This window comes from Nocardia sichangensis, assembly GCF_047200615.1.
Classification (GTDB): Bacteria; Actinomycetota; Actinomycetes; order Mycobacteriales; family Mycobacteriaceae; genus Nocardia; species Nocardia sichangensis.
In genome coordinates this window covers 1-42,942 of the sequence record NZ_JBJZOK010000046.1, presented here as the reverse complement: position 1 = coordinate 42,942, position 42,942 = coordinate 1, and the positions used below count along the sequence as shown (strand labels likewise).

General features: G+C 68.9%; 39 protein-coding genes. 20 read left to right on the top strand and 19 right to left on the bottom strand.

The window, feature by feature from the left end; translation table 11 throughout:
• Window positions 1-574: 574 nt before the first annotated feature.
• From ACL03I_RS36500 to ACL03I_RS36485, 4 genes are all read right to left on the bottom strand, one after another.
• Window positions 575-2,437 (bottom strand): relaxase/mobilization nuclease domain-containing protein, encoded by a 1,863-nt coding sequence (locus ACL03I_RS36500; RefSeq protein ID WP_412808293.1) that lies wholly within the window; start codon window positions 2,435-2,437, stop codon window positions 575-577.
• A gap of 13 nt (window positions 2,438-2,450) precedes the next feature.
• Window positions 2,451-3,086, bottom strand: a complete 636-nt coding sequence (locus tag ACL03I_RS36495) for a MobC family plasmid mobilization relaxosome protein (protein ID WP_412808292.1) — start codon at window positions 3,084-3,086, stop codon at window positions 2,451-2,453.
• A gap of 398 nt (window positions 3,087-3,484) precedes the next feature.
• Complete coding sequence (locus tag ACL03I_RS36490) at window positions 3,485-5,374, bottom strand: hypothetical protein (protein ID WP_412808291.1); 1,890 nt, start codon at window positions 5,372-5,374, stop codon at window positions 3,485-3,487.
• A 59-nt stretch (window positions 5,375-5,433) separates the two neighbouring features.
• A complete protein-coding gene (locus ACL03I_RS36485; RefSeq protein WP_412808290.1) occupies window positions 5,434-6,903 on the bottom strand; it encodes a hypothetical protein in 1,470 nt (489 codons plus the stop codon).
• Window positions 6,904-7,293: 390 nt separating this feature from the next.
• On the opposite strand from ACL03I_RS36485, the gene ACL03I_RS36480 reads away from it, so the two are divergent.
• Complete coding sequence (locus ACL03I_RS36480; RefSeq protein ID WP_397282144.1) at window positions 7,294-8,013, top strand: ParA family protein; 720 nt, start codon at window positions 7,294-7,296, stop codon at window positions 8,011-8,013.
• On the top strand, window positions 8,013-8,963 hold the full coding sequence (locus tag ACL03I_RS36475) for a ParB/RepB/Spo0J family partition protein (RefSeq protein WP_412808289.1): 951 nt from the start codon (window positions 8,013-8,015) through the stop codon (window positions 8,961-8,963). The genes ACL03I_RS36480 and ACL03I_RS36475 overlap by 1 nt, the downstream gene beginning before the upstream one ends.
• Before the next feature lie 27 nt (window positions 8,964-8,990).
• Here ACL03I_RS36475 and ACL03I_RS36470 read toward each other — a convergent pair whose 3' ends face one another.
• From ACL03I_RS36470 to ACL03I_RS36455, 4 genes are all read right to left on the bottom strand, one after another.
• On the bottom strand, window positions 8,991-10,886 hold the full coding sequence (locus ACL03I_RS36470; protein WP_412808288.1) for a hypothetical protein: 1,896 nt from the start codon (window positions 10,884-10,886) through the stop codon (window positions 8,991-8,993).
• Between the two features lie 200 nt (window positions 10,887-11,086).
• Window positions 11,087-11,293 (bottom strand): hypothetical protein, encoded by a 207-nt coding sequence (locus tag ACL03I_RS36465; protein ID WP_397282138.1) that lies wholly within the window; start codon window positions 11,291-11,293, stop codon window positions 11,087-11,089.
• 82 nt (window positions 11,294-11,375) lie between these two features.
• Window positions 11,376-12,209 carry a class I SAM-dependent methyltransferase gene (locus ACL03I_RS36460; RefSeq protein WP_412808287.1) on the bottom strand — a complete coding sequence of 278 codons (834 nt, stop codon included), beginning with the start codon at window positions 12,207-12,209 and terminating at the stop codon, window positions 11,376-11,378.
• Window positions 12,206-12,946, bottom strand: coding sequence for a GntR family transcriptional regulator (locus ACL03I_RS36455; RefSeq protein WP_365335749.1), 741 nt, complete (start codon window positions 12,944-12,946; stop codon window positions 12,206-12,208). Before ACL03I_RS36455 ends, ACL03I_RS36460 begins: the two co-directional genes overlap by 4 nt.
• Window positions 12,947-13,140: 194 nt before the next feature.
• Between ACL03I_RS36455 and ACL03I_RS36450 the strand changes: the two genes are divergently transcribed.
• Genes ACL03I_RS36450 through ACL03I_RS36400 form a run of 11 tightly spaced genes read left to right on the top strand, consistent with a single transcriptional unit; the run spans window position 13,141 to window position 24,400 of the window.
• Complete coding sequence (locus ACL03I_RS36450; protein ID WP_397282135.1) at window positions 13,141-13,467, top strand: hypothetical protein; 327 nt, start codon at window positions 13,141-13,143, stop codon at window positions 13,465-13,467.
• On the top strand, window positions 13,464-13,799 hold the full coding sequence (locus ACL03I_RS36445; protein WP_397282133.1) for a hypothetical protein: 336 nt from the start codon (window positions 13,464-13,466) through the stop codon (window positions 13,797-13,799). Before ACL03I_RS36450 ends, ACL03I_RS36445 begins: the two co-directional genes overlap by 4 nt.
• Window positions 13,799-13,999, top strand: coding sequence for a hypothetical protein (locus ACL03I_RS36440; RefSeq protein WP_365335743.1), 201 nt, complete (start codon window positions 13,799-13,801; stop codon window positions 13,997-13,999). Before ACL03I_RS36445 ends, ACL03I_RS36440 begins: the two co-directional genes overlap by 1 nt.
• Complete coding sequence (locus ACL03I_RS36435) at window positions 13,996-14,253, top strand: hypothetical protein (protein ID WP_397282130.1); 258 nt, start codon at window positions 13,996-13,998, stop codon at window positions 14,251-14,253. Before ACL03I_RS36440 ends, ACL03I_RS36435 begins: the two co-directional genes overlap by 4 nt.
• Window positions 14,254-14,256: 3 nt before the next feature.
• Window positions 14,257-16,263, top strand: coding sequence for a type IV secretory system conjugative DNA transfer family protein (locus tag ACL03I_RS36430; protein ID WP_397282128.1), 2,007 nt, complete (start codon window positions 14,257-14,259; stop codon window positions 16,261-16,263).
• Window positions 16,260-16,820 (top strand): DUF4913 domain-containing protein, encoded by a 561-nt coding sequence (locus ACL03I_RS36425; protein ID WP_412808286.1) that lies wholly within the window; start codon window positions 16,260-16,262, stop codon window positions 16,818-16,820. The genes ACL03I_RS36430 and ACL03I_RS36425 overlap by 4 nt, the downstream gene beginning before the upstream one ends.
• Window positions 16,783-18,441: a hypothetical protein gene (locus ACL03I_RS36420; protein WP_412808285.1), complete on the top strand. Its 1,659-nt coding sequence runs from the start codon at window positions 16,783-16,785 to the stop codon at window positions 18,439-18,441. Before ACL03I_RS36425 ends, ACL03I_RS36420 begins: the two co-directional genes overlap by 38 nt.
• Window positions 18,438-21,434 carry a hypothetical protein gene (locus ACL03I_RS36415; RefSeq protein ID WP_412808284.1) on the top strand — a complete coding sequence of 999 codons (2,997 nt, stop codon included), beginning with the start codon at window positions 18,438-18,440 and terminating at the stop codon, window positions 21,432-21,434. The genes ACL03I_RS36420 and ACL03I_RS36415 overlap by 4 nt, the downstream gene beginning before the upstream one ends.
• 35 nt (window positions 21,435-21,469) lie before the next feature.
• Entirely contained in the window at window positions 21,470-23,695 is a 2,226-nt protein-coding gene (locus ACL03I_RS36410) for an RRQRL motif-containing zinc-binding protein (protein WP_412808283.1), read from the top strand.
• Window positions 23,695-23,919, top strand: coding sequence for a hypothetical protein (locus ACL03I_RS36405; RefSeq protein ID WP_412808282.1), 225 nt, complete (start codon window positions 23,695-23,697; stop codon window positions 23,917-23,919). Before ACL03I_RS36410 ends, ACL03I_RS36405 begins: the two co-directional genes overlap by 1 nt.
• 25 nt (window positions 23,920-23,944) lie before the next feature.
• On the top strand, window positions 23,945-24,400 hold the full coding sequence (locus ACL03I_RS36400) for a hypothetical protein (protein WP_412808281.1): 456 nt from the start codon (window positions 23,945-23,947) through the stop codon (window positions 24,398-24,400).
• A gap of 130 nt (window positions 24,401-24,530) precedes the next feature.
• On the opposite strand, the gene ACL03I_RS36395 is transcribed toward ACL03I_RS36400, so the two are convergent.
• Complete coding sequence (locus tag ACL03I_RS36395; protein WP_412808280.1) at window positions 24,531-24,770, bottom strand: hypothetical protein; 240 nt, start codon at window positions 24,768-24,770, stop codon at window positions 24,531-24,533.
• A 120-nt stretch (window positions 24,771-24,890) separates the two neighbouring features.
• Window positions 24,891-25,067: a hypothetical protein gene (locus ACL03I_RS36390; RefSeq protein ID WP_412808279.1), complete on the bottom strand. Its 177-nt coding sequence runs from the start codon at window positions 25,065-25,067 to the stop codon at window positions 24,891-24,893.
• A gap of 448 nt (window positions 25,068-25,515) precedes the next feature.
• Between ACL03I_RS36390 and ACL03I_RS36385 the strand changes: the two genes are divergently transcribed.
• Window positions 25,516-26,277: a hypothetical protein gene (locus tag ACL03I_RS36385; RefSeq protein ID WP_412808278.1), complete on the top strand. Its 762-nt coding sequence runs from the start codon at window positions 25,516-25,518 to the stop codon at window positions 26,275-26,277.
• A 72-nt stretch (window positions 26,278-26,349) separates the two neighbouring features.
• Here the strand turns inward: ACL03I_RS36385 and ACL03I_RS36380 are convergent, their stop codons facing one another.
• Complete coding sequence (locus ACL03I_RS36380) at window positions 26,350-26,643, bottom strand: type II toxin-antitoxin system RelE/ParE family toxin (RefSeq protein WP_412808277.1); 294 nt, start codon at window positions 26,641-26,643, stop codon at window positions 26,350-26,352.
• Window positions 26,640-26,888, bottom strand: coding sequence for a type II toxin-antitoxin system ParD family antitoxin (locus tag ACL03I_RS36375; RefSeq protein ID WP_412808276.1), 249 nt, complete (start codon window positions 26,886-26,888; stop codon window positions 26,640-26,642). The genes ACL03I_RS36380 and ACL03I_RS36375 overlap by 4 nt, the downstream gene beginning before the upstream one ends.
• Before the next feature lie 799 nt (window positions 26,889-27,687).
• Between ACL03I_RS36375 and ACL03I_RS36370 the strand changes: the two genes are divergently transcribed.
• Together ACL03I_RS36370 and ACL03I_RS36365 are read left to right on the top strand one after the other, a co-directional pair.
• Window positions 27,688-28,614, top strand: a complete 927-nt coding sequence (locus ACL03I_RS36370) for a tyrosine-type recombinase/integrase (protein WP_412808275.1) — start codon at window positions 27,688-27,690, stop codon at window positions 28,612-28,614.
• Window positions 28,615-28,870: 256 nt separating this feature from the next.
• Window positions 28,871-30,493 (top strand): hypothetical protein, encoded by a 1,623-nt coding sequence (locus tag ACL03I_RS36365; RefSeq protein WP_412808274.1) that lies wholly within the window; start codon window positions 28,871-28,873, stop codon window positions 30,491-30,493.
• Between the two features lie 192 nt (window positions 30,494-30,685).
• On the opposite strand, the gene ACL03I_RS36360 is transcribed toward ACL03I_RS36365, so the two are convergent.
• From ACL03I_RS36360 to ACL03I_RS36350, 3 genes are all read right to left on the bottom strand, one after another.
• Window positions 30,686-31,105, bottom strand: a complete 420-nt coding sequence (locus tag ACL03I_RS36360) for a hypothetical protein (protein WP_412808273.1) — start codon at window positions 31,103-31,105, stop codon at window positions 30,686-30,688.
• Window positions 31,106-31,201: 96 nt separating this feature from the next.
• Window positions 31,202-31,405, bottom strand: coding sequence for a hypothetical protein (locus tag ACL03I_RS36355; RefSeq protein ID WP_412808272.1), 204 nt, complete (start codon window positions 31,403-31,405; stop codon window positions 31,202-31,204).
• 123 nt (window positions 31,406-31,528) lie between these two features.
• The gene (locus ACL03I_RS36350) at window positions 31,529-31,885 is read right to left on the bottom strand and encodes a hypothetical protein (protein ID WP_412808271.1); all 357 of its coding nucleotides are present in this window, start codon (window positions 31,883-31,885) and stop codon (window positions 31,529-31,531) included.
• 291 nt (window positions 31,886-32,176) lie between these two features.
• Here ACL03I_RS36350 and ACL03I_RS36345 point away from each other — a divergent pair, with 291 nt between their 5' ends.
• Window positions 32,177-32,896: a GIY-YIG nuclease family protein gene (locus ACL03I_RS36345; protein WP_412808270.1), complete on the top strand. Its 720-nt coding sequence runs from the start codon at window positions 32,177-32,179 to the stop codon at window positions 32,894-32,896.
• Between the two features lie 204 nt (window positions 32,897-33,100).
• Window positions 33,101-33,805, top strand: coding sequence for a CRISPR-associated endonuclease Cas1 (locus ACL03I_RS36340; protein WP_412808269.1), 705 nt, complete (start codon window positions 33,101-33,103; stop codon window positions 33,803-33,805).
• 84 nt (window positions 33,806-33,889) lie between these two features.
• Here the strand turns inward: ACL03I_RS36340 and ACL03I_RS36335 are convergent, their stop codons facing one another.
• The 3 genes from ACL03I_RS36335 to ACL03I_RS36325 all read right to left on the bottom strand — a co-directional run bounded on the left by ACL03I_RS36335 (window position 33,890) and on the right by ACL03I_RS36325 (window position 37,015).
• Window positions 33,890-34,216: an ASCH domain-containing protein gene (locus tag ACL03I_RS36335; protein ID WP_412808268.1), complete on the bottom strand. Its 327-nt coding sequence runs from the start codon at window positions 34,214-34,216 to the stop codon at window positions 33,890-33,892.
• Window positions 34,217-34,221: 5 nt separating this feature from the next.
• Window positions 34,222-35,082 carry a DUF5131 family protein gene (locus ACL03I_RS36330; protein WP_412808267.1) on the bottom strand — a complete coding sequence of 287 codons (861 nt, stop codon included), beginning with the start codon at window positions 35,080-35,082 and terminating at the stop codon, window positions 34,222-34,224.
• 94 nt (window positions 35,083-35,176) lie between these two features.
• On the bottom strand, window positions 35,177-37,015 hold the full coding sequence (locus tag ACL03I_RS36325) for a DNA cytosine methyltransferase (protein WP_412808266.1): 1,839 nt from the start codon (window positions 37,013-37,015) through the stop codon (window positions 35,177-35,179).
• A 141-nt stretch (window positions 37,016-37,156) separates the two neighbouring features.
• On the opposite strand from ACL03I_RS36325, the gene ACL03I_RS36320 reads away from it, so the two are divergent.
• A complete protein-coding gene (locus tag ACL03I_RS36320) occupies window positions 37,157-37,486 on the top strand; it encodes a hypothetical protein (protein WP_280476302.1) in 330 nt (109 codons plus the stop codon).
• A 177-nt stretch (window positions 37,487-37,663) separates the two neighbouring features.
• Here the strand turns inward: ACL03I_RS36320 and ACL03I_RS36315 are convergent, their stop codons facing one another.
• Window positions 37,664-37,900, bottom strand: coding sequence for a hypothetical protein (locus ACL03I_RS36315; protein WP_412808265.1), 237 nt, complete (start codon window positions 37,898-37,900; stop codon window positions 37,664-37,666).
• Window positions 37,901-38,265: 365 nt separating this feature from the next.
• On the opposite strand from ACL03I_RS36315, the gene mobF reads away from it, so the two are divergent.
• On the top strand, window positions 38,266-42,942 hold a 4,677-nt coding region (gene mobF / locus ACL03I_RS36310; protein WP_412808294.1), incomplete at its 3' end, for a MobF family relaxase.

Sequence of the window (42,942 nt, the reverse complement as noted above, 5' to 3'; positions counted from 1 at the left end):
TCCCGCGACACCGGCTACAGCCTGTAAGTCGTCGGTCGCCCCGCCTAGGCTGCCGCGCCCTCCCTCGCGGGAGGGCTTGCCACACAACCCCAACCGCGACGTAGGTCAGAACGGGATGATCCGGGAGCAAGTTATAGAGATCGATTATCTAAGTGGTGACGACGGTGCGATGCCGACTCCGGTGGCAAGCGAGCGAAGCTCGTGCGGCAGCACCTTCCGAGGCGACCAGCACGCCCCACCGCAGCGTCCGCACCCGCCCGGCGGCCGCCGCCATTCCTCCCCCACTCCTCCCCGAATCCGATGCCACTGTTCGGTGTTTCCGTCCCGGCCCGAACCGGTTTCTCGACCACCCTTGAACCAGGTACGCAGATCGAGGGTGGTCGGGAAATCGGGAGCCTGCGGACGAAGGTGCGGGCCGGGACGGAAACACCGCAGCTCACCGAGCTGCGAGGGGGTGGATTACCCCCTGGATTACCCCCTGGTCTAGGCCCTGGATTACCCCCTGGACCCAAACCCTGCGCTAATCCAGGGGCTGGTCCAGGGGGTAATCCAGCCCCTGGACCAGCCCCACCGGTCAGCGTCCTCGGCCTGTGTCGCGGTTCTGGCTGATGTCGGGGGTGGTGTTGGGGCGCGTGGTCTCCGCCGCCGACCCGGTGACGGCTGAACCCGGGTCGGTGTCGAAGGCGCGGGCGGTGGTGCGCCAGGCGCGGATGTATTCCTCATCGACCCCGGCCGCGCGCATCTGCTCTGCCTGCTGGTCGATGCGTTCCTGCCGAGACATCCCCGAAGTCCGGGACTCGTGTTGCGCGTGCTGGTGCTGACGCTCGCGCAGGACATGCAAGGGCTCCAGCGCTCGGTCGCGCAGTTGCTGGGCGCGAAGGAACTCCTGGCGGGCGGTGTGTGCGTCAGCGATCGCGACGAGCGTGCGCATCAGCTGCTCGACCAGCCGAACCGTCTCCGTTGCTGGGTCGTGCCTGTCGGCGTACTTGGCGAGCTGGATGAGGATCACCGCTACCGCCCCCAACCCGGGCGGCCGCTGCCCCGCGGCGGGCGGGCGCCACCGCAGATGGGCGGGCACCTGTGCCGAGCGGGTCAGCTCTGTCGCCGCGGCAGCGAACACTCCCGGTTTGGATTCCACGCGCCGCGACCAAGCCGCGAACACTCCCGCCGCGCGCCCGGCCGCCCGCGCCCACTCACCGTGATTCTCCGGCGGGATGCTCGCGAGGTAGTCGTTCCAGCGCTGTAGATCCTGGTGCGCCCGTGTCCACAGCTTCGGGTCGTCGAGAGTTTGGGCTTCACGGCCACGCTGCCCGCCGCTGCGGCGGCCGGCCTTCCACGTCTTCAACGCCTCCGTCCGCGCCTCCGGGGAGTCGTCCCACTGATCCCGCAGCGCAGGCAGCGCCAGATCCTTCGACAACAGACCCCCACTGCACCACGGCCCGGTGTGGGTGAGTTCTTCCAGCGTCAACGGCTTTCCGCCGCGCGCCAACCGCGCGGCCTCGGTCTTGCGGTCGGCGGCGATGTCGGCGGGGCTGCGCCACCGCACCGCGTACCCGGTCACCTCCTCGCCGCCCTTGCTGTAGCGGGGGCGCAGCGAGATCCCCGCGTCCCGGACCCGACGCACGAATTCCGCCTCGGTCGCGCTCGCCGACGCCAACGCCCGCACCTCCAGCCGCAGCCTCTCCCGCTCGGTCAGATCCCCACCGGAGCGGTCACGACGTTCGGTCTCCGCCCGCGAGTTCCCGCGCAGCGCGCCGCCGTCCTCACGAGACGCCAGCACCTCCAGCCCGTAACGGTGCTCCAGCAGGTTGACCACCTTCTGAGAGCGCGCGTAATCACCCATCGGCCGCCCCGTGACCGGGTCACGCATGAACGTGTCCACCACGCTGCCGTCCTCACGGATGAGGGACGCCGCGATGTGGATGTGGTCGCCGCCGGAGCGGTCGGCACCCGCACGGCCGTGGCGAACCGCCACCCACCGCACCCCGGCCTGGGTGGGGTCGACGAACCCCATCTCCTTCATGAAGTCTTCCGCGATCGCTTTCCACGTCTCGTCCGACAGATCGCCCTCTTCGGCACGCAACGCCAGCGAGCAGTGCCACACCGGGGCATCCCGCAGCACCCCCTTCTCACCTTTCTCCGGGCGCTCGATCACCTCCACCGCACCGGTGTTCGCGCTCGCGGCGCGGGCCCGCATCCGAGCCCGGGTTCCGTGCAGCTTGCGCGGCAGATCCATCTCCCGCGCGATCTCCAACGCCACATCGCGCGCCGCCCGGTTGGACTCCGGACCGTCGAACCGGCCCAACCACGCCGCGCGCATCACCGACGCCGACCCCGCGACCACATGCCGATCGGTGTGCTCGTTGGCCTTCCCCGGCCCGAGCAGATACACCATCAGCCCGCCGAGCTTGGCGCCGCGATTGATGTTCGGATTCACGACCGCCCCCTCATCACCGTCGCGTCACTTCGCGTGCCAGCTCATCCATCCGCGCCGCGCGCTCCGCCAAGTCGGCCATCAGTGCCCGGTGCTCCGCAAGCACCTCCTCGAACTCCTCGGCCAACGTCCCGGTGATGTTCGCCGCGTGCGCGATCTGATTCAGATTGCCGCCGATCTTCGCCAGGTGCTCCACCCGCACCTCATCCATCGCCCCCGCCGCCGACAACAGCACCCCGGCCAAAGTCTTGCGCTTCGGCCACGGCAGCCACGGCCCCACCTCATCGGCCTCCTCGCCCTCACCAGCGTTGCCGACCTGCTCGGGGCCGCCACCTGTCGGCGTTGAACCCGACCGGCGGCCACGAGTTCGTCGGCGACCGCCGGTCGGGTTCAACGCCGACTCCGCCAGATACCGCGGCACCGTCATATTCGCCTCCGCAGCGGCCTCCACCAGCTTCACCGCATCAGCCGCCGACACCGTCACCCGGAACCGCTTCGCCCCCTCCCCGATGTTCTCCTGACGCTTCCGATTCCGCGTCCGCGCCACCGACTGCATCCGCCGCGTCGACGACACACCTGCATGGGCCGTCGACGCCTCGTGCACGGCCGAATCCGGCCGCTCCGGCACCTGGGTGACCACCTCGGAATCCACCTCTCTCTCCTGGCTCAGCGCAGCGACACCCGGCACCCGGGTGGACCTCGCCCCCGCGAGGTGACCCACACTTATGGCACATAAGTGTTAGCTTGCTCCGCTGGGGCCGCGATTTTGAGCGTACCGGAGCAAGATCGCTCCGACCAGCACCAAACGCGACTCGACAGGGCGTGGCAACCGCTCGCCACCGAGAGGCTCCGCCGACCTGCGAACGGGGGCCTCACGCCGGCCGCGCGCACCTTTCCTCCCCCCACCTCGAGGCTGCTGGAGGGCTGGACCGGTAGGGTCCAGACACGACGCGACCCCGGCGGCTAAGCCCCGCCGGGGTCGCGTCTCTACTTCGGGAACCTGCGTGGAAAGAGTCTTTCCACTGTGCGATTCAGCTGAAGGTCACTGCCTCACTTCCGGAGTTCGATCACGCGGGCGCCAGTGCCTGCGTTGGAGATCCGTGTGTCGGCTTCCAGCCAGTTCTTCACCGAGGCGAATCCGACGTGCAGGTCGCGAGCGATGCGGCTGGCTCCGTGCTCGGGGTTCTCCTCCTGGCGGGTCAGCACCTGAGCGATCTGCTCGACCGAGGAGCGTGCTGCGGTTGCCTTCTTCACCTCGTGCGCCCGCGCCCATACCGACGCCGTGATACCGGCCGGTGGTGCTCCATGCGCCGCGGCGGCGGAGTGCTCCGTAGCGTCGGTCCGAGTGCTACGCGGGGTGCTCCGTTCGGCGCGAGCGTGCTCCGCAGCAACCCTGCGGTGCTCCGTGGGCTGCTCCGCACGGCGCTCCGCCAGAACCGAAGTGCTCCGCAGGGTGCTCCGCACAGCGGGCGTGGTGCTCCGCTGAGTGCTCCGTACGACGGGCGGACTGCTCGGTTCGTGCTCCGCAGACTGCTCCGCAGCAGTCCCCGAGTGCTCCGTAGCAGGGTGCTCCACAACCTGCTCGGCAGGCTCGGTCTCCTCGGTGTCCGGCTGGGCGGCCACCGGTTCTACCAGCGCTTCGATGGGTACGGGCGCGGCTTGCTCGACGTCCGGCTCGACCTCACGAGGAGAAGATTCGGCCTCGGGTGCCGTGGTGCTCCGCTGCTCCGCAAGGTGCTCCGTAGCGTCCGGGGTGCTCCGCAGACTGCTCAGTTCGTGCTCCGCAGAGTGCTCCACAAGGTGCTCCGCAGAGTGCTCCGTAGCAGTGCTCCGCTCGCCCGGCTGCTGCGCAGGGTGCTCCGTAGCGGGCTGCTCCACAACGGTGCTCTGCTCGACGGGCGGGGTGCTCGGTTCGTGCTCCGCAGCAGCAACCATCGGGCGCTGCGTAGCAGGTGCTCCGTTCGGGTGCTCCGTAGCGGTGCTCCGCTCGCCCGGCTGCTCCGCAGGATGCTCGGTGGCCGGCATCTCGATGTCGTCGGCCGTCGCCTCGTGCCGGACGGGTTCGGGCCGCGCGGTGAGGATGTCGGGCAGGATCTGGTTCCCGGCGTCACCGACCTGAGTAAGGGCCACCAGGCGGGCGTGCAGGTCCTCGTGGTCGGGGACTTCGGCGGTGGCTCGTTCGATGGCGTGGCCGTAGCGTTCGGCGACCAGGCGGTGGGTGACCAGGGCGACGCCGATCATGATCGGCGCGACCACGTGCACACCGAAACCGGTCACATCTCCCTCCCGGAGGTAGGGGAAGGTGTTGAGCGCGATGCTCGCGGTCAACAGGACGCCCTCGACGGTGTAGACCTGCCACAGCTTGTCGATGACACCCCACTCGGCGGTGTCGGCGGTCGACAGCATCAACGCGACCAGCACCACACTGATCAGGGCCTCCAGGCCGTAGGACAGCCAGAACATCGGATTGGTGGCGCCGCCGGTCGGGGCGATGTTCTGCTGCACCGTCACCGCGGAGAACAGCATCGAGAACGCGACCACACCGGCCAGAAGCCCCAGTACCCGCGGTTTGCGCTGATGCAGGCGAGCGACTTTGGCGTGCGGGCTGCTGCTGTGGCGCTGCTCCCCGATCGCTTGCGCGGCCCGCAGCAGGTCCGCGGCTTCCCGCTCGGCCAGCTGCGCGGCGGTGCGCCGCACCCGTTCGGCGGCGTCGGCGGCGGCCTGGATCCGCGCACGCTTCTCGTTGCGTTCGTGGTCGCGCACCAGCTCGGCCAACTCGCGGGCGTCGACGAGCTCACGCTCCGACAATGCTTCCAGCAGCGCCGGGTCGTCCTGGTGGGCCAGACGCTCATGGGCGATCTGCACCCGGTCGGGCAGCGCCCCCTCGATCAGGGCGTCCCCATCGGGAGGGGCGGTTCGGGGTTTCGAACGGGAGGACATCAGGGGGAACCTTTCTCGGCGGTGTCGCGGATCGCGGGGTTGGTCGGTGCTTTGGCCCGTCATTTCTGGCCCGGGCGTTTCTGTGTGAGTTCGGATTCCAGGCGGGAGATGGTGTTCTGGGCGGCGGCCAGGGCGCGCTCGAGCGCGTCGGCGCGGGCGTCAGCTGCGGACTGGATGCGGGTGATCTCGGCGGCGTGGTCGCTGCGCAGCTGTTCCCGGTCGGCGCGAGCTTCCGACCGCACCGTAGCCAGATCGGCTCGCACTTCGCTGATTTCGGCCCGAAGCCGCTGCGCATCGGCGTCGGCGTCGGCGGCCGCGCGCTGGGCGGAGGTCGCATCCGCGCGGGCGGCGGCAAGCTCGCCCCGCAGATCCGTGGCCTCGGTTCGGGCGCCGGCCAGCTGGGTGCGCAGATCGGTGAGCTCACCGCGGAGCCGGTCAGCCTCGGTCCGGGCATCGGCCGCGGCCTGCTCGGCGGCGGCCTGGGCGGATTCAGCGCGGTGCCGCGCCGCGACCGCGGCGTCACGAGCGTCGTGAGCCTCGGTGATCTGGACCGCGGCGTCGTGCTCGACCTGATCGACGCGAGCAGCGGCGGCCTGCTCGGCGGCCGCGATCCGCTCCCGTGATTGTGCCTCAACCGCCGCGATGCGCTCGGCAGCTTGCGCGCGAGCTGAGTCGCGGTCGACGATCGCCGCGTCGCGCTGTGCACCGGCCTGCTCTGCCTCACCGCGGGCACGGGCGGCGTCGGCCTCGGCCGCCGCGACCTGCTCATCGGCTTCCGCACGGGCAGCAGCGACCTGCTCGGCAGCCTCGGTGCGGGCGGCCTCGATCTGCGCTACGGCCTCAGCGCGCACGATCTCGACCTGCTCAGCAGCGGAAGCCTCGGCGGCCGCGATGCGCTCCTCCGCGTCGGCACGTGCCTGGTCCCGGGCGGCGATCGCGTCTTCGGCCGCGCCCTCGGCCAGCGCCTTATCTTCGAGCGCGCGGTCACGCTCGCGGCGGGCGCTGATCGCGTCGGCCTCGGCTTCGTCCGCACGGGTATTCGCCACCGCCAGCTCGGCCTCGTGCTCACGGCGGATCTGCGTGACCTCCGCGACCGCCGCATCCGGATCGATCGCGGTCGCGACGATCTCGTGCACCCGGCCGACCAACTCCCCCAGCTGCTCGCGGTGCGCGGTCGTCACCATCTCCACCTGCGCCAGCAGCTCCGACAGCGACGCCCGCGACGACGTCACCGGCCGGGGCGCGTTCGACCGCTCCCGGCGCGGCGCGACCTGACCGGCCGCCGCCAGTTGCAGTTCCCGCCGCCGCTGAAACGCGGTGGTCCGGTCATGGGTGCGGCGCTGACCATCCGGATCCGTATGGGGCTCACCGCAGTAGCTCGCCTGGCGGCCCGGACGCGCCGCCAGCGACACCGCCCGCCCGCACACCTGGAAATCGCCGGTCTCCGCGTCGAGACCGATCGGGAACTTGCACACGCGCTGCTCACCAGCTGCCGACTCGGCGACTGGGGTCTCTGACTGCTCGCTCATACCTCGATTCTACCGCAATTCTGTTACGTATTGTCGTTAAAAACAAATTGTATCGTTTCAATAAAACGTTTTGTCGAAACATATCGAACCTGCTCACGCTGTCAGGACCAGCGGACAGACACTCCGCTCACCGGCCGGGTCGGCGAGCGGTGCGAGCTTGGCGACCAGGGTTTTCGTCGAGAGCGGGGGTGCGGACGTGGGAGAAGCGGCTCATGCGCCGGTGTGGTCGTTCTCTTCGCCGACTACCGCGCGGTATCGTCTCGGCTGAATCGAGCCAGGTGGCGGCCCCTGTCCCGTAGGGAGGCAGGAGATGCTCGCTTCCTATTCGCCGCACCCGCCCCGTGGAAAGAGTCTTTCCACGGGGCGGGGCTTAGCTAGGAGTCACAGCCCATGACGACGGCAGATACCCGCCGAGTCCTGCGAGTCCTGTTCTCGACGTTGAAGGGCGGCCCCGGCAAGACGACCAGCGCGATCCTCACGGCTGTCGCGTTGGTGCGCCGGGGCCGGAAGGTGGTCGTCATTTGCGCCGACACCCGCACGCGCGGCGCGACCGACTGGGTCCAGGAGGCGGAGCGGGTCGGTGACAAGGTCCCGTTCCAGCTCGCGATCTGGCACGAGAGCGACGGGCCGCTGTCGCAATACGCCCGGACGGTCGAGCGTTCGACCGCCGCAGATGTGGTGATCATCGATACCGGTGGTGAGCAGCCGGAGAACTTCACCCACGGCTGCCTGTACGCGGACTGGCTGATCTGCCCGGTCGGCCCGTTCCGCGCCGAGCTGCGGCGACTGGTGCCGACTTATCAGAGCGCGGTCGCGGTCAACGACTCCGGATCTCCGCTCGAGGTCAGCGTCCTGCTGACCCGCTGCCCCGCCGCGCACAAGGGCAAGGCCAAGGAGGCACGCGAAGCGCTCACCTCGAACCTGGTCAGCGACACCGGCGAGCTGGATCCCGACACCCCGTACGCGCTGGGCTTGGATGTGCTGAACACCGAAATCTCGCGCGGAGTCGCCTACGACGAGTTCTACGGCCTCATCCCCGAAGACGTCGGCGAGTACGACGACCTGGCGGAGGAGATCCTCGCCCGCCAGCGCGCGGACGAGGCAGCCTGATGCCCGCGCCGCAGCGACCGAAGAAGAGCCGCAGCGGATCCAGTGGCCTGCCGTCCACGGCCCACAGCGATACCGCGGCGATCGTCTCGGCGGTGCTGACCACCACGCGAGCCGAGCTTCCCGCCGATGGTGCGTCCGCTGCTCCCCCGCCGGCCTCCCAGATGGACGCGCCGCTGGCGGAGTTCGCGCACCGGCCGGACAACCCGCGGTGGGCGCGTGAGTACGACCCGGAAGCCGATCCGGAGCTGGCGGCCTTCGCCGCGACGGTCGACGAGTTCGGCATCCTTCAGGCGGTGACGGTGTGCTCGCGTGAGGCGTGGCTGGAACACCATCCGCACGACAAGTTCGCCGACGAGGTCCGCTACGTCGTCATCATGGGCAACCGCAGGCTCGCCACTGCCCGGCACAAGAAGGTCGACAGGCTGCCGCTGCACCGCAACGACCGGCTAGCCGATCCGAGGCTGAGCAAGGAAAGCGGGATCATCGAGAACTACCACCGCAAGCCCTACGACCCGATCCGCGAGGGCGGCGAGATGGCTGCGGTGCTCGCGATGACCGGCGAGAGCAAGCGAGCCTTCGCCGAGCGGATGGGGATCTCCCACACCCAGGTGAACCAGCGTCTCCAGCTGCTGGACCTGATCCCCGAGTTCCAGGGCATGGTGTCGGACCTGGCGATGCCAGTGCAGAAGGCCCTCAAGATCGCAGTGCTTCCCGCCGAAGCTCAGCGGGCGCTGCTGGAACTTGGCCAGCCCTATGACCCGGCCCGGCTCATCACCGAGCCGGACTCCGGTTCTGCGAGCGGTGCGGAGGATGGAAAGAGTCTTTCCACGACTTCGGCGGTCAAGATTCCCAAGAGCAGCACACCCGACGACGTCGCGCAGGTGCTGCGCGACAAACTCGAGCCTGCTCTTCTCGATGCAGTCCTGCACATCCTCAACCAAGCTTCGTGACGGCACGTCGCCGCAACTAAGTGCGCGTCATTCTGGGGGTCCAGCGGCTATCTGGGCGGCCCAAATCGCCTCGTCCAGGCCAGAGTCCAGGTCCCACGGCGCGAGCTGCACGGTCGGCTCAGCGCCGCCGTCGTGGTCGGCGGGGATCTGGTGGCGCAGCTCGAGCCAGGCGTGCCACTGGGCACGCTGGCGCTGGATCCGGGCGAGGAATTCGGCGCGCACCTCGTGTAGGCCGTGGGCGGCGGCGATGTCGTCGAGTGAGACGGGACCGGGGGAGACGGTGCCGCGGCCGCGTGTGATGAGCCCGGCCTGGGCGAGCACCGCGAGGGTGTCGTAGCCGGTGCTGCGACCGACGCCCGCGGCTGCGAGCACGTCGGCGACGTTGGTGAGGCCGGTGTCGACGACCAGCTGGTAGACCGCGCGGTGGTGCAGTCCGAGCACCTTCCACGCGTCGTGGACCGGCCGCAGCTGCACGCGGTCGGCTGGTACCGGCGCCACGGCCTGGTCCAGCTCCGAGCCGCTGTAGGCAGTGACCAAGCTGTAGCAGTCAGCCTCCCGGTGCACCGCGCGGCGGATCCGCAGGATCGGGCTGCCCGGCCGCTCCCGCAGGTCCGCCAGCACATCAGCGACCGTCCCGACCGACAGCAACCCCGCGAAACCCGCCAGCGCGCGCACACCGACCGCGACCAATGGTGTGCCGTCCCGCCCGGTCTTGCCCGCCACCAGCGCGGCGTAGGCCAGTGCGTCGAGCACCGCGATCACCGTCCACCGATGCTGCTGACCAGGCCAAGTCTGGTGGACCCACGCGTGAGCTGTGGCAAGCCAGCGGGAGTGGGTATCGCTGTGCAGCGGAGCAGATTTCGAGCCGTAGGCACCTTCGGGGGGTGTGAGGTTTCCTGACCTGTGTTCGGGAGACCGGACTAATGAGCTGGCTGTGATCCAACGGGTACAGATGCGCTCCCAGTCAGCGGCTAGCGCCTCGTCGGGGCGGCGGTAATGCGCGTACGCGCCCGCCAGCCCACGCCAGGTGTCATCGCGACGAGCGCGTACGTCATCGAGACTCCAGCCACGTTTTGCGCATGCGGCCAGGACACTGGCACGCGCCTCCGACCGGGAAGGCCAACGGCCATCGGTGGGCATGGCGCCGGTGACCGCGAACGCCTCCACGGCGCCCGGAAGAGGGCTTCTCCAGCACCAGGTGGCGCGCAGCCGCGCCGAGCTGCCCGCGCCCTCCCACAGGTCCGCAGACAGCTCCACAGGGACCGTGGAAGGCTGCTCGGGGGTGGTGTGGTCGGGGCCGACACCCAGGTACTCCCGCAGACGCGCGAGCAGGCCGGGCTCCGCACCCTGGCGCAGCGCAACCGCCGCCTCGTCGACGGCGCCGTCGAGCTCGCGGACCGCGCCGTCGCGGGTCGCCGACCCGGGCGGGGTGATCGCGCCCGTGCGCGGGTTGAGCATCAGGCCGATATCCAGCGTCGGCAATCGTGAGCCCAGCAACCGCATCACGGGCTCGATCTCGTCGCGACTGTGGGTCTCACCGGCAGCGAAGGCCGCGATGACGTGGCGGCCGCGGTTGGCCGGGTTGAGATCGGACACCGGCAGCGCGCCGCATGCGCGCAGCCACGCTTTCGCGTAGGCGACGTCTTGGGCCACCTGCACCGGCCCGCCACGCTTGGAGTCGAAATCCAGCGCCAGCAAACGCGTGCGGCGGGCGGCGTCGTAGACCGGCACCGCGGCCGGGTCAGCCGGCGGGCACCGAGTCAGCCGCCGAGTCGACGACGTGGTGTTCGTGTCGGGATCGATCAGCCGCATCGACGGCCGCGCCGCGATGAGCGGGGCAAGAGTCGCCCAAGCCAGCTCACGAGCCGCATCGGCAGGAGCTGGAACATCGTCGTCAGGTAGCGGGAAGAGTGCAGGTCGCAAATTGTGATCTGCGGCCTCGGCCGTATCACTTGGTTGCGAATTCGCACTCTTGCTACCCTTGTGCACGCTTAGCACAAGCAGCGGATTCCTAGTGGGTATCGGGGTCCAACCGAAGGCCTTCCAGCGCCAACTGGGGGCCTTCACCCGTTTCTGGGGTGGGTGTCACGCCCGCACTAGGGCGAGCGGGTTCTCCGGGCGGGTCAGGCCGGGAGTTTCAAGGCCTCCTGGTGGCTCGGTGGTAGTCCGGGATAGTCGGGGAGTCCGAGCAGTCGCCGTAGCGCTAGCTCGTACACGGCACGCTGGGTCAGGCCGTGCGCTTTCGCCGCTTCCTGGACCGCGTCGACTACATCGCGAGACAGTTGCAGGCCGACGCCTTTGGTCGGCGGTAGCGTGACTGGTCTGGCCATAGCGACCTTTCTAGATGTAATCCGGTCCGGGGCGAAGCCGACACGCCGCAACGTTGTCCACACAAACTGTGTGGACAACGGTCTAAGGCATGCGTGCTCGTAAGGAGAAGTAGAGCGGCAGCTCAATGCCATGGGGCGGAATGAACTCTCGCTGCCCGCGTTGGGTCAAGCTGGGCAGTTGTCTGTCCAGCCAAGGGAACTCGTGAAAGAACTCCAACCGGAGGCCAGCATCCGCGATCGCTGTCAACAGATCGCCTGTGCTGTGCGTCCATAAATACTTCTCACTGGACTCGACGAGTGCCGACGGATCGGCGTAGGACCCCTGCACCGCATGTCGAAAAGGCTCGGATCGGTGCCAATACGGTTGGCTGACACGTACTTCCGGCGTGGACGGATCGAGAGTCTTGGCGACGGGATGCACGTCCGTGAGGTATAGGAACCCGCCTGGAGCGACGAAGCGGCTCACGATCTGCGCCCAGATGGTGAGGTCGGGCAGCCAGCCAAGAATGCCGCGAGAGGCATACACGATGTCCCATTGGCCGGTCAGAACTTCGTCGAGGCGCATCACGTCCGAGACGACGAATTGAGCGTCGACGCCCACGTCACGCGCGAGATCTGTGGCGATCTGGATCGCGACAGAAGAGATATCAACGCCGGTGACACGTGCGCCGCGGCGGGCCCAGGACACCGAATCTGTGCCGATCTGGCATTGCAGGTGTAGCAGGGAGAGGCCGGCGACTTCTCCGATTTCGGCCACCTCGTAGGGCCGTAGCTTGTCAGCTCCGGCCCGGACCGCGTCGAGGTTGTACCAGCTGCCCTGCGCGTGAATGGCGGCCCATTCGTCCCAGAGCGCCTTGTTTGAAGCGATCGCCGCATCTACCGGCGGCTGCCCGGAGTCTGGCACCTGGTGCGTCATTTCGTGACAGTGACCCAGTGACCCGCAGGAATTACGTACTCACCGAATTCCAGTACGGCACCGGACTTCTCAGGCCAGCGGTTTTCACCCAGCAGCACAGGATCGCCCTCGGCGATGCCGAGGTGCTCGGCGATTTCGGCTGTGGCCCGTGCCGCGCATTGGCGGTAGCTGTCGGCGTTGGTGTCCGGAAAGCGTCCGGTCCTCTCCTTGAGCAGGCCAACGGTTCCCTGTCCGCCGGGGATCGGTTGCAAATCCAGCAGCTCTGGGACCGCTTCTGCCAGTTCACCCGGCATCCATGTCACTGACCACGTGACTGGCACGTCGCCGTGCTTAGTCACGCGTTCGCGGCGGACAACTGAATCGCCAGGCTCGATGCCCATCGCGTCAGCGACGTGTTGCGGAGCAGTGGTCAACTCAGCGGAGATGATTTTCGAAGCGCCGTGCGGGTAGATCACCCGGCCCCGTTGTACCGAGCGCAGCCGATCAGCTGGGCTGAAGGTGCCGTTCTCAAGAAACGCCACAATCGTGCCTTGCTTGCTGGTTGAGACCAGCCCATCGGCGGCCAGCTGGCGCATCGCCTTCGCGGCGGTGGTGTAAGCAACCTGCCATTGCTCGGCGATCTCGCGCACGCTCGGCATGCGCTCACCCTCGCGTAGATCACCGCTGGTGATCGCATCGCGGTAGTGAGCCACGAGCTGCATGTAGACCGGCTCGGGCCTCTGCAGATGCGGAGTCACAACGACCTCCTTGTCTAGGTATCGATCCAGCCCAGGCTAACACTCGTGTGCGCGTGTGCGCGCTATGGATCACAGCGTCGCACAACTCGTCTTTTTCCCTTCGTGTGCGCCCTTGTGCGTGATAGCGATCACGGTCATACTCAATCGTGTGCGCGACGCGCACACAGCGCGCACACGAATGAGTAGGAGGCCTGATGGTTGTTCGGCGAGAGGGGCAGTGGTTGACCGCGACGCGGTCGGACCACGTCGCCTACGAGATGTCGGAGGGGGTGTTCCGGCTTTCGTTCGCGCCGGATCGCCTGGTCAACGGAGTGCAGGCGGTGGCCGGTCTCACGCTGGCCGAAATCGTGGCCGAGTGGGACCAGTTGCTGTGGGTCGATAGCCCGAACACCGCGATGGTGTGGAAGCTGCTGGCCGGTCAGGCGCGGCCGCTGGGGCTGGATGTGTTGGACGCGGTGATCCGCTGCATGCAATCGGAGTGGCCGACCACGGCGGCCGAGTGGGCGGTGTGGTCGCGATGAACGCTACGCAGCTGCTCGCGCGGGCGGTGTCGGCTCCTGCGGTGGCGACGGTGCATGTGGGTCGGCACGTGATGTCCAGCGAGCAGACCGGCCACATGGCCCGCTATGCCGGTAACGGTCGATGGACCGTGGACTACCTGCCGGGTCGTCAGCTGACCAAGGATCAGGCGCTCGCGGCGATGAAGGTCGCGGCAGTGAACTCCGCGACAGGCCAGGAGCGTGAGATCGGCCGGTGGGCCGCCGCGCTGGGACTGACCACAGCGGAAGCGGTCGGCTTGGCGGCGATGCGGGCTGGTGCTGCGGCGGAGCGGGCGATGGGGCTGGACCGGTGATGCGTTCCGGGATCGGCCACATGGTCGGCGCTTTCGCGACGGTGCTGACGGTCGCGGTGCTGACGCTGCTGCTGGTCGTGGCCGCGTTCCCCGGCCATGACGGTTCGGCACCGGCGACGCCGCGCCCGCTGGGCCCGTGTGAGCCGTTCTGCAGTCTGCGCACCACCACCTCGGCGGTTCCGGACGGGGGTGCGCAGTGACGAACACCGAAACGGCCACGAGTGTGCGGGTTTTCCAGCTGCACCGCGACGTCGACGTGACCGGGTTCTCCGGCACGGGTGTGGTCGCTGACGGCGTGATCTGGCCCGACGGCGCGGTGTCGATGCGCTGGCGCGGCGCGGTCCGCACGACCGTCGAGGCGGCCTGCCTTGAGGACATCCAAACCATTCACGGCCACGACGGCGCGACTCGCGTCGTCGTCGGCCGCTTTTTCGACGTGGAAAGGCAGGGCTGATCAGTGGATCGCCGCATCAAGGACCCGGCGCAAGGCGCGGGCGCCGCAGGGGAGTGGAAGGAACTCATCGCGGTCTCCGCGATCGGCACCACGTCGTTGGGGGCGTCGCTGTCGCTGCGGATGGCGCCGTTCTTCGGTGGCCCCGAACAGGACGTTCCGTGGAATCCGCTGTCGCTGGCCGCGCACATGACGGTGATGGGCGATGTGGTGTGGTCGGGTGCGGCGACGGCGTCGGCGTGCTGCCTGGTCGGCGGATCGTTTGCGGCGCTGGGCTTCACGGCGGTGTGCACCCGATTGGTGCGCACGAAGAGCTGGCAGCGCATCGGCAGCGGCAGTGGCCGGCGGCCGAAGCTTGAGCGGCTGCCGATCGATGACCGCGCCCGCTTCATGGGCCGCGGTGCCGCGTTGGCCCCGTTGATGGCTCGCGCCGCCTCGGATGCCGCCAAGCGGCTGAAGGTGGCCTTCCCCAACGCGGAAGCTGCTGCCAAGCAGCGGATCCCGTCCCGGCCTGGGGTGGCGATCGGTGTGTCGATCGAGGGTCGGCAGTGGCTGTTCGGGTCGTTCGAAGACCTCCACGTCGACATCTGGGGACCCCGTCAGGGCAAGTCGACCAGCCGCGTAATTCCGGCGGTGCTGGAGGCAGCGGGCACGGTGATCACGACCAGCAACAAGAACGACGTGGTCACCGCGACGCGCAAGATGCGCGAGGAGATCGGCGACTGTTTCGTGTTCGACCCCCAGCGCATCAACGGTGCGACGGAGCCGTTCAGCTGGGACCCGCTGTCGTATGTGATCCCGCCCGAGCAGCGCCCGGACCTGCCGAAACCGTCTGCCGGACTGCATGTCGTCGAGGACGGCCCGGTGTTCGTCGATGAGCCCCAGGGCATCGGTGACCGCGACGCGGAGCCGCAGCTGGTGTGGGGTGCCGAGGAGCGCGCCGCGCGGCTGGCGGGTCATTTCGCCGACGGCGACGACGGCCAGGACGCCAAGCGCGATGCGTTCTTCGACCCGGCTGGTGAGGATCTGCTGGCGCAGCTGCTGCTGGCGGCGGCGCTGTCGGATCGCCCGATCTCGCAGGTGTGGGAGTGGCTGACCGCCGAGACCAACACCGAACCCGCCCGGATCCTCGACCTCGCGGGCCACCACATGGCCGCCAAGGGTCTGTTCGCGATGTACAACGAGGACCCCAAGCAGCGCTCGGGTGTGTTCGGCACCGCCCGGAAGATGGCGCGGATCATCAAGTCCCCGGATCTGCGGCCGTGGATCGAGCACGGCGAGGGTCGGCGGCGCTTCGATCACCGCTCGTTCGCGTGGTCGGACTCCAACACGCTCTATCTGCTGAGTATGGAGGGCGCCGGGTCGGCGGGGCCGATTCTCAACGCCTTGACCGCCGCGGTGCTGGAGGCGTCCGTGCAGCGCGGTGTCGCCCACGGTGGCCGGTTGCCGACGCCGGTGACCGCGGTGCTGGACGAGGCCGCCAACGTGGTGCGCTGGCGGGATCTGCCGAAGCTCTACAGCCACTACGGATCACGCGGAATCGTCGTGCTGACGGTGTTGCAGTCCTGGGCTCAGGGCGAGCGCTGCTGGGGCCCCGGCGGCATGAAGGCGCTGTGGGGCGCGGCGAACGTGCGCGTGCTCGGCTCCGGCCTGGACGACGTGCCGTTCCTGCGGGAGCGCGCCGAAGCGGTCGGTTCCCACCACGAGCTGACCGGCTCGGTGTCGACCTCCAGCTCCGGTCGCAGTGTGTCGCGCAGCCTCACCGAGCGCCAGACCCTCACCGTCTCCGACATTCAGGCGCTGCCGCGCGGCCGGATGGTCGTGTTCGGCAGCGGTTTCCCCGCCACCTTGTGCGCGACGGTCCCGTTCTGGGATCGCCCCTACGGCGCTCGGGTGAAGGCCGACATCAAGGCCGCTGCCGCTGAGACCGCAAAGGCTGCGGCAGCGCTTTTTCCCGTCCAGCTGCCGCCGGTGCTCGGCGGCGACGAGCAGCGAGAGGAGGGAGCGGCGTGAGCCAGTTCCCCGACGACGGCGAGGACCTGTTCAAGCAGCAGGTCCTGGCGAAGGTCGACGAGATGGAAGCCGCCGACCCCGCCCCGACCGGGCAGGGCGGTCAAGGCGGGGAGGAGCCGCCGCAGCCGTGCTTCCCCAACTACATCGAGTGGGTCACTCATTGGCTGGCCCCGACGTACGCGCGGCACGTGGATGACGACGTCACCTCCAACGCGTGGTGCCCCTGGTACCTCAAGCACCCGGAGGCGACCTCGACGTTCGAGGCGATGTGGCGGGCGTGGGAGCACTACCGCCTCGACGGCAAGACCGGCATCTCGGTGTGGTGGCGCGATCACTGCCACCCGCACATGACCCGGCTCATGGACCCCGCCGGGCCTTTCAAGTTCTGCTCCGTCAAAGGCCACTTCATCAACGGCCAACTCAAGCCGCTGCCGCTGGCGTCGCCCGGCGCGGTCCTGTCGTCCCCGGCCTTCACCGAGGCCGGGGCTGTCTCCACCACAACAACCGGGAGGACAACCCATGTCGGACGCCTTTTCGCCCGCCTCACAGGCCGCTGACGCCATGTCGTCGCTGCGGAGTCGGGCTGAGCTGATCGACGCCATCCACGACCTGTCGCGGCGAACCCGCCACGCGATCGACGACGCTGCGCTCGGGTTGGGCGAGCAGATCCTCGCCGCGGTGCGGGCCGGTCAGGTGCTGCACGCCGATGAGGCCGCTCGCGCCGAGGTCGTGGTCACCGAGCTGCTCGACGGCGCGGATTCGGCCTACGCCTGGGAGCGGGTCGCCGATGCCGAGCTGTACGAGGCGTGGATGAGCGCGCAAGCCGAGAACCCCGCCGCCGATCCCGGCGCGTGGGTCGAGGCCTTCGCCCCCACCACGGATTTCCCCGACGCGATCTGGCTGCGGCCGGTTCAGGCCAGTGGTCACGACTTCGCGCTGACCCGAGAGGCGTTGCGCGCCACGGTCGCTGAGCTGGTCGAGCACGTCGGCACCGACCCCGACCAGGCCGACGGTGGTGCGGCGCGGTGGGAAAGCCAGCTGCGGGAGATGGCCGACGCGGTCGTGTCCACGATCCGCACCAGTGACGTCGTCACCGCCGGTGAGGCGGCGCGGCTGGATCGGCTGGTCGCGGCGGCGGTGAACTTCGAAGACGTGCGGGGGCTGGCGGGGGAGGACACCTGGCAGCTGGCCACCGACCCCGACGCCTACCAGACGTGGCTGACCTCGCGGGCCACGCGGATCGTGGGGCATTTGACCAGCGACCGCAGCGGCTGGACCAACGAGCGAGGTGAGTTCGTCGACGCCGCCGGGCTGCGCCCGTTCCGTCCCGACAGCCTGCACCCGGGCGACTACCAGCTGCTGGACCGCACCGGGGTGGAGCAGGCCTTCGCCCAACTGTGCAGCGCGGCTGACCCGTTCATGGAGCAGACGCTGCTCACCCGGCCGCGTGATCTGCTCGACCGCGGGGAGCTGCGGTTCGTGGAAGCGGCGGAGGCGATCCTGGTCACCGCCCGCGCCACCGACGTACTGACCGTCTCGGAGGCCGGCCGCGCCGAGCGGGTGGTCGCCAGCCTGGCCTCGGGCGAGTACGACGCCGCTCTCGTGCGCGACAACCGCGCCTGGCAGGTGGTCACCGACCCGAACGCCTACCGGGAGTGGGTGAGCACCCGCAACTGCACCGTCGAGGCCGCGGCAGCCCGGGAGGGCGACGTCGAGGCGGTCGAGCGGGACGTGATGGCCGAGCAGATCACCGCGCTGCGCGGCGAAGCGATCACCCACACCGGATCGGCGGCCGACCGGCCTGCGGCGGAGCGGGACTCGCGGCAGCAGGCGGAGGTGGCGATCGCGGCCGGGTGGATCATCGAGAACCCCGCTCTGGCGCCGCAGTTGCTGGCGGGTGAGGACCGCGACGAGTTGGTCACCGCGATCGTCGAAACCGCGCACATGCAGCTGCGGGAGTGGCAGAGCCTGCGCCAGGACTACACCGACCTCCGTCAGGAACTCGCGCAGTTGCGTGCCACGGTCGGCCGGTCCGCTTTCCAGCCGCCCAGCCACGGTGTAGCGCTGGAGTTCCCGGTGCCGGTGAACACCCAGGCCGTGGAGCCCTCGCAGCCGTGGTGGCGCCCGTTGACGCAGGCGCTCGGCGGCGGGCGAAGCGATCGCGGGGCGTCCCGGTGAGCAAGCCGGACCCGAAGACGACGGCCGCGGCTGCGCGGCCGTCGTTCGATCGCATCACCGCAGCCCTGGACGCTCACGCCGTCGCGAACGGCCGCAAGCCTGGTCCCGCATCGTCGTACGGGGAGTGGACCAAGTACCGGTGCCCGTCGCATGACGACCACAACCCCAGCCTCGGGCTGATCTACGACCCGGACAAGCGCAAGACCGTCGTGCGGTGCTTCACCGGCGAGTGCACCGACGAGGAAGTCCTGCACGCCGTCGGCCTGGGTGTGCGGGACTTGTTCGACGCCCCGCGCCGCGGCTTCAGCCACCGCTCCCCCAAGCCGGGGCAGGCTCGCCAGGCCGGTGAGTCCCGCCAGACCGGGCAGCGGGAGAACCGGCAGCAGGGGCAGGGCCGCGAGGGCGGCAATGTCATCCCGTTCCAGTCGCGTCGTGACCGGCTGGGGAAGGTGACCGGCCCGCGCCGCCAAGCCGCGATCTACAGCTACACCGATGAGCGGGGCAACCCGCTGGGTGAGGTTGTGCGGATCCATATCCCGCACGAGAACGGCATCGAAAAGCAGTTCCGGCAGCGCAAATGCGACGCCGGGGGCCGCTGGTCCGGCGGTGGGTTCGCGCCGGTGCTCTACCAGCTGCCCGAGGTGCGCCAGGGCGTCGCCGACGGCGAAACGATCTGGCTGGTCGAGGGCGAGAAAGACGCCGACCGCGCCCGCGCCGCGGGCCTGGTCGCGACCTGCAACGCGATGGGAGCCGGGAGCTTCCGCCGCGAGCACGCCCACCAGCTGCGCGGCGCCGCGCGGGTGGTGATCGTGGCCGACAAGGACACCGCCGGGTACCGGCACGCCGCCCAGGTCGCGCAGATGCTGACCGGCCGCGTGCAGGAGCTGCTCGTCGTGGAGGCCGCGACCGGCAAGGACCTCTCCGAGCACATCGACGCCGGGCACGGCGTGGAGCTGGACGAGTTCGTCCGCGTCGATGCCTCCGTCCTGGCGGGCGCGCTCAACGCACCGCCCGCCGGCCACCTCCACCACGCCCAACCACAGCGGGCAGAGCCGCAACGCCAGCACGCCACCGCACCCGACCCAAGCCCCGCTTCGGAACTTCCCGAGCCGGGCCCCGACTACGAGCACGAGCCGCCGCCGGATCCGGCCGACGACGACATCACCCCTGAGGAGGAAACCCCTGTGAGCGAACACCACGCCGCAGACATCGACCACGCCGCCCGCGAGATGGCCTCATTCACGCGGATGTTGCTGAGCATGATGACCCAGTGGGCGCAGGCCACCGCTGCCCGCCGGATGCGCGAGATGGAGGTGGCGGCACGTCAGGCCGCCGCCGACGCGGAGCTGGCCGCGCAGCGGTTCGAAGCCGAACGCAAGGCGATGCACGCCTCCCTCGATGGCGCCGGGTCGGACAACTGGTGGAAGACCGCCAGCGCCGACGACGTCGTCGAAGCCTGGTATGAGGCCGTCTCTTGGAGCGTGGACGACGCGAAAGCCGAACAGGTCCGCCAGAGCCTGGCGGCCGGGCTGCGCGACCGCTGGAACGTCGACGTCGACGAACTGTCGCGTGGCGGCGACGAGGACGCGGTCGAGCGGATGGTGCACAACGCCTACTCTGACCGTGCGTCGATGAATCGGGCCAGGCTGGCGCAGAAGTACGCGATCAACGCCACCGCCGAAATCCCCACGCTCAACCCCGATCAGCGCCAGGGCGTGTACGCCGCGATCGAGGAGTACACGCAGGCGGCGGCGAAATCGCTGGGCATGCGCCGCAGCTCGACCCCACCCGCGCCGGGTGTGGAGTCCACGCAGGAGGCCGCTCGGGCGCGGGTGCGGTTCCTGCTCGCCGAGGCCGACCAGGCCGCCCAGGACAAGGTGCTGTTCGCGCTGGACTACCTGACCGCCGACCCGCGCGCGGGGATCGGGCAGGCCAACTGGGGTGCCGACGCCGACACCCGCGCGAAGATGGACGCCGCGCTGATGGAGTACCAGGCCCGTCTGGCGCGCGGCGCCGACACCAGCCAGGTCGTCTCCGAGCTGACCCGTCTGGTCGCTGATCTGCCCGAAGCCGACCGCGACACCGCCCGCGCTCGCGGCAAGGCGATCAAAGCCGCACCCGGGCACGAGTTCCCGCCGTTGTGGCCGGACGCGGTCGACAAGGACCAGCTGGGGCAGAAGATCACCGACTACGTGCGGGTGGCTCGTTCCCAGATCGAGGCCGACCAGAATAAGGCCGCCAAGCTGCGCGCGGAGATCGAGGCCGCCGCCAAGGCCAAAGGCTCCGGATTGGCCCCGATCGAACGCGACGCCATCAAGCTCGCGTTGGCCGACGCTGACGCGCCCGGCACCGGCCCGGAAGCGAAAACCGTGTGGGCGGACAAGGAATCCGAATACCGGATCCGCCGCACCGAGGCCCGCGCCGAAGCGCAGCGTCGCGCCGAGGAGACCCGCGCGGCGGTCGTGGCGGCGCTCGCCGCGGCGGGGCATCAGGTCGAGGACGGTCAGGCCAAGGCCTACGAGCCGGTATGGAGCGCGGTCAACCGGTTGACGCGTGACACCACCGACGCGTTCGTCAACGGTGACGCTCAGCCCGATGCGCTGGCCGCCCACCGGCGTGCGCTGTCGGATGCGCTGGACCAGGCCGGGGTCACCGACCGCGATGCGCGTCAGCAGATCACCGCGGTCACCCGCCGGTTGGAGACCGAGGCGATCACCGCGGCCGCGACCGTGCGGCGGCAGAAGACCGATCAGGCCAAGACGCGGGCGACTGTCCCGGGGTGGGACAGTCAGTCGCGCCGGGAGCAGTTGGTGGATGAGCTGACCGCGCTCGGTGTCGACCGCGAATCCGCCACCGCGCTGCTGCTGGCCGACCTCGCCCAAGCCCGCCCTGGCGGCGCGGCCACCGCCCCCGGTGAGGCGCCCAAAGCGCGGCGCACCGCCCAAGGCTCGGGTGTGGACCTCGGACGCAAACGCGGCCAAGGACGGTCGTGAAGCCGCAGGGCTCGCGTCGTTGAACGAGGTGGGTTGTGACCAAGGGGGACATCACCACCAGCAGTAGCGCTGATGACGCGGGCGTGCCGACTTATCCGTGGTTGGCCGCGCCCGCTCATCTGAAGACCCGCCGTCAGCTTCGGGCGGCGGGTCTTCGCCCGAACGGGCAAGACATCGCAGCGTTCATGGTCCGCAAGCGCCGACGCGGTCGCAAACCGCTGGTAGCGCACCTGTTCGACCTGGCCAAGGCCGCGCCCAAGCGCACCGCCAGCTCCGCGCAACTGGACGCGATCCGCAAAGCCACCGCCGAACACCAAGCCCGAGCCGCCGAACGGCACGGCATCAGCCGCGGCGAGCTGCACCGAGAAGTAGATCCCGGCCCGGCCTGGGCCAGCCCAACCCGTATCCAGGGAGGAAAAATCATGTCCGACAACACTGTTCGGCAGCAGCCCGTACCGGTGAGCGCCGATGAGCCACCGCGGTTGGGTGTGCCCGCCGGCCACAGCCAGACGATGGCGTATCTGCTGGCGTCGGTGGCGCTGCGCCAAGCCGAGGAGCAGGCCTACGAGCTCGACCAGGCCGCCACCGACGCCGCGATGGGTCACACCGACGCCCAGACCGACATCGACAGTGCGCGGGTGATGGCCGAAGCCCAGCTCACCCGGTTCAGCTGGGACTCCGGGCGCGAATCGACCATGCAGGCTCTGACCGCCGCGATCGTCTGGCGCTACGACCCGCAGCTGGCGGAGGTGGCCACGCGCCGCATGGACGAGCTGATCAGCCACTACGCGGGCACGTACGGCGTGGTCATCGACGCTGACGAGAACGACGTCAGCATCGACCCGGACTTCGATGCGCAGTGGTGGCAGCGGTTCACCGAGGCCAGCGTCGTCTACGACCGCCAGGCCGCCGCCGTGGACGTCCTGTCGGCGCGGGCACTGGACGCTCGGGTGATGGAGGCGGTGATGGCCTGGCACGGCCAGCCACCGACCCCGGCCAGCGCCGAGATGTATTTGGCCACAGAGAAGTCCCGCCGCGCGCAGCTTTCGGCCGCTCTCGCCGACGCCGGAGCCTCGAACACGGTGCGGTCCGGGGTGGAATTCGTCGTCGACTACCTGCGTGGTGATGTCAGCGGCACCGATCTGACGGACACACCGGTCCTGGTCAACCCCGCGCACGAGGTTCGTGGCCGGGTCGGTGAGCTGCTGGAGCGGTTCGCTGAGCGCGGAGACAGCTTCGCCACGGCCATGGCCCGCGAGGTCGACGTGATGACCCTCGACGACCAGCTGCGGGTGCGGGAAATCGGCATCGCGATCCGCGACGGCCGCGACGACGCGGAGATGGAGCCTTGGCCGGACTGGATCGACCGCGACGAGCTGGCCGACCGCATCCGCGATTTCGCCCGCGACGCCCGCGATGTCACCGCCTACGCCAACGACGCCACCACCGACGGCGGGCTACGGCTGGATGACGACGTTGCGGAGATGATCGCCGGCATGGGCCGCGACCGCGCCGCCATCGGCGCACTGCTCACCAAGGCGGGATTGCACCCGGCGGAGAAGGCCGCGCTCACCGCGCTGGTCGCCGACATCGACCTCGGCCGCGTCGACGACCGCAATCTGCCCGAACTGCTGCTGCTCGACGAACGCACCAAACGCCGCGTCGACCTGCGCCGCCACGGCCACGCCGCCCACCAGATCGCCGCCCGCACCGGCGATACGGTCAAGCAGCTCATCGGCTCGGGCGTGGACATGTCCCCGCGCACCGAACCCGGGTGGGCGCTGGAGACGGTGCGCAACGACATCGACGCGCTGGCCCGCGGCGGGCTCACCCCGGCCCAGCTCACCGAAGCACGCCAGAGCTTCGACACGAACATGGACGGCTTCGGCCGGGCCTTGCGCGGCGCCGGAGTCGATACGCCGACCCGGGTGAAGATCCGCGCCGCCGTCGACCAAGGCGTGCACGCGGCCGGGAAGCACGGCAAGACCCGTGCTGGGCGTGAACAGCACTGGCGCGACCGGCTGTACTCGGCCACCGCCGCCGTTCAACCTCACCACGGTCCTGATACCCGGCCACTGTCGTCGACCTCACGGCCGCGAGTCGACCGCGAACAGGCCACCGCGATGCGGCTGGCCGCCCTCGCCCAAGCCCACCCGTGCGGGACATCCACCGAACCAGCGCAGGCAGCGAACACTCGCCGCACCGCCCACGGCGCGGGCATGGAGCTTGCCCGCAAGCGCGAGCGGGAAGGACGAGCGTGATGCGCCGCCAGCTGCTCCCGTTGAGTCTCGTCACCGCCGCAACCGCGCTGGTCCTCACCGGTGTCCCCGCTGCCGGGGACCCGCCCAGCTCCGACTTCAACCGGTGGCCGGTCGGCACACCCTGCGCGATCGGCCCCGGCCCGCTGGGGCAGATCGTCGACGCCGGCCGCGGGCACCACATCTGCGAGCAACGCATCCCCGGCACCAACTCCTACTACGAGTAACCCACCACACCCATAGGACAACCTGATGACCACAACCACCGCCACCGTGCTCCCGGACTGGGAGCAGATGCTGGACCTCGGCATCCACGCCGCCGAGATCCACGGACCCACCACCGAACCCCTGGAAGCGACGATCACCACGCTGCACAGCGGGTTCCGGCGCCCGCAGGTGTTCGACGTCGCGTTCATGCGGCAATGGCTCGACATCGACGCCCGCACCGCCTGCACCACGCTGCGGATCGCACTGCGGTTCGCCCGCATCCCGGACACCCGGGACGAGGCCCTGCGGCTGCTCGGGCCAGGATGCCGCGACCGCGGCAAGGACCATTTCGTGAAGATCGCCAACGCCACCCGCGAGATCGGCCGCACCGCTCTGTGGGAGGCCGCGACCTGCTGCGACTGCGGGCACCCACTGCTGCGCTACGTCAGCCTGCCCTCAGGTGAGGACGTGCGCTGGTCGTTCTTCCCCGACCTGCTGTAACCGGCACCCCAAGTAAGCCAAGAGGCCCCGCCACGGCGGGGCCTCTTCTTGTTGGTCAACGCGATAATCGGTGGATCAGCGCAGGCAGCGGACACCCGATCATGGCCTCGCGCCGCGTGGCCTCGAGGACCTACTTTCGGCGCGTGTAGTGCACTGCGGCGACGGAAGTCGTCGGGAAATCGAGCACAACCAAGCCCCGGTCGTCGTCCTTACCACCCTCAGGCGGAGCGACCCACACCTGGAGCCAACCGTTGTTGAAGCTGATGTCCTGAGCCAAGATGCCTTTGCCGAAGGCCAGCTCGATACCTTCGATCTGGTCCGGCAGGGCCGCAAGGGCGGCCTCGGTCAGATAGACGAGTGATTCGCTCATGCCGAGCAGAGTAGGCGCAAAAAGCGGCCCTCTGTCCGAATCACGAAGAGGCTCCGCCGAACTGGCGGACCCCTCGTGATTCGGGCTGCTCACACGCTGTAGGAACAGCAGGCCCGCAGCTCACTTCTTCCCGCCGCTGTGGCCACTGGCGGACTTCGCCGCGCTCGACTGAGCACGGGAGGCGAAGCCGGACTTCGCCGAGCTGCTGCCCGGGTTCTTCGCGGCAGCGGACTGGACTCGGGATGCGGCCGCGGTGGTCATCTTGCCGCCGTGGCCCTTCCCACCCGACTTGGACATGACGCACTCCTTTTCGTACCTCGGCCCCCTCCTCCGGGATACGCCCGCCGGGCCCAGCGCGCACCGATTGTCACTCACGCTGAATACGCACGGACCGCGCGAGCAAGTTATGGACTTGGACGGTCTAAGTGAGGGACACCCTCATCGGTGCGCCAGGGCCGGAGGCAAGTTCTCCCGCTGAGGGAGAGCGCGGCAGCACCTCGAGACCCCACCACCACGCCTCACCTGTTGACCGGAGTAAGAGCCCGAGTTGTTGTCGGTGGGCCTGGCTATGGTTGGTCTGGGCAACGCACAGGCCCCTCTCCGAGCCGACCCGGTCCCCACGCGGCCGACACGGCGACCGAGGACAAGACGGCTCCGCCTCAGTGCGACCGCCACTTCCGACGTGATCACCTGCTGCCCAGGCTGACCTCGCGGAGTGCGTGGGACTTCGCTGGAGGACAACCTGATGACGCGCAACAACCACACTCGCCGTCGTGACGTCCGGGCCTACATGGCTCGGCACGGCGTGACCTACACCCAGGCGCTGAGGGCGCTGGCAGCCGAGGTCCCGCCCGAAGATCAACCGGCACCGTCATCCGCGAGTCTGTTCCGGGTGCGCCCTGCCGACCGGGGAGGTCCCAGCCTGCCCGCGGTTGTCACCGGTGAGCACGACGTCAATCCCGTGTGCGGTCACTGGCTGGGTAGCCGGTGCGACGGCTGCGGCATGTGCACGACCTGCGACGGCTGCTACTGCACAGAGTTGCGCCGCGAAGCCGAGGATGCCGCCTGGATCGCTCGGCTAGAGCGTGAGCACGCCGAGCACCTGGAGGCCCCCGATGAGGACTGCGGCCGATGCGAAGACGACCGCGCCCGGTCGAAGGACTTCACCGAGTGCCCGACCTGCCACAAGCCGCTGCAAGGCTTCTGGCACTTCCGCGAGCACTGCCCGCCCTACTGCTACCGCGACAACCCGCACCCGCCCGGCCTGGACTGGTCATACCTGATCGGCAAGCGCATCACCATCGACAACCATTGGTGCTACCAGGGAAAGATGGCGCAGTACGCGGCGGCATGGACCGGCACCGTGACCGGCCGCTGGAAGCATCCGGACACCGGCGCCGAGACCGACTACTACGAACTGCTACTCGACCCGAACGTCGCGCAGCCGCGGACCGACCTCACCACCACCGCGTTCGATCCGCGCGAATTCACCATCACCGAGCACTGAGCCCGGCAGCGCCACCCGCCGGGCCTGCGTCATCTGTCCCGGCGGGTGGCCCTTACCTCGGTATGTCCAGAGTCACAGGTGCAGGTCGGGGTCCATGCGCTGGTGCAGGATCCGCACGACGGCCACCACGCCGTCCTCGGTGATCCGGTAGTACAGGGTGTGTGACCCGGCGGGCAGGCGCCGGTATCCAGGCCGCAGTTCCTCGCAGGCCCGGCCGATGCCCGGCCTGTCGGCGACGCGCTCGATCGCGTGCCGGAGTTCGTTCACGTAGTCCTCGGCCTGCTCTGGGCCCCATTGCTGAAGGGTGTGATCCCAGATCTCCTCGAGGTCGGCGCGGGCAGCGGGATACAGCAGGTACCGGCTCACCGCGGGCGAGCCTGGGCGCGCTTGCGGGCCAGGAACTCCTCGAAGTCGAACGGCTCAGGTTCCCCGCTGCGCTCACCCTCGATGAGGGCCTGGCGCAGCGCGGCCATCTGGGTTTCGCGGTCCTCGAGCAGCCGCAGCGCCGAGCGCACCACATCGCTCGCCGACCGGTACCGGCCGGAGGCCACCTCGGCGTCGATGAAGTCGCTGTAGTGCGCGTCCAAGCTGAACGAGGTGTTCCTACCCATAACCTGGAGGGTACCAAGAATTGGTAATGACTGCCCGGCGGTCGCTCCTGCCGTGGAATTCACCGGCCGGAGCGTGTCTCTATGTGAAAGAGACATGTATGCCTATTGATCATGACGACAGTCGTGACATCGTTACGGCTATCCGTCATGGTCATCGCCGCGCCGGCGTCCCCCTCGCTTGCGCGGGTCCGGGGTGGCGCCGTGCCGTTGCCGGTAGTCGCGCTGCCGACAGGTCGGACTGCAATGCCGCGCATCGGCCCGTAGCCGGTTGGCCCCGGGATAGATTCGCCAGCCGCACCCCGGGCAGATGATCCCGACCTCCGGCATATCGGGATCGTCGAAGGTGCGCTGTGCGGTGGTCAGCATCATCGCGTACGTCCGGCCGAACTTCTTGCGGAATCGGTACGCGCGGGCGACGCAGGCCGCAGAGCAGTAGCGGCGTCTCGGGTTGGCGTCGCGGGGCAACGGGGTCCGGCAACTCACACAGCGGCGCGGCCGGGACCGGCGGACCACTCTTCGATTCTTCCCCGCTCGGCTGCTCGGTGCATCCATGCGGTACCAGGTGATTCGGCGTCGCTCTGTCCAAATCTCCGAAAAGTCGCGCTACGGATTTACCGCAGATAATGACACATTATCTGCGGTAGAGTGGGCTCGGGCTGCTGCGCGACGTGGCGCGACACCCGCGCCCCGCCGGGGCGGCTCGGCAAATTATCTGCGGTAGATACGGGTAGAGCGAGGGAGACACCGATGAACCGAACGGCGGAACGCTCCACGCCCGGCCCGCGGGCGGCGGTGCGGCGTGGGTGAGTCGCGGGTGGTGCGCCCGCTGCGGGCCGGGATCGGTCTCGACGCCGCGGTCCAGACCTATCTGCAGACGGTGACCGCCGCCAACACCCGCCGCGGCTACCGCACCGCCCTGGACGCCCTTGTCTCCGAGTTCGGCGCGGAATGTGATCCGGCGCTGCTGGATCCGGACCGGGTCGCTGCCTGGTTCCGCACCCGGTGGGGTGGAGCGTCGGCGCAGACGTTCAACGTGCGGCTGGCCGCGCTGCGCGGCGCGTGCGACTACTGGCGGGAGCAGGCCTGGCTGGTCGGTGACCCGCTAGTGCGGTTGCGGCCGCGGTCGGTGCCCGCCGACCGCAGCCGGGCGCTGACCCGCCTAGAGGTCACCACGATCCTGGGCATGGAGGCGGGCCTGCGGGAGCGGGTGCTGTGGCACATGCTCTACGAGACCGCCGCGCGCGCCGAGGAGCTGCTGATGCTCGACGTGCCGGATCTCGACACCGCCAACCGGTGCGCCCGCGTGCGCCGCAAGGGCGGCGCCACCGACGTGGTGGCCTGGCAGACCGGCACCGCCCGGCTGCTGCCCCGCATGCTCGCCGGCCGCCGCAGCGGCCCGCTGTTCCTCACCGACCGCAAAGCCAAACCGCACGTGGCCGTAGCGGATATCGACCCGGGCAGCCACCGGGCCCGGCTGTCGTATCGGCGCGCGGCCGAGCTGTTCGAGCACCACACCGCCGAGTTGCCCGGCGGCCCGTTCACGCTGCACCAGCTGCGGCACTCCCGGCTGACCCACGCCGCCGAAGACGGTGCGTCCACACCGATGCTGATGACCCTGTCCGGGCATTCCTCGGTGCGGTCGCTGGCGAAGTACGCCCGCCCGTCGAAAGAGGCGCTGCTGGCCTGGCAGGCCGCCACCGACCCCGCGGCGCGGCGCCGCCGCTGAGGACGCGCGATTCCAGCCAGGGCCGCCGCCGACGAGATTCGCGCCGTCCGGCGGCGAAGGACGAATGCCTGACTGTGGAGGCGTGCAGGCCAGCGAGCCGTGAGGAATCTGTCGGATCTGCTATTTATCCTGGTAGGGAGCCTACAGCGGCATGTGATGCAGTTCACAAATTAAGTTTGTCGTTTCGAAGCTGTCGATCGACTGAAGGGTGAGGGCTCGTCCTGAGCCACGATCCAACCCGAACTAAGGAAAGCACATGACCGACAGCCGAGATCCGAAGAAAGAAGACCAGGAGCAGGCGGGCGCGAAGCACTCTGCGGCTCGAACTCGTCCGATGACGCCGCTGGAACGGCAGATGACCGCAACCGTGCGGCAGCAACTCGCTCTCGCCAAACCCGCGCTGGATCTCGCCGAGGCCGCTCGTCGCCGCCTCTCCGGTATTCAGCCCGTCGGTGCAGGAATCGCCGAGGATGCCCGTCGGAAGCTTGCCGGAGCCCAGTCCCTGTCCAGTGCCGGAGGAGCGGTTCAGCAGGCGGCGGCTACGGCCGCGCAGTCGATCAAGTCTCCGGCCGCGGCCGGCCTGCGCGAGATGATGAACGAGAAAATGCGCGGCGCCATCCTCGGCCCTGAGATCGACGTATCCAAGCTGATCGGCCCGGCGATCGACACGTCCGAGTTGTTCGGCCCGGCGATCGACACATCCAAGTTGATCCCGGCGATCGACACGTCCAAGTTGATCCCGGCGATCGACACGTCCGAGCTGTTCGGCCCCGCGATCGACACGTCCAAGTTGATCCCGGCGATCGACACGTCCAAGTTGATCGGCCCCGCGATCGACACATCCAAGTTGATCCCGGCGATCGACACGTCCAAGTTGATCCCGGCGATCGACACGTCCAAGTTGATCCCGGCGATCGACACGTCCAAGTTGATCGGCCCCGCGATCGACACGTCCAAGTTGATCCCGGCGATCGACACGTCCAAGTTGATCGGCCCCGCGATCGACACATCCAAGTTGATCGGCCCCGCGATCGCAGCATCCGGGAAGTTCTACGAGGACATCGCGGCGAGGGTGAACGCGGCGCTGCCCAGGATCGATCTGAGCGCGTTCGCCGCGGTGACCCGGGTCGCTGATATGGCCACCGCGATGGTGCGTCCGGTGCGCGCTCTTCAGGATTTCTCCATCCAGTTGCCGCACATCGCAAACCTGGTTCATGACGCGTGGAGCGAGCTGCGGCAGACCGTCACGTCTCTGCTCGGGTGCTGGACGCAGCTCTCCGAGATCGGCCACATGGTCGCCGGATTCGGTCGTCGTGCGGCTCTGCGAGCACGCGCGGCCGCGTTGCACGGCGACCACGCGGCTGTCGCCGAATTCGCGAAGGTCTGGCTGGGTCTGAAGAAGGTCGGCGAGCGTGTCCTCGAAGCGGTGATCGCCGCGTTGTTCGACCCGACGTGGGAGCAGGTCGATCCCGGTCTCACCCTTCCCACCTTGAACAAGATTAGGAAGCGCGAGGCGCGTGGACACGTCCACCTGATCGGTTCCAAGGCCGGCGGAAAGGAGCTGCGGGTCTACTCCCTGAACATGGATATCACCCTGGCTTCGGGCGAGGTTGAACCGCTGTGGTCACTGCTGGACGGTCCCAGCCCCGAGCCGATGCCACTGGAGGGGTTCGACGATCCGGTGGTCGAGCGAGTGTTGGGCCAGTTGGACCCGGTCGAACGTGCCATCGCGACGACCTGGTGCGGTGGTGCCGGGATTTCATGGGGTGAGGCTGCCGTCGAGTGCGGCCAGCCAGCTGAGAAGGGCGTGTCGGTTTCGCGCAAACTCCGGCGGCTCGGCCGCCGATTCCAGGAGCGACAGCAGCAGCGAGCGAGCTGATTCGGCCTTGCCCACCGGTCTGCGAAGGCCGGGGATGCGCCTAACATCCCCGGCCTCACCACTTCAGTCTGGCGCAAGGACCGGATCCGGTGGGGTGGAACCTGGTACCTCGAAATCTAGGCCCACCGACAATATGGATGCGCAGACAGCTCTGACGTCGCGGCATAGTCGCGTCTCGAATCCGGGGCGTGTCTACGTCTCCGAGGTGGTGGGTACGAGCGAGTCGGCCCGAACGGTGAACGGATACCGGCCGGGACTGTCCTCGAGCACGGATTCGACGAGCGCGTAGCCCTCCTCGTCGAGTTCCAGGACCTCGAACACGGAGACCCCGTTCGCGACCAAAAGCACCCTGTCACCGACCTGAACCATGACCGCGAGCCTATCCCGCCAGACCGACCAGTACGTGACATGATCGGAAACGTGTTCGAACCTCCGCGCTTGGTCTACCGTCTCAGTGACGGGCGGGTCGTCGAACCCGGGGGTCTGTACCGACTGCGCAACGGCCGTTGGGCCGAGCCGTGGCCCGAGGCCTGCCCATGCTGCGGGCAGCGGTTCGGCCCGAGGCGGATGCTCGTCGGGTCCCTGGCCTGCTTGCAGGTCGGCGGCGTCCATCGCCTCCACTGGTGCGTCCGGTGTGGTCACGTCGTCTACACCCCGCCGGTCGCCCCGAACTGCGAGCACCCGACGACACGCTCGACCTGAGCGAGGTCAGCTGGCGAGATCCAGTAGGTAGCCGGGCGGGTCCTCGTCTTCGGCGGCGCCGCAGTAGCAGGTCTGGGTGCAGTCGGTGCACGTCGAGCAGCCCAGGCACCACGCCGACAGGTGATGGCCGCACTCGGCGTTCCATTCCGCATCGAGGGTGACTGGGTGCGGGATGAGTGGACCGCCCTGGTCGTATGAGCGAGGCTGCATAACTCGAATGGTCACCCTGAGCACCGACAGGTTTTCCCACGTCGTCCCCGGGGTCCTTCGTGGCTGCGGCGGGCTACCCCTGGCCACCGACCCTGGCCAGCTGCTCCGCAAACGGCGGCGCGGCTACTGGTCGTTCTGGTGCCGGGCGATGTGCTCGCCGTCTTCGGTCATGAGCACGACCGGATCCTTTTGGACGTCGAGTACGCCGGTTCCGTCGGGAACCACCGCGACGATGTCGCCTTCGCGGTTCAGGCCCCACAGCAGTACCGGCGAGGTGAGGCCCGGCGGGTCGGAGTTCTCGTGCACGACCCGCGCCCCGCCACCAGGCGCGATCTGCGTGATGTCCACGCTCCCGAACCATTCGAAGTTCTCGAGGTGGGAGAACCCCGGCTGGGTTCGGGCGGTCACGAGGTAGCCCTTGGAGTGAGCCACCAAGGCGTCGCCCTCGGCGTCCCAGGCAACCACTTTCCGGTGCGCCACTGAGTGGCTTCCTTTGAAAATGGCGTAGATACCGCCTGTCTCCGGAATCATCGCGCTCCTCTTCCCCTAGCCGAATCGCCTCTGCCGCATCGCTATTACAGATCCAACTACACCCGATCCACACCCGTGGACCCTGGGCGATTGTCGTCCGTTCGGTGGCGTGTGGTCTGTTTTCTGTTGCGCGACAGTAGATCTCGTGTCGGCTCGGTGTGTCACACTCGCGATCGTTCGTGGCGGTGCGGGATGGCCGCCTTCTGTGTTCGCCCCGGGTTTCAGGGAGGGATCGTTCTCATGGCACACATCTATGCGTTCCAGCTCGGCAACGAGGACCTGTTCAAGATCGGTAAGACCTCGAACAGTCTCGAGCAGCGCCGCAATCAGTTGCAGACCGGATGCCCGTCGACGTTGACGCTGTTCCGGTCGGTGTCGACGAAGACCAGTGCGGAGGCGCTGGCGGGTGAGCACTTCATCAAGCAGCGCTACGCGCTGCGGCTGGTGCGCCCGCGCAGCGAGATCTTCCGGTTCACTCCGGCGGAGGTGGTCGGGGTGCTGGCGGCCGCGCAGGAGTACATCGAGCAGGAGCTGCCGCGTGAGCAGGCCGACAAGGCAGCGGTGGCCGAGCTCGAGGCCGTCACTCCCGACGAGGAGGTGCTGGAGGCGACGGCGGACACGGCGATGCTGCACCGCCAGCTGCACGACATGCTGGTGGAGAAGGCCCGGCTGGAGAACCAGGTGAAAGACGCCGAGAACGAGATCAGCCGGTTGACCTCGGCGTTGAAGATCGCGATCGGCAAATCCAGCGGCATCGACGGAGTCGCGATGTGGCGCATCGGCAAGTCCCGCGCGAAGTTCAACGCCGAGCGGCTCGCGCAAGAAGCGCCCGAGGTGCACGCGCAGTACCTCACCCTGCAGTTCGACGGCCCGAAGTTCAAGGCCGATCAGCCCAAGGAGTACGAGAAGTACATGGACACCACCCCGGTGCGGGTATTCGAGCTGCTCGACGAATCCTGAAACTACCTCGCGACGCCTGGAAGCTCGCCCGGTCCAGTGCGGACCGTGCGAGCTTTCATGCTTTCGGATCCGCACCCTGATCAGCTGAGGACGCCTCGACTGCCGCCAGTCGGGGGTGTCGGTGTGCCGGTCGATACTGGCCCTGGACGCTTCGCGGAGCGCGAGAATGTAAGGCGCGCAGGGGAACACACAGGGAGGGACCTCATGTCGGAGACCTACGATTCGGAGCGGGTCGCCACCGTGCGGGCCGGGGAGCCGTGGCTGACCGCGGAGTGCCGCCGCCTGGTGGAGCAGGTGCGCGCGGGCAAACAGGTGATGGAGCTGGCCGCCAAGTTCGGCCGCACCGATACCGCGATCCGGGCCCGCTGCCACATGCTGCTGCCACTGCAGCGACGCGCCGAACACAACAGCAAACGGCTGGCCGTGGAACTGCTTGGCCTCGAGCTGCACGACAATCCCGGATACGACTGGGAACAGCAATTACGCGACCACGCCGCCGCGGCGGGCAAGCTGTACTGGAGCGAAGCCATGGACCAGGCGCTGCTGGAAGGCTGGCAGCGCGGCGCGAGCTGGGATGAGCTGGTCACCGCGACCGGCGCCACCGAACGCGAAATGGCGCAGCGACTCAAACGCCGCGGACTCGTCGCCAGCCAGCAAGAAATCCTCGACCGCATCGGACCCATCGGATACACCCGCAACGACCAGAACCCCACTGACCTCGACGACATCCCGCTATGGGTGCTCGTCGTCGCCGGCCTACGCTCCCAACCTCCCCACGTGTCCCTGCACACCCGCCGCTCCGGCGCCGAGAGGACCTTGAACGGAGTCGTCACCCAGCACCTCGCCGATGGCGGCAGCACCGTCGACCTGAGCATCACTATCGTCCCCCGCACCCCAACAACCCGATGACCGACCTCGAGTCGCGCCACTACAGCGAAACGGCCCCGGAACCTTCGCTTGAGCGATTCCGGGGCCGTTTTCGCTGGCGTCTGGTCAGTCGAGGTACCGCCAGTGGATCCGGGTGACAACCGTGTCCGGGGTGCAGCCGGTGTGGCTGCGGCAAAAGAACTCCACGAACGCCTCCGGAGTCATGTCCGGGAAACCCTCGGCCTCGACATCCTCAGGAGAGATGAGAGCCAGGCGCTCGCGGCGCACATCGACGACTTCGACATCGACGATGCGCACGAGCGGCTCGCCGGCCCGGCGGCCCATGACCTTGCGGCACAGAGTCAGGCGGGTACCTGGGGTGAGGTACTGCCAACCCATGCGGCGGGTCACGGTCTTGCGGCGCTCGCGGACAGCGTCCTCGGTCAGCGACACCGACATCAGCCTCGGCATGACGTGCTCCTGTTCTGCGGGAATTCGTTCCAGATCCGGCCGTCGAGTTCGCGGCCGGCCGACTTCGGGGTGCGCCCACCCCACTGCTTGAAGAAGAACGCCGTCCCAGCCGCCACGCACTGGTCGCGCAGGTCGCGTACCCAGTCCGCGTGCATCGGCCGGGCGTTCGGACCGGATTCGCCGCCGACGATCACCCAGTCGATCTCCGGTGTGGGTCGCCAGTCGGCGCACTCGCCGCGGCAGGCGCACTCGAAGCGGTCGCCGTCATCAGGCCAGCGGCACCCGCACCCGCCGGGGCAGGTGCGGGTGAACAGGAACCGGTCGAGGTCGATCGGCCCGAGCAGCGGCTCGCACGACAGGAATCGCACCGCCACACCAGCAGTGGCGATCAGGTCGGTGATGCGGTGGGTGGTCGCGCCGTTCTCGACGCTGGTGCCCAGCCACAGGTTCGGCGGGAACTCCAGGCCACGTTCGGCCAGCCGCCGCGCCCGCGACGGCCGTTTGGTCAGCACCTGGTAGGTGTGCTGCGGGGTGGCGCGGATGACGTCGAACACTTCTCGCACGAAGTCCTCATCGACGTGCGCGTGGAACAGATCCGACATGGAGTTGACGAACACCAGCCGCGGCGCCCGCCAGCGCAGCGGGATCGCCAGCGCGTCCGGGTGCATGGTTACCGCGAACCCGGGCCCGGAGGTGCGCGGATCACCGTCGCGCTGGTACTTGTCCGATCCCATGGCCTTGAGCCGCTTGGCCATCGCCAGGGCGTAGCAGTTGTCGCAGCCCGCGCTGATGCGGTCGCAGCCGGTGACCGGGTTCCAGGTGGTCTCGGTCCATTCGATGCCGGTCATTTCAGGTTGTGTCCTGTCTTCTGGTTGTAGATGGTCCGCTGAAGATTTGGTGCGCGAGGATCACGGCTGGCCCCGGCAGTCGGTGTCGGGACGCTCATGCGATCGCCTCTGCGGCGTGCAGCACCGCACGCAGCCGTTGCCCGATCCAGGCACCGACCGCCGGGGAGACGGCGTTGCCGAATCCGTCGACCTGGTCGCGTGCGGTCCCCCAGACGACGAACTCGCCGGTGTGGCCGGGGAAGTCGGTGTCGAATCCGCAGCCGCGGCCCACTTCGTGGGCGGCCATCACGCGGAAGTAGCAGTCCTCCAGCGCGAGATCGGCCAGCGCAGCTCGCCATCCGGCGGTGAGAAGGCCCGTGGTATCGCGGGAGGTCAAGGTCCCGAACGGGTCGATGACCGGGTGTGGTGCGGTCTCGGTGCCCGAGGGCCCGTTCTGCTTGTACCAGCCGCCGAACAGCAGGGCCTGCGACGCGGACGCGGTGATGGTGCCCAGTGGGTCCGCGACCGGGTGGGCGCGGTACTTCGCTTCGTCGATGGCGCCGTTGTTCTTGATCACCCCGGCGGCGGTGAGCACACCGGGGATCTGCTCGGAGGTGACAGTCGGCATCGCTTCGGCGTAGGTGGTCGGCAGCGTGTTCTTCCGGAACGGCACCACTCCCGTCGAGAGCAGACTCAGCGTCTGTGAGCCGCCCTGGGTGGGCAGCGGGTCACCGGCACCGCGCGGTGCGCCCTGGAAGTTGTTGACCGCCAGCAGCACCGCCTTCTCGTGGGTGGAGGTCACGGTGTCCATCGGGCGGCTCAAGTGCTGGCCGTCGCCGTTGTGGCGGTGCGCGGCGAACACGTGCCCGGTCGACAGCAGCGCGGTTTCCTGCTGGCTGGTCTGGGTGGCCAGGGGCTGGCTCAGGGTTCGTTCGGTGCCGTGCACGCTCTTGGCGGGCATAAGGATTGCCGGGAATTCGGCGAACTTCGCTCGGCAGCGTTCCGCGCGCGCCATCGTCGCGGGCCGCAACGGGCGCTTGCGGTCCCCGATCCGGGTGCCCAGGTTGGTGAGGTCCAGCGCGTGCAGTGACGGTGTCATCGTCGGCACGACCTCGCGGTGGCAGCGCGGGCACCGGTAGTTGTACTGGGTGCCGTAGCGGACCGCGCCGGTCGGCGGCACTCCGGTCTTCCACGACCACACCGCTTCCACGACCTCGTCGCAGTGCCCGCACCGCGTCAACGGCCGATGATCCAGGTCCGGCGCCGGGAGGCGACGATCCCAGAAAACGATGTACAGACGATCCCTGCTCTGCGGTACCCCGAAGAACATCGAGTTCAGATACAGGATCTTGTGCTCGTAGCCGAGGTTGCCGAACGCGCGCAGCCACCACCGGTACGTCGACCCGTCACCGACCTTGCGGCGGCCCGGAATCGCCGGACCCCATGAGGTGAGTTCGGTCGTGCACTCGACCAGGATCATGCGCGGACGATTCCGATCCGCGTAGTGCAGCACGCAATTGGCGGTCGCGCGGTCCCGCTCGGAGCGGGTCACGCGATCCTCGTAGTCGGGGTCGTCGAGGTCGAACAGGCTCACGCCCTGCTCGTAAGCCTTCTGCGTGTTCGCCTGACTGTGGTTCACACACGACACCCCCGCCACCAGCAGATCCGCGGCGGGCAGGTCCCGCGCAGAGTGATAGTCCGCCGCATCCGGGTCGACGAGATCGGCGATCCAGTGCTGCGCGTGCGGGTGATTCGCCTCGTGAACCTCGACTTTGTAGGTGTTGTGGTTGGCCGCCAGGATCGTGGTGAATCCGGCCATCTCGATTCCCCTGGTCAGACCACCGAACCCCGAGAACAGATCCACCGCGACCAGATCGTCGTGGCGGAACCGGCGACGACGAGTCGCGGGCCGATGCGTAGCGGTGCGCGGCCTGGTCGAGTCACGTCGGGACATGAACCCCTCCTTGCAGTTTCAAAACTGTGCAGTAATAAAACTGTACAGTGCGACTCGGGAGGCTGCTACAGTTTTGACACTGCAAACCTGTCCTAGACTCGTCGGCGATGCCGTGAAGCCCTGACAGAAAGCGACTTCCGAATGCCGCCCGACCCCACCCGGACCCGGCCGGTCGAAGACCTCGACCTGGCGGACCGATCCGCGCAGATCCGCCAGGCCCGCGCCGACGGCGAGCAGCTCCCCGCCGGCCGCCTCCTCGGCCTGCCGGAACTGCCGAACGGGGACATGTGGGTCGACATCGCCGGGGTCGAGGCGATCACCGAAATCCCCTCCCGCACCGTCACCGGCTGGTTGGCGCGTGGCGGGCCGAAGAAAGCCCCCTTCCCCGCCCCCCACCGCATCCTGTATCGCCTCTACTGGCCGCTGTCGGTCCTCGAGACCTGGCACGAGGACTACGCGCGCGGAGCCTGACCGGCCACGCGCCACTGGTAAGAGCGTTATCCCGTTGGCTACCGCCAGATTTGCGCTGCTGGACTTCACGGGCCTAGTCGAGGCCGCTATATGGCTCGGGATTCCTACTGCATCACAGCGAAGCGGGTCCGCCACCGCTGTGCGGCCGTTCGGTCCCGACGTCGATCGAGTGGGCGTCTACAGGAGCACGATCAGCGCGAAGATGACCACCGCCGGCGGAACCAGCCAGATCCAGCGCATGTCCAGAGGTTTGACATACGGCAGAGGCGGCCGCGCGCCGGGGACCGGCTCTGACGGAGGGAGAGGCTCGGGTCGCCAGTACGGGCACGTCGGGGTCGCGTGGACCGCCGCGTAGCACCGTGGGTTATTGCAGGGATAGCCCAGGTCGTAGCGGAACTGGTCGAAGCGGTCCATACCGCACATCATCACCCGCGGCACCGACGACTGCGGCGAAAAGGCTGGGGTTGGAGCCCTATACGTAGCCGTGTGTTGCCCGCCCGCAGGACGGGCCGTCTCGGCGCGGCGTGGGCGTGGGCGGTGAGGCTTCCGAGCAGTCGGTAGCTCACACCTCCAGTGCTCACACCCAAACCCTCTACCCCCGCGACCTCACTCGCTGTTCCTCCCCCAAACCCACTCCGACCAGCGCACTTCCACTCATCTGCGCTATCCTCTACCTACCACCCTTCGAACACATGTTCACACCTTTTGCATTCATGGGCACACCGGCTGTGTGTGGTCTGACCTGCAACGTCCGATTCGTCCGTACCGTCGGTTATGTGATGTCTCCGCACAGGCTCAGCGCGGACGCTGGTGTCGACTACTACACGAGATGCGTTGCGGTGCACGACGGCCATGAGCGGGGCCGTGCGAGCCTGTCGGACTACTACTCCGATCGCGGTGAGGTGCCGGGGATCTGGCTTGGTTCGGGCCTGGTCGCGTTCGACGACATCACCGCCGGAGACGCAGTCGACGAGAAGCAGATGGCCGCCCTGTACCGGGAGGGTCGTCATCCGAACGCGGAGGCGATCATCGCTGCCCGCCTCGCGGCCGGGGACTCCGCGGCCGCCGCCCGCAAGGCCACACAGCTGGGGCGTCCGTTCTACCAATTCAAGGTGCCCGAGGGCAGCTTCCGCCACGTCGTTGCTCAGCAACTGGAGGCGTGGAACGTCGCGGCGGGCCAGGCCGAGGACGCGCCCGTGCCCAAGGAGGTGCGCGAGGAGATCCGCACCCGGGTGGGTCGGGAGATGTTCACCCAGGAGCACGGCCGCGCGCCTCACGAGGGGCCGGAGCTGACCGACTGGATTTCGCGGCATTCTCGTCCGGAGCGCCGGGCCGTCGCCGGGTTCGACCTGACGTTCTCGGCAGTGAAGTCGGTGTCGGCGGTGTGGGCGTTGGCGCCACGCGAGATCGCCGAGAAGATCGAGGCCGCGCACGCTGCCGCCATCGCCGACGCGTTGGCCTACCTCGAAAAACACGGCTGCTACACGAGGTTGGGCACCGACGGCGTCCGCCAGGTCGACACCGAGGGCATGATCGCGACCGCGTTCCTGCATCGCGATTCCCGCGCCGGTGACCCGAACCTGCACACCCACGTCGTGGTGTCCAACAAGGTCCGCACCCTGGACGGACGCTGGCGGGCACTGGATGGCCGGATGGTCTACCAGCACGCGGTCACCGCCAGCGAGATCTACAACGCCCGCCTCGAGCAGCATTTGAGCGACGCGATCGGCGTCCGGTTCACCGACCGTCCCGCCCGCGACGCCAGCAAGCGCCCGGTCCGCGAGATCGCTGGTGTCGTTACCGAACTGATCGAGCTGTGGTCGCAGCGTTCGACCAGCATCCGCGCCGAACTCGCGACCCTGACCCGCCAGTTCCAGGCCAAGCACGGGCGCGCGCCGATCCCGGCCGAGGTCTGGAAACTCGCCCAAGTCGCCACGCTCTCTACCCGGGCCCGCAAGCACGAACCCCGCGCCTTGGCCGAGCAGCGCGCCGCCTGGGAGCAGGAAGCGATCGAGCTGCTCGGTTCCCGCGCCGCGGTCGAGGAGCTGCTCACCGACACCCTCGCACCCGGCAGTCTCGAGCTGCCGGAGGTGGATGAGGCGTGGATCGAGCAGACCGCGCGCCGCGTCGTGGACACCGTCGCCGCACACCGCGCCACCTGGAAGCTCAACCACATTCGCGCCGAGACCGAGCGCCAGCTGCGCGGCCAGGTCAGCACCCGGCAGTGGGCGCAGGTGGCGGAGCGGGTCGTCAAGGTGGCGTTGTCCGAGCCGTGTTCGATCCCGCGTGGTGTGCCGGATCCGGTGCCCGCGGTCGGTGTGCTGCGGCGCCGTGACGGCACCAGCGTCTATACCACCGCCGACTCCACCCTCTACACCGCCCGCGCGATCGTGGACGCCGAACAGCGGCTCATCGCCGCCGCCCACCTCGACGGCGGCCGCACCATCCCCGCGGCGGCGGTGCAGCTGGCGCTGGTGGAGTTCGCCGCCAACAACCACGGCCGCACCCTCAACCCCGGACAGCGCGCGCTCGTCGAGGGATTCGCGACCTCCGGGGCGCGGCTGCAGGTCGCGATCGCCCCGGCCGGAACCGGGAAGACGACCGCGATGCAGGTGCTGACCCGCGCGTGGACCAGCGAGGGCGGCGTCGTGCTCGGTCTGGCGCCGACCGCGGCGGCCGCGGCGGTGCTGGGTGAGGAGATCAACGCCCCGACAGCGACGATCGACATGCTCACCGCCCTCATCGACGACCCCATCACGATCTTCGACCCCGATAGCCCCGTCTGGCTGCGGCGCATTGATCACCGCACGTTGGTGATCATCGACGAGGCCGCGAAAGCCTCCACCCGCCAACTCGACAGCGCCATACGGTTCCTGCTCGCCCGTGGCGCCAGTGTCCGCGCGATCGGCGACGACCAGCAGCTGGCGGCTGTGGCCGCCGGTGGCGTGATCCGCGACATCGCCCACACCACCGAAGCCCTCACATTGACTCAGGTCATGCGGTTCACCGACGCTGGTGAGCGCGCGGCCAGTCTCGCGCTGCGCGAGGGTGATCCGGCCGCGATCGCGCACTACGTCGACCACGACCGCGTCCACGTCGGCACCATCGGCACGGTCGTCGAGGATGCCTTCCAGGCGTGGGCCGCCGACACCGCCGCCGGCCGCGACTCGGTGCTGCTGGCACCCACCCGCGACCTGGTCACCGAGTTGAACACCCGGGCCCGCGACGCCCGCCTGGCCCGCGACCCCGCCGCCCACGCCCGGCGGGAGGTCACGCTCGGTGACGGGCTGGCCGCCAGCGTCGGTGACATCATCACCACCCGCCGCAACGCCTATCGGATGCGGATCTCCGCCACCGACCACGTCCGCAACGGCTACCGCTGGAGGGTGCGGGCCGTCCACCCTGACGGGCGGATCACGGCCGCGCACATCGGATCCGGGCGGTTGATCACCCTGCCCGAGGACTACGTCGCCGACTACACCACCCTCGGCTACGCCACCACTATCGACGCCGCCCAAGGCTTGACCGTCGACACCGCGCACACCGTGCTGGTCGGTAGTGAGTCCCGCCAGCAGGCCTACGTCGCGCTCACCCGCGGCCGCCACGAAAACCACCTGTACGTCGCGACCGCCCACGACGGCGAGGACACCGCACCCGAAACACTGGATGCGCTCCACCCCCCGACCGCCCTCGACGTGCTCACCGGCATCCTCGGCCGTGACGGCGCCCAGGTCTCCGCCACCACCGCCCAACGCCACGCCGAAGATCCCCGCGCCCAGCTCGCCCACGCCGCCCGCGCCTACACCGACGCGATCAGTGTGGTCACCCAACAGCGCACTGACCCGACCGTGCTGGAGCGCATCGACGCCGCGGCCGAACAACTCGCACCGGGACTCACCGGCGAGCCCGCCTACCCGACACTGCGCAAGCAGCTCTCTACCCTCGCGGTGTCCGGACACGACCCCGTCGCGGTCCTCACCGATGCGGTCGCGCGCCACCGCCTCGACACCGCCGCCGACCGCGCCGCTGTCCTGAGCTGGCGCATCGACCTGACCAGCAGCCGCGACGGCGCCGCCCCGTTGTCGTGGCTGCCCACCGTGCCCGCCGGCCTGCTGGCCGACCCGGAATACGGCGAGCACCTGCGCACCAGGGCGCAGCAGATCACCGACCTGGTCGCCGAAATCGACACCGCCGCACGGGCCTGGACCACCAGCACCGCGCCGATGTGGGCCAAACCCCTCATCGACACCAAACCGGACCTGCTGTCCTCGCTCGCCATCTGGCGCGCCGTCCACGACATCCCCGACAACGATCGCCGCCTCACCGGACCCGAACAACGACCCGGCACCCTCGCCCATCAATCCCAAGCGGGCTTCCACTACGAGCTCGCCCGCGTCCTGGGCGACCGCGACGCCGATGTGCGGCGCTGGCACGCGACCGCGACCGCGCTGGACGCACGGCTGACCGAAGACCCGTACTGGCCGGTGCTGGCCGCCGAGCTGACCCGCGCCGCCGCAACCGGTCTCGACGTCCCCACCACCCTGCGCGCCGCGCACGACCAACGACCGCTGCCTCTCGAGCAGCCCGCGGCCGCGCTGCGCTGGCGCATGGCCGAGCACCTCGACGAGGGCCACGACCGCGAATTCGTCGACCTCATCGCCGAACTCCGCAGCCAGGAACTGCGGGCACTGCGTGATGCCGCCCTCGCCCGTGAGGTCACCAGGCGCCACAACCACCTGCGGTACACCAACGTGCGGTTCGGACCCGACCGGCTCACCCTTGCCCTCCGAGCTCGCGAGCAGCTGATCGAGGCCCACCGCCGCCTCGACGACCAAGCCGCCGACATCCGCACCGCCCAAACCCTCGAACGTCAGAACACCGAACACACGCACGACGTAGCCGCCGCGCGTGCCGCCTGGCGAACAGCATGCGACGACGTCGCGGCCCTGCGGTGGTGGCACAGCCGCCAAACCCGCCTCGAGCGCGAACAGGCCGCCGCCGCCGCTGAAGAAGCGCTCAACCAGGCCGCCGACCGCTGCGACGCCACCCGCGCGCAACTCAGCGAGCTGCGCGCCCGCATCGGTGCGCACGAATCGCTCTGGCCTCGCCTGCTCACCGAAGCCACCGACACCGCCGCACGCGACCAGGCCCTCGCCGACGCTGACCGCGAGATCGCCGCCGGACAACACGACCGCGACCGCGCCGACGCATACCGGGCGCAGCAACGCGCCTGGGCTCAAGCCCCCGTCGACGAGCAGCGGCGCCGCGCCGAGCTTCCACCCGACCAGCTCGAACGGGAAAACCGCGCCCGCGCCGAGATCCACGCCCAGGACAACCCCCTGCCTTCCCGCGAGGAAATCACCCAGCAGCGCGCCGAACAACGACTCCAGCAGCGTGAGGCCGAGCAGCAACGCCAGCGCGATCGATGGGACACCCCGATCTTCGACAACAGCCCT

Bases quoted from the DNA above. Each gene is read 5' to 3' on its own strand.
- ACL03I_RS36355 (WP_412808272.1), bottom strand. From the start codon at position 31,405: ATGCAGCCTCGCTCATACGACCAGGGCGGTCCACTCATCCCGCACCCA.
- ACL03I_RS36465 (WP_397282138.1), bottom strand. From the start codon at position 11,293: ATGGCCAGACCAGTCACGCTACCGCCGACCAAAGGCGTCGGCCTGCAA.
- ACL03I_RS36365 (WP_412808274.1), top strand. From the start codon at position 28,871: ATGACCGACAGCCGAGATCCGAAGAAAGAAGACCAGGAGCAGGCGGGC.
- ACL03I_RS36375 (WP_412808276.1), bottom strand. From the start codon at position 26,888: ATGGGTAGGAACACCTCGTTCAGCTTGGACGCGCACTACAGCGACTTC.
- ACL03I_RS36405 (WP_412808282.1), top strand. From the start codon at position 23,695: ATGCGCCGCCAGCTGCTCCCGTTGAGTCTCGTCACCGCCGCAACCGCG.
- ACL03I_RS36400 (WP_412808281.1), top strand. From the start codon at position 23,945: ATGACCACAACCACCGCCACCGTGCTCCCGGACTGGGAGCAGATGCTG.
- ACL03I_RS36450 (WP_397282135.1), top strand. From the start codon at position 13,141: ATGGTTGTTCGGCGAGAGGGGCAGTGGTTGACCGCGACGCGGTCGGAC.
- ACL03I_RS36315 (WP_412808265.1), bottom strand. From the start codon at position 37,900: ATGGACCGCTTCGACCAGTTCCGCTACGACCTGGGCTATCCCTGCAAT.
- ACL03I_RS36485 (WP_412808290.1), bottom strand. From the start codon at position 6,903: ATGAGCGAGCAGTCAGAGACCCCAGTCGCCGAGTCGGCAGCTGGTGAG.
- ACL03I_RS36325 (WP_412808266.1), bottom strand. From the start codon at position 37,015: ATGTCCCGACGTGACTCGACCAGGCCGCGCACCGCTACGCATCGGCCC.
- ACL03I_RS36390 (WP_412808279.1), bottom strand. From the start codon at position 25,067: ATGTCCAAGTCGGGTGGGAAGGGCCACGGCGGCAAGATGACCACCGCG.
- ACL03I_RS36490 (WP_412808291.1), bottom strand. From the start codon at position 5,374: ATGTCCTCCCGTTCGAAACCCCGAACCGCCCCTCCCGATGGGGACGCC.
- ACL03I_RS36385 (WP_412808278.1), top strand. From the start codon at position 25,516: ATGACGCGCAACAACCACACTCGCCGTCGTGACGTCCGGGCCTACATG.
- ACL03I_RS36395 (WP_412808280.1), bottom strand. From the start codon at position 24,770: ATGAGCGAATCACTCGTCTATCTGACCGAGGCCGCCCTTGCGGCCCTG.
- ACL03I_RS36420 (WP_412808285.1), top strand. From the start codon at position 16,783: ATGTCGGACGCCTTTTCGCCCGCCTCACAGGCCGCTGACGCCATGTCG.
- ACL03I_RS36320 (WP_280476302.1), top strand. From the start codon at position 37,157: ATGCCGCCCGACCCCACCCGGACCCGGCCGGTCGAAGACCTCGACCTG.
- ACL03I_RS36345 (WP_412808270.1), top strand. From the start codon at position 32,177: ATGGCACACATCTATGCGTTCCAGCTCGGCAACGAGGACCTGTTCAAG.
- ACL03I_RS36480 (WP_397282144.1), top strand. From the start codon at position 7,294: ATGACGACGGCAGATACCCGCCGAGTCCTGCGAGTCCTGTTCTCGACG.
- ACL03I_RS36340 (WP_412808269.1), top strand. From the start codon at position 33,101: ATGTCGGAGACCTACGATTCGGAGCGGGTCGCCACCGTGCGGGCCGGG.
- ACL03I_RS36460 (WP_412808287.1), bottom strand. From the start codon at position 12,209: ATGACGCACCAGGTGCCAGACTCCGGGCAGCCGCCGGTAGATGCGGCG.
- ACL03I_RS36360 (WP_412808273.1), bottom strand. From the start codon at position 31,105: ATGGACGCCGCCGACCTGCAAGCAGGCCAGGGACCCGACGAGCATCCG.
- ACL03I_RS36440 (WP_365335743.1), top strand. From the start codon at position 13,799: ATGCGTTCCGGGATCGGCCACATGGTCGGCGCTTTCGCGACGGTGCTG.
- ACL03I_RS36445 (WP_397282133.1), top strand. From the start codon at position 13,464: ATGAACGCTACGCAGCTGCTCGCGCGGGCGGTGTCGGCTCCTGCGGTG.
- ACL03I_RS36330 (WP_412808267.1), bottom strand. From the start codon at position 35,082: ATGACCGGCATCGAATGGACCGAGACCACCTGGAACCCGGTCACCGGC.
- ACL03I_RS36475 (WP_412808289.1), top strand. From the start codon at position 8,013: ATGCCCGCGCCGCAGCGACCGAAGAAGAGCCGCAGCGGATCCAGTGGC.